The sequence below is a fragment of the Burkholderia sp. M6-3 genome (genome assembly GCF_050858985.1).
Taxonomy (GTDB): domain Bacteria; phylum Pseudomonadota; class Gammaproteobacteria; order Burkholderiales; family Burkholderiaceae; genus Paraburkholderia; species Paraburkholderia caledonica.
On record NZ_CP110091.1, the window covers coordinates 1,265,236 to 1,322,906 of the forward strand.

Sequence of the window (57,671 nt, forward strand, 5' to 3'; positions counted from 1 at the left end):
TACTCGTTCGGGCAGTAACCGAATACCGTCGCGCCGGCTGCAACGCCGGCAGTCGCGCCCGTCACCGTGTCTTCGACAATAGCGCAGTGTGCCGGGTCCACATCCAACGCCGCCGCCGCGGCGAGATACACATCGGGGAACGGCTTGCTGCGCGGCGTTTCGTGACCGCTGAAAATGCGCCCCTCGAAGCACGCCAGGATACCCGCCTTGGCCAATTGCAATTCGACTTTGATCCGATCCGCACCGGACGCAACGGCAATCCGTCCCTTCAATGATGTGTGAAGCGAACGTACCGCTGTCGCGGCGCCCGGTATCGCCGTCAGTTCCTGTTCGAGCGCTGCGTTGCGGCGCGCGCGAAATTGCGTCAGCCAGTCGGTCGTGATCGCAACACCAGTGCGCGCTTCGATCAGCGGCGCTTCGTCCTTTACCGCCTTGCCGACAAAAATACGCATCGTCTCTTCAATGCTCAGGTGCCAGCCCAACTCACCGAGCATCTCGGTGAGTACGCGGTTAGTGATTGGCTCTGAGTCGACAAGCACGCCGTCGCAGTCGAAAAGTACGGCGTGAAACGGGAAATCGGCCATCGGGAAGAGTGGAAAGAGATCGCGGAACGGGAGAGCATACAACAACGCCCCGCGTGGCGCTGCGCGCTTGCGTGGCCGCGCGCAGCCCGAAGAGTCACGATCCCTTAGCGTCAAACCCGTCACTCAAGGTCTTCATGAACGCAATAATGTCCTGTATATCCTGATCCGTCATTGCAGGCTGATCTCCAGGTTTGCGATCGAACGGTGCGTCGGACACATCGACATTCGCGTGAAACTGCGGCGGCAGATCGTTGTACTTTTGCACCTTGCCCGATGCATCGCGCGGATAGATCTTTTCCGGCGACGTATTACGCAGATTGTAGAAGTCCATCACCTGTTTCAGGTCGTGATACACGCCGTTGTGAAAGAACACCTTGCGGTTCGCGACATTGCGTAGCGTGGGTGTGAGGAACATGCCGCAATACTGCGTCTGCTTCGCGAGATCTCCACGAAACGGCCCACATACCCCCATATCGAAGAACTTCGGATTCTTGTTCGCAGGAATGGCCGGATTGCGCGGCACTCCCAGCGCTTCGTATTGCGTGTCGGTAAACACCGGCGGCAGGCCGTCCTTGCTCGGCTGACTCAGGTGGCAGCCCGCGCAATTCGCTTTGTCCTTGTCGTTGAACAATTGCAGGCCGTGCAGTTCGGCATGCGTGAGGCGAGCTTTGCCTTCCAGCCAGTAATCATACTTACTCGTGAACGCGTGGAATGACGGATCTTCAATCTGATACCGCCCCACCGCGAACATGGCCTCCGAAATCAGCAGGCTCGGATTGCCGACAATGGCCGGCCCGAACATCTGCTTGAACTGGTCGATGTACTTCGTCTGCAGCAACTTGTGCGCGACGTCTTCCGGCGTTTTGTTGGCCATTTCGACGGGATTCGTCAGCGGGCCGATTGCCTGGTCCTGCAAAGTATCGGCGCGGCCGTCCCAGAAGAGCCCGCCCTGCGGCACCATCGCCGGAGCGGCAGGCGTGGCGAGAGCGGTCTTTTGCGCGCGCGCGACGCCACTTGCCTGCGAAGCGAGTTGCGTCAGATCCACCGGCACATCCGTGTCGCCCTGGTCGGGACCAATGCTGAACGGAGCCTGACGATATAGATACGTGAGCGATGGCGGCGGACGAAAACCCGCGTCGGTCATATGCGCGCCGCCGAGCTGAACAGGAAACGCGTTATCCGGCGCGTACGAATTCTTCGGAGAGTGACACGACGCGCAAGACTGCGTGCCGGAAGCCGACAGCGACTGGTCGAAAAAAATCTCCTTGCCGAGCAGCGCCACCGCGCTCAGTGGCGCGCTTGCCGGACGCAAAAGTTGCACCGGTCGAGGGTTCGCGCCTGTGAGGTCTTCAACGATCGCGCCGACTGCGGCCGGCATCCGCTCTGGATAAACAAGCGCATATGCGCTGAGCGCGACGGCCGCAATAGCGATGCAGGCGGCACTTCGCGCAAGCAGCCGGAGCGCTGAGCGGCGCGTGAGAACGGGACCGGGTTCGCCGCTCGCGGGAAGAGTCGGCGGCAGGGCGGCGTCGGGAGCTTGGTTCATGGCGGTCGTGACAATAGTTCTTCTGATGCGATCAAAAGGGCAAATCGAGCCAGCACGTATGCACTGGCTCGACGCCGACTACGCTTTGCTGCAAGCCGTGCTCTGCGTCATGGCACCGCGTTCGTCAGCGATGCGCGCGAGATACTCGCGCATCGCATGAACGCGGGTTGCCTGATCGCAAGTTTCTGCCCGGCTCCTGTCCAGCTCCTCGTCAGATTGCAGGCGCTTGCGCCAGCGTCGTACCGAGGTTCTGGTCCAGATACAGCGGCGCATTGTTGCCCGAGCCCGAGAAGTCGAACATGTTCATGATGCTGCCCGCAGTGGCGTCGAACGAACCGCCGCCAATGCGTTGACCGCTGAGCCAGTTGTCCTCGATGAACTTCACGACCGATGCCTGAGTGATCGGCGTGTCGTCGACGAAGTTCGCCTTTGCCCACGGCGAGACCACGATAAACGGCGTGCGCGTACCCGGACCGCAACGGCCGTTCACGGCGCCGCCGTTCACGCCCTGCGGCTGCACTGCGCCCGCGGCCGTGCACTGGCCTGCCGCGCTCAGGTTGTCGCTGCCCGCCACCGTCTTGCCGCCTGCCGATTGCGGCGTCGTCGAGTCGAACGACGAACTCGTAGGCGCCTTGTAGCGATGGTCGTACCAGCCGTCCGAATCGTCGTAGGCGATGATCACGGCGGTGTTCTTCCAGTCAGGCTGCTGCTGCAGGAAGTTGATTACCTTCGTGACGAAAGCCTGTTCGTCGATCGGGTCCGAGTTGCCCGGATGGCCGTCCCCGACCGCCGACGCCTTCAGGAAGTTGACGGACGGATAGTTGCCCGACTTCACCGCGGCAAAGAAATCGTCGATGTCGTACTGGTGATGGACCGGCGTTGCGGTGTTGTCGAGCGGATCGGCCGCACCGATCACGGCCGTCGACGACGGACGCGTATGCGCAAGGTTCGCCGTGCTCGCGTAGTACTGGAACCACGCGTGGTGCTGCACGTAGTCGGTCTTCGTCGCGTTGAGCACCTGCGAGAAGGTCGAGCGGGCGCAGCCCGTTGTGCCGTTCGCGTTGACCGTCTGCAGATTGAAGCCGCCCATGAAGCCGCCCCACGTGATGTTCTTCGCGTTGAGCAGGTCGCCGATGTTCTTGTTGTTGGACGACATCGTGCCCGTGACCGTGCTGCCGGCCGCGGTCGTGCAGACGTCACCGGTCGGGTCGAGGTCGCCGACCATCGTGAAGCCGCCGGCCGAATCCGGAATCGCGTTGCCCGACGTGCCGCCCGAAACGATCACACCGTTGTTCTGGCCAGACACGACTGCGAGTGCGCCCGGTGTCGACGGACCATACGTGTCGGTGTACGCGTTCTGGTTCATCGCGAAGTGCTGCGCGTAGTTCCACAGCGCTGTGACGGTGTTGCCGTCAAAGTAGCCGAGCACCTGGCCCTTCGTCGCGAATGCGCCGGTGCTGCCGGCGATCGTCGAACCGGCTGCGGTGAAGAGCGGGAACGAGTCCATTGCGCCGTTGTTATAGGCGAGCTGTTCGGCGGCGTATGCGTGGTTCTGACTCGACGTGTTCGCTTGCGAGCGGTCGAGGCGGAACGGCAACAGATCCGCTGCGGGCAGACCGAGCCCGGCGATGGTCACCAGACCGACCGTGCGGCCTGCCGTATTCGGCGACGTAGGTAGCGCATTGGGGTTGGTCGCGATCAGATTGTTGCTCGCGAGGTTATTGACCGTTGGCGTGCCTGCGGCCGCCGTGAATTGCGGTTCGCCCACCGGATTCGACGCTTGCGGATAAGTCGCGAAGTAGTGGTCGAACGAGACGTTCTCTCCGAAGATCACGACGACGTGCTTGATCGGCGTGGCAGTAGCAAGGGCATCCTGTGCCGTCACCGACGCTGTCGGCGACGATGCGCTCGGACTGATGCTGTGATTGCCGCAAGCGGCGAGCGTCAGCAGTGCGGCAAAGGGAATGGGTAACAGGGTTCTACGGAACATGTGACTGGCTCCAGATTCGACTTCGCCGTTCAGCGCTTCCATTAATGTACGTGTGGAGTTCGCTGGGGATATTGTTTATTGGAAATGGTGCGCCGCTTGTCGCTGCTCCACGCTGCAGCAACCACAAGCTGCGCGCATTGAAGCATTCGATGATTAAGATTTAAGGGCGCGCATATTACGTTGGCTCTCGGTCGCCATTCATTTCGATAACCGTTGCTGTCGTAGCGCTGACGGTGGCGCTGGCGGGCGGTGGCAGCGAGCACTAATGGGCCGGGGCGACGCGGCACGATGGATGCTGCGGCATCCAGACTTAGTTCGCCGGACAGGCCGCCCAAACAGGTGCGCTGCCGTGATCCCGTTATATCTTTTCGAGGATTCGCCATGACAGTGAAGCTCAAACCGGTCGGTCAGCAGGTCATCGTCATCACCGGGGCGACGAGCGGTATCGGCCTTGCTACTGCGCGTCTTGCCGCGAGCAAAGGAGCGCGGTTGATGCTGATCGCTCGCGACGAGGAAGCGCTGACCGCGCTCGCGAGGCAACTCGGCGACCAGGGCGCGCTCGTCGACTATGCGGTTGCCGACGTGAGCAACGCTGAGCAATTGCAGGCCGCCGCAGACAAGGCCATTGAACGCTTCGGCGGCTTCGACACGTGGGTCAACAACGCCGGCGCGTCGATCTACGGCCGTTGCGCCGACGTGCCCATCGACGAGCAGAAAGAGTTGTTCGAGACGAACTTCTGGGGCGTCGTGCAGGGATCGATGATTGCGCTCGCGCACCTGAGGCAGCGCGGCGGTGCGCTGATCAATCTGGGCAGCGAGCTGTCGGACATCGCGCTGCCGCTGCAGGCCGCATATGTCGCGTCGAAACACGCAGTAAAGGGCTATACCGACGCATTGCGCATGGAACTGCTCGACGAGCGCGTGCCGGTTTCAGTTACATTGATCAAGCCGTCGGGCATTCATACGCAGTTTGTCGAGCATGCCCGCAATCATCTCGACGTGCAGCCAAAGCTGCCGGCGCCGGTCTATGCACCGGATATTGTCGCGAGGGCGATTCTGCACGCAGCGGCCACGCCGGTGCGCGATTTGTATGTCGGCGGTGCATCGGCGGCAATGGTCACGTTCGCGCGTCGCGCGCCTAATCTATATGACCGCGTGATGGGCCGTCTTGGCATATCGTCGCAACGGACTCAGGAGCCGCCGCATACGGCGGCCGGCAATCACGGCGGCGATGGTGCATTGCGCGAGCGTTCCGAACAGAAGCGCCGGGTGTTGGAGTCGAGCCTGTACACGCAGGCGTCGATGTATCCGCAGCAGACGGCATTGCTTGCCGCGGGCGCAGCGGCCGTGTGGTTGCTCGCGCGTTATGCGCGGTCGTCGCATGGGCGACGCGTATAGGCGAAGAGCCGCGCGTGTGATTCACTTACCAGGATAAAGGGCGGCCAGGAAGAAGGTGGGCAAGACAAAGGGTAGCAAGACAAAGGGTAGTGCCTCATAGGCGACAGCAGCGCGGGAGCAGTGCAAGGCGCAACCCTTCGTCCTCCGATGCAATCAGGCGTAATGCCATTGAACAACTCGGGGCGATCAGCCGCCGCCGCCGTTCGGGCTGCCTATCGTGAGCTTGTTCGATACGGACTTCACGCCAGCGACGCTTTTCGCCACGTCCTCGGCTTGCGGAATCTGAGCACCGTCAGGCACCGATCCTGTCAGCGTCACTGCGCCGCCACGGGCTCGCACGAACACGTTCGACACATCGAAGCCCTGCGCTTTAGCCAACGCCTTGCGCACGTCGAGACCGAGCTTGCGGTCCGTCTTTTTCACCGCTTTTGTGCGCGCGGTGGAGGAGTCCGTCATGTCGGACGGCGCCGCATCGCTCGATTGCGCATAGGCGCTCGATGCAGTTGCCAGACACAATGCAATGCCGAGCGTCTTCAAAAGATTGACTGTTTTCACGTTTTCTCCATCCTCGAAAAGTTGATGTCGCTTCGTTGCATGCAAAATAATACGCGCCTGTGAACGGTGTCCGCTCACTGGGAGCATCCTGTCTTGTAGAAACGCAATGCCGTGGCGCTCCCGGCGCGCTTAAACAATAGTTCAGCACGCGCGCTCATGCTGGAAAAACTGGCGGTGGCGTATGCACTGGCAGGCATCAGTGCGCCATATGCAGTTTGGCATTAAGCTCTCAACGGCGAACCGTGCGTTGCATCGCGCACGATCCGCCGAAGAACGATGAGTCGCACATAACCTTGAATGCACTTGCCAACTTAAGAGGGAGTCAGCCATGAAGCGCGTTGCCATCAAACAGATCATGCTGGGCCTTGCCGTTACCGCGATGGTTGCGGCCGGCATGCCACTCGCCGCCGCGCAAACCACGACCGACACTGACACACAGACCGTGCAACCCGGCGGAGCCAGCGCCGCCAAGCCGACCAAAGCCGAGCGTAAAGCGGCCCGCAAACAGGCTCGCGCGAAGAAGAACGCAGAGCTTAAGAAGCTGGAGGACGCAGGCTATCAGCCGTCGCGGAACGACCCGAACTATCCGACCGATCTGCAAAATGCGCAGAAGAAGGCGGGCATCGGCACAGGCGCGAGCCAGTAAGCATTAACCCGTAATTCGTGCCATCGGGCAGCGAGATGTCGATGCTGCCCGGGGCAATGCTCGATCAAACGGCGCGCGTGGGGTGAGCGGTCGTTTCCACTGACGAATCACACGCGACTAGCCGCCAGTAAAAACTCGGTGTTGCGCAGCGAGACCGGCGCGTCTGGTCGTCGCGCGGCGTTTTTTCTGCTCTCGAAACCCTACAGTTGGCTTGTAGCGACATCTTCGCCTGACGCTTCCCATATCGGCGAAACCCTTACCCATCAAGGCTTTCACGGCGGCTAAACTTCGTCCGTGCCACATGAGTGTCGTATTTCCTCATGTGGTTGTCGCAAATAGTCGGCTAGGCGTACTTTTTTCTGGCAACTATGTATGCACAGCGCGGACGACGTCCGCTCGCAGCTTTGCATGGGACCAGGGTAAGTGTTTTGCACAAACTCTGGCCGACATAGGAGAGCATTCAATGAATTCCCCCAAGGTCGTGGTCGAAGGGCTGTGCAAGGTGTTCGGCACTAACCCGAAACAGGCGCTCGCCATGCTGGCGGGCGGCGCGACGAAAGAAGAAGTCTTCGCGCGGACCGGTCAGATCGTCGGCGTTCACAACGTATCCTTCGAAGTCAAGGAAGGCGAGATCTTCGTTCTGATGGGGCTCTCGGGCTCCGGCAAGTCGACGCTGATCCGCCTGATCAACCGGCTCGTGGAACCGTCGGCGGGCAAGGTGCTGATCGATGGGCGCGACGTGGCCAGCGTGCCGCGCGCCGAATTGACCGCACTGCGCCGCAAGGACATGAGCATGGTGTTCCAGTCGTTTGCGCTGATGCCGCAACGCACTGTGCTATCGAACGCAGCGTTCGGGCTCGAAGTGGCGGGCGTCAGCCGCAAGGAACGCGAAGCGCGCGCGATGACGGTGCTCGAGCAGGTCGGCCTCGCTCCGTTCGCGGCGAAGCTGCCCGCGCAACTGTCGGGCGGCATGCAGCAGCGCGTGGGACTTGCCCGGGCACTCGCGGTCAACCCGTCGTTGATGATCATGGACGAAGCGTTCTCCGCTCTCGATCCGTTAAAGCGCAAGGAAATGCAGAACGTGCTGCTCGATCTGCAACGCGAGCAGCAGCGCACGATCCTGTTCGTGTCGCACGATCTTGAAGAAGCCATGCGGATCGGCACACGCATCGCGATCATGGAAGGCGGCAAGGTGGTGCAGATCGGCACGCCGCAGGAGATCATCACGAATCCCGCCGACGATTACGTGCGCGCTTTCTTCGAGGGCATCGACACCAGCCGTTATCTGACGGCCGGCGATCTGATGCAGACCGATGCCGTGCCGCTGATGCATTCGCATTCCCCGCAGATCGACGCGTCGAGCGTGGCCGCCACCTTGAACGGCAGCGCCGACTATGCGTTCGTGCTCGACAGCGAACGCAAGATTCGCGGCTTCGTGTGCCGCGACGAAACAGGCAGCGCGTCCGCGAAACTGAACTACGTCGAATGCATTCGACGCACCACACCGCTAGACGATGTGGTCGAACGCGTGGTGGCGAGCCGCGCGCCTTTGCCGGTCGTCGAAGCAGACGGCTCCTACTGTGGTTCGGTCAACAAGACGAACGTGTTGCACGTTCTTACGCGCCATCGAGGTTCCCATGTCTGAAGTCATTCCACTTGGCGCCTGGGTCGACCACGGCGTCCACTATCTGCTCGACCACGACGCCAAGACGTTCGATTCCATCGGCAAAGTCATCGAGGGTTTTGCGGCGCTGATCGAGCAAGGTCTGCAAGCCGTTCCCATGTGGGCGCTGATGGCGTTTTTCGTCGGCATAGGATTGTGGCGGGTGGGCTGGCGTTTCGCGCTCTTCACCTTGCTTGCGATGCTGCTGATCTACGGCACCGGGTTCTGGGATCAGATGGTGATCACGCTCGGTCTCACGCTGTCGTCTACGTTGATCAGCCTCCTGCTCGGCGTGCCGCTCGGCATCTGGACCGCGAAAAGCCGTACCGTCGAAATGGTCGTACGTCCCGTGCTCGACCTGATGCAGACCATGCCCGCATTCGTCTACCTGATTCCCGCGGCTATGCTGTTCGGCCTCGGCCGCGTGCCCGGCATTCTTTCCACGGTGATCTTCGCCATGCCGCCCGCGGTGCGTCTCACGTCGCTCGGCATCAAGCACGTGAACCGCGAGATCGTCGAAGCGGGGCAGGCATTCGGCTGCACGCCGTGGCAACTGCTCTACAAAGTGCAGTTTCCAAATGCGCTGCCGTCGATCATGACTGGCGTAAATCAGACCATCATGATGGCGTTGTCGATGGTGATCATTGCGTCGATGGTCGGCGCGGGTGGCCTTGGCAACGACGTGCTCGCCAGTATTCAGCGTCTCGACATCGGGCTCGGCTTCGAAAGCGGACTCTCTGTCGTGATGCTCGCGATCATTCTGGACCGTATCACGGAGAGCTTTGGCCGCTCGCCCGGCATGGCGCGCGCGCCGCTTCTCTCGGGCTTGCGCAGTCTGATGAAGGTGCGCCGCGCGCCGGCGGCGCAGCACAGCTGAGCCGCATATGAAGCGCGACGCGATCACCCAGGTCGAGGCCCCTTCAGAATCGCCGCTTTCCCGGCTCGCGCACGTCGGCTTTCTGACGCTGCCGAACTTTTCGATGATCGCGTTCACGAGCGCGGTCGAGGTGCTCCGCATGGCCAACTACGTGGGCCGCGCGGAGCACTACAGATGGTCAGTGATCACGCCGGACGGCGAACCGGCGCGGGCGAGCAACGGTATTACGGTGAAGCCCACCACGACGCTCGCGCAAGCCGGCATGCCCGACGTGCTGATTGTTTGCGCGGGCTGGCACGTGCGCGATTATGTCAACGATACGGTGATCGGTTTGCTGCGCGACGTGGCGGCCGCGAACATACCGCTCGGTGGCATTTGCACGGGACCGTATGCGCTGCTCGCCGCCGGGCTGCTCGACGGCTACCGCTGTACCGTGCATTGGGAAGATATGTCGCCGCTGCACAAGAGTTACCCGCATGTGCGTTTCGCCGACGAGCTCTTCGTGATCGACCGCGACCGCATGACCTGCACGGGCGGCACCGCGCCGCTCGATCTGATGCTGAAACTGGTCGCCATGCGGCTCGGTCACCCGGTGGCGGCGCAGGTGTCGGAGCAGTTCATCGTGGAAAGAATACGCGGCTCGACCGACTATCAGCACATACCCGTCGACGCCCGCGTCGGTTTCTCGCGTGCCGAACTCATCGAGGTCGTTCGATTGATGGAGGCGAATATCGAAGAGCCTTTGTCACTCGACGAACTCGCGCGGCTCGTGCATCTGTCGCAGCGCCATTTGCAGCGCATGTTCAAGATGTTCCTGAGCGTGTCGCCGACGCACTATTACCTCACGTTGCGCCTGCGGCGCGCGCGTGAACTGCTGCGCAATACCGACGCTTCGATCGCGCGCGTCACGGCCGTTTGCGGCTTCCATTCGCCGTGCCATTTCAGCAAGGCATATCGCGCGCAATTCGGTCATGCGCCGAGCGTCGAGCGGCGGCTGTCGGCGTAGGAGGTCGTGCTTCAAGTGCGGTGACGTGCGTCGCGGTTGCCTCGATGCGCAGCAGGCAGCGTCGATAAAATTCAGTGTAATAAACAGTCAAGCATTCAATCACCCTGAGGAAACGCCATGAAACGTTTGTGGGCTGCGTCGTTGTGCGCGCTGTCTGTGTCGTCCGTTCCTTCGGCTTTCGCCGCCGAACCCGCAACATGCCGCGACGTCCGCTTCGCCGACGTCGGCTGGACCGATATCGCCGCTACGACAGGACTTGCATCGACGGTGCTCGAAGGACTCGGCTACAAGCCGACCAAGACGATCGCCTCTGTGCCGATTACCTTTGCCGGTGTGAAGAGCAAGCAGATCGACGTATTCCTCGGCTACTGGTCGCCGACCATGGACCCGATGATCGATCCGTTCAAAAAGGCCGGTCAGCTGAGCGTGCTGCCTACACCGAACCTGACGGGCGCAAAGTACACGCTTGCCGTGCCGGACTACGCGTATCAGGCGGGTATCAAAACGTTTACCGACATCGCGAAGAACTATGACAAGCTCGGCGGCAAGATCTATGGCATCGAGCCGGGTAACGACGGCAATGCGTTGATCAAGAAGATGATTGACAGCAACCAGTATGGGCTCGGCAAGTTCAAGCTCGTGGAGTCGAGCGAGGCGGGCATGCTGGTGGAGGTGAACCGTGCGATCCGCGACAAGAAGCCGATCGTGTTCCTCGGCTGGGAACCGCATCCGATGAACGTGCAGATGAAAATCGATTATTTGTCCGGCGGCGATGACGTATTCGGTCCGAACTACGGCGAGGCCAAGGTCATGACGGTTACGCCGACCGATTACTCGACACGCTGCCCGAACGTCGCGAAGCTCGTGTCGAACCTGCATTTCACGACCGACATCGAGAATCATGTGATGCTGCCGATCATGAACAAAACGGACCCCAACAAGGCCGCACGCGAGTGGTTGAAGGCGAATCCGGCAGTGCTCGACCAGTGGCTCGCGGGCGTGAAGACGTTCGACGGCAAGGATGGTTTGCCGGCAGTGAAGGCGTATGTGGCGGGGAAGTGATATCGGCTTTTGGCGCCGCTTGATGCGGCGCTAAAGCGCCTGTTGGAAGGTTTCAGGCTAGTAGACAAGGGCCGAAATCAAACGGCATCGACAAAACGCCTTGAATCAGGGCCTCAAATCGCCTGCGCCCGCCCCGGAAACGTCTCGTCGAAATCCGCACCATATTCCGCTTCCGCCGCCGTGCCGCGTTGCTCGCGATACATCATCGGCGGTAAGCCGAATTGTTTGCGGAATTCGCGGCCCAGATGTGACGCATCGGAAAAGCCGCAACTCGAAGCAATGTCGGCCACCGTCTTGTCCGAGCTGGTCAACAGCCAGGCAGCCGTGCGCAGGCGCACCTGCTTCGCATAAGCCTGCGGCGCCTTGCCGGTTTGCGCCTTAAAAAGCCGCTCCAATTGACGCGGCGACAGATCCAGCTTGCGCGCGAGTTCATCGAGCGAAAGCGAACGCCCCACGTGCTGTTCCATCAGCAGAATTGCGCGCTTCACTTTCGGGTGCGCCGCAGGTGCAAGTCCCGGCGGATGCGGCTGCGGCGCGTTGCCTTTCTGCATGTCGTCGACGAGAAGAATGCGCAGCGCTTTTTGTACCGTTGCGGTTTCGAAGTGGCGCAGAAGAATAGCCGCGGCCACGTCGATAGAAGCGCGCCCGCCTGAACACGTAATGCGCCGGCGATCGATCACGAACAGCCGGTCTGCCACGAGCGCCTCTTCATTCACCGACGGAAAACGCTCGATGAAATCCCAGTAGTGAAACCAGCTTACGCAAATGCGATGGCCGTCGAGCACGCCCGCGCGCATCAGCGAGAACACGCCCGTACACATGCCGACAAGCGTTGCATCGGCTGCCGCGGCGCGCCGTATGAACGCAAGGGTCGCGTCGTTCGCGGCCGGTCCCGAATGCAGCAGGCCGCCTACCACGACGACGTAATCGAACGGTTCGGCGCTGTCGAAGGTTTCCCACGGGGTGATCTGGATTCCGCAGCTCGCGCGTACCGGAGCGAGGGTTTCCCCTATAACGCTCCATGAACAGCGCACGGGCTTGCTGAAGTCGCCTTCGTCCGCGGATAGGCGCAACAGGTCGACGAAACCCGAAAACGCCGTCAGCGTGAAGTTCGGCAGCAGGATGATGCCAAAGCGGATGCGCTGCTTCGGCGTGCCGTCGATAGATTGAAGGGGAAGCGGTTCAGCGGAGTTCATGCATGCAGCCAGAGCAAAAAAGGTTGAGTCAAGCATAGCACCGGGATTCACCGGGGCACGATCATATATGTCGTCAGCATCGCGAGGCGCAGGGGCGGCGCCTGTCGCAAATGCGTCAGAAGCCTTCGTAAATACGTCGCGACGCTTGGCGCGCAGTGCGCTTGACGCCACTATCCCACTGTCATGCCGTTTTTATTCTATCGGTCCAATTTGACGTGCGGTGCAATAGGGCCTGTTTCGAGGTAAGTCCCTCCACCCAGGCATTGCAACGCACAAGGCTAGCCATGAACGTCAGCGTATTCGATCTGTTCAAGATCGGTATCGGTCCCTCCAGCTCGCACACCGTCGGGCCGATGATCGCTGCTTGCCGCTTCGCGTCGCATATCGAAGACGCCAACCTGCTCGGGTTCGTGCGCCGCGTGAAAGTCGAACTGTTCGGCTCGCTTGGCGCAACCGGCAAGGGCCATGGCACCGACAAGGCAGTGCTGCTCGGCCTGGAAGGCAACCTTCCCGAACTGATCGACCCGGACGCGATCGAGCCGCGTCTGCTGGCGATTCGCGAGACGAAGCAACTCGCGCTGCTCGGCAAGCATCCGGTGAAGTTCGACGAGCGCGAGCATCTTGGATTTTTCCGCAAGCTGATGCCGGGTGCGCCCGGCTCGGGCATCGTGCATCCGAACGGCATGCGTTTTCAGGCATTCGACGAGTACGGGCAGCTGCTGGTCGAAAAAGAGTATTACTCGATCGGCGGCGGCTTCGTCGTGAACCGCGAGGGCGATCGCGTGAACGGCGTACGTGCGGGCGCCGAGGTGCCGTATCCGTTTCGCACCGGCGACGATCTGATGCGCGTGTGCCGCGAAACGGGCCTCTCTATTGCCCAGGTGACGTTGCGCAACGAATGCGCGTCCCGCTCCGAACAGGAAGTGCGCGAAGGCCTGCTTGCGATCTGGCGCGCGATGTCGGCTTGCGTCGAACGCGGTTGCAAGGTGCGCGGCGAATTGCCCGGACCCATGCATGTGAAGCGCCGTGCTGCCGACCTGTGCGGGCAATTGCGCTCGCGCTCCGAGGAGTCGCTGCGCGATCCGCTTTCGATGCTCGACTGGGTCAACCTGTATGCGATGGCCGTGAACGAAGAGAACGCGGCAGGCGGGCGCGTCGTGACCGCGCCGACCAACGGCGCGGCCGGCGTGATTCCGGCCGTGCTGCACTACTACGTGAAGTTCATGCATGCGTCGAATGACGAAGGGATCGTCAACTTCCTGCTGACGGCCGCGGCTATCGGGATCATCTACAAGGAGACCGCGTCCATCTCCGGCGCCGAAGTGGGCTGCCAGGGCGAAGTGGGCGTGGCCTGTTCGATGGCCGCAGCGGCGCTTGCCGCAGTGATGGGCGGCACGCCGACGCAAGTCGAAAACGCCGCGGAAATCGGCATGGAACACAACCTCGGAATGACCTGCGATCCGGTCGGCGGACTCGTGCAGATTCCGTGCATCGAGCGCAATGCCATGGGCGCGATCAAGGCGCTGAACGCCGCGCGCATGGCGATGAAGGGCGACGGCCAGCACTACGTATCGCTCGATAACGTGATCAAGACGATGCGCGAGACGGGCGCGGATATGAAGACGAAATACAAGGAGACGTCGCGCGGCGGGTTGGCCGTGAACGTCATCGAGTGCTGAACCGCGCTCTATTGAAGTCGTGATGAAGCACCAGGCATCAAGCACCACGAGCACTACAAGCACCATAAGCACCGACAGTACCCACAAGGACCAACGATGAGCCGCTATTCGATATTCAGCCTCTTGCGCAACGGGATGTCGTATCACGAAAACTGGGAGCGCCAGTGGAAGAGCCCCGAGCCCAAACGCGAGTACGACGTGGTGATCGTCGGCGGCGGCGGACACGGTCTCGCCACCGCCTACTACCTTGCTAAAGAACATGGCGTGCGCAATATCGCCGTGCTCGAAAAAGGCTGGATCGGCGGCGGCAATACGGCGCGCAATACGACCATCGTCCGCTCGAATTATCTGTGGGACGAGTCGGCCGCGCTGTACGAAAAGGCAATGAAACTGTGGGAGGGTCTCTCGCAGGATCTGAACTACAACGTGATGTTCAGCCAGCGCGGCGTGATGAACCTCGCGCATACGCTGCAGGACGTGCGCGACACCGAGCGGCGCGTGAATGCGAACCGCCTGAACGGTGTCGATGCCGAATTCCTCACCCCCGCACAGATCAAGGAACTGGAGCCGACCATCAATCTGAATAGCCGCTACCCGGTGCTGGGCGCGTCGATTCAGCGGCGCGGCGGCGTCGCGCGGCACGATGCGGTGGCTTGGGGCTTCGCGCGTGGCGCAGACCAGGCGGGCGTCGACATCGTGCAAAACTGCCAGGTCACCGGAATTCGCCGTAACGGCAGCCAGGTGACGGGCGTCGATACGACGAAGGGTTTCATCAAGGCAAAGAAAGTCGCGGTGGTGGCGGCGGGCAATACTTCCACGCTCGCCGACATGGCCGGCGTGCGCCTGCCGCTCGAAAGCCATCCGTTGCAGGCGCTGGTGTCCGAGCCGATCAAGCCGGTCGTGAACACAGTGGTGATGTCGAACGCCGTGCACGCGTATATCAGCCAGTCCGACAAAGGCGATCTGGTGATCGGCGCGGGCGTGGACCAGTACACGGGTTTCGGACAGCGCGGCAGCTTCCAGATTATCGAAGGCACGCTCGAAGCCATCGTCGAAATGTTCCCGGTGTTCTCGCGCGTGCGCATGAACCGGCAGTGGGGCGGCATCGTGGACGTCTCGCCGGACGCATGCCCGATCATCAGCAAGACCGACGTGAAGGGACTCTATTTCAATTGCGGCTGGGGCACGGGCGGCTTCAAGGCGACCCCCGGTTCCGGTTGGGCCTATGCGTACACGATCGCGAAAGACGAGCCGCATGAGTTGAACGCGCCGTTCTCGCTGGATCGCTTCTACACCGGCCATCTCATCGACGAACACGGCGCCGCCGCCGTCGCCCACTAACGCACTAGCGCTGGATAGAGAGACAAACATGCTGATGATCGAATGCCCCTGGTGCGGGCCACGCGCCGAAACCGAATTTTCCTGCGGCGGTGAAGCGGACATTGCGCGTCCGCTCGATACCGAGAAGCTCACCGACAAGGAGTGGGGCGACTACCTGTTCATGCGCAAGAATCCGCGCGGCGTGCATCGTGAGCAATGGATGCATACGCAAGGCTGCCGCCGCTGGTTCAAGGCGCAGCGCGATACGGTGAGCTACGAGATCCAGGGCTACGAGACGTTCGACCGTCCGCTGCTCAAGATGGATAGCAACGACGGCAAGGCACAAGAGGGCAAGACGCAATGAGCCAGAAAGACCGACTCCCGAATGGCGGGCGCATCAACCGCGCATTGCCGCTTACGTTCACGTTCAACGGCCGCCAGTATCAGGGCTATCAGGGTGATACGCTGGCTTCCGCATTGCTCGCCAACGGCCTGCATTTCGTTGCGCGTAGCTGGAAATATCACCGGCCGCGCGGCATCGTTACGGCCGGAGTGGAAGAGCCGAACGCTGTCGTGCAACTGGAAACCGGCGCCTACACGGTGCCGAATGCGCGTGCGACCGAAGTCGAGTTGTATCAGGGGCTCGTCGCGAACAGCGTGAATGCGAAGCCGAGCATCGAGAAAGATCGCATGGCGGTCAATCAGAAGTTCGCGCGCTTCATTCCGGCGGGCTTTTACTACAAGACCTTCATGTGGCCACGCAAGTTCTGGCCGAAGTACGAAGAAGTGATCCGCGACGCCGCGGGTCTCGGCAAGGCGCCTGAGCAACTCGACGCCGACCGCTACGACAAGTGCTTTGCACATTGCGACGTGCTGGTCGTGGGCGGCGGGCCGACCGGTCTCGCGGCAGCGCACGCAGCTGCTTTGTCGGGGGCGCGTGTGACATTGGTCGACGATCAGCCGGAACTCGGCGGCTCGCTGCTGTCGTGCCGCGCGGAGATCGACGGTAAGCCTGCGTTGCAGTGGGTGCACAAGATCGAAGACGAACTGCGGCAGATGCCCGACGTGAAGATTCTCACGCGCAGCACCGCGTTCGGTTACCAGGACCACAATCTCGTCACGGTGACCCAGCGCTTAACCGATCATCTGCCCGTGTCGCAACGCAAGGGCACGCGCGAACTGATGTGGAAGATTCGCGCAAAACGCGTGATTCTCGCAACCGGCGCGCATGAACGGCCGATCGTGTTCGGCAACAACGATCTGCCGGGCGTGATGCTGGCTTCAGCCGTTTCGACCTATCTGCATCGCTATGCAGTATTGCCGGGCCGCAACGCAGTAGTCTTCACGAACAACGACGACGGCTATCAATGCGCGCTCGACCTGAAAGCGGCCGGCGCGCAGGTGACGGTGATCGATCCGCGCGCAGGTGAATCGAAGGGTACGCTGCCCGCGCTCGCCCGCCGCTACGGCGTGAAGGTGATCGGCGGCGCCGTCATCACGGCGGCGCACGGCAAACTGCGCGTGGCGTCGGTGGATATCGCTTCATATGCAAACGGCAAGACCGGTGCGAAGCAAAGCGAATTGCCGTGCGACCTGCTCGCGATGTCCGGCGGCTGGAGCCCTGTGCTGCATCTGTTCGCGCAGTCGGGCGGCAAGGCGCACTGGCATAACGAGAAAGCCTGCTTCGTGCCCGGCAAGGCGATGCAGGCGGAGACGAGCGTCGGCGCCTGCAACGGCGACTTCACGCTGGGTCAGGGCATCCGTTTCGCTGTCGACGCAGGCATCGAGGCCGCGCGTGCCGCAGGCCATATCGTCGCCCGGCCGAATCCGGTTCAGGTCGCCGAAATCAGCGAAGCAAAGATAGAGCCGCTGTGGCTCGTCGGCGGACGCGAGCTTGCAACGCGCGGACCCAAGCAGTTCGTGGACTTCCAGAACGACGTGTCCGCGGCGGATATTTTCCTGGCCGCCCGCGAAGGCTTCGAGTCGGTTGAACACGTAAAGCGTTATACGGCGATGGGCTTCGGCACCGACCAGGGCAAGCTCGGCAACATCAACGGCATGGCGATTCTCGCGCAGGCGCTCGGCAAGACGATTCCGGAGACGGGCACCACGACGTTCCGCCCGAACTACACGCCGGTGACGTTCGGCACGTTCGCGGGCCGCGAACTCGGCGAATTTCTCGATCCGGTGCGTAAGACGGCTGTGCATGAATGGCACGTGGAGAACGGCGCTGCCTTCGAGGACGTCGGCAACTGGAAGCGTCCGTGGTATTACCCGAAAGCGGGTGAGGACATGCACGCGGCCGTCGCACGCGAGTCGCTTGCGGTACGCACCAGCGTCGGCATTCTGGATGCATCGACGCTCGGCAAGATCGACATTCAGGGTCCCGATTCGGCGAAGCTCCTGAACTGGGTCTACACGAATCCGTGGAGCAAGCTCGAAGTCGGCAAGTGCCGCTATGGCCTGATGCTCGACGAAAACGGCATGATTTTCGACGACGGCGTGACTGTGCGCCTCGCGGATCAGCACTACATGATGACGACGACTACGGGCGGCGCGGCGCGCGTGCTGACGTGGCTCGAACGCTGGCTGCAAACGGAATGGCCGGACATGCGCGTGCGTCTTGCGTCGGTCACCGATCACTGGGCGACTTTCGCCGTGGTCGGTCCCAACAGCCGCAAGGTCTTGCAGAAGGTGTGTCACGACATCGACTTCGCGAACGCTGCGTTTCCATTCATGAGCTATCGCGAAGGCACGGTCGCGGGTGCGGCGTCGCGTGTGATGCGCATCAGCTTTTCCGGTGAACTCGCGTATGAAGTGAACGTGCCGGCGAACGTGGGACGCGCGGTGTGGGAAGCGTTGATGGCCGCGGGCGCCGAGTTCGACATCACGCCGTATGGCACCGAAACGATGCACGTGTTGCGTGCGGAGAAGGGCTACATCATCGTCGGCCAGGACACGGACGGCTCGATGACGCCTTACGACCTCGGCATGGGCGGGCTCGTCGCGAAGTCGAAAGACTTTCTGGGCAAGCGTTCGCTGACCCGCTCCGACACCGCGAAGCCGGGGCGCAAGCAACTGGTCGGGCTGCTCTCCGACGATCCGTCGTTCGTGATACCGGAAGGCTCGCAGATTGTCGCCGGTCCGTTCCAGGGCGACACCGCGCCGATGCTCGGCCACGTGACGTCGAGTTATTACAGTCCGATTCTCAAGCGCTCGATTGCGATGGCCGTCGTGAAGGGCGGTCTCGAGAAGATCGGCGAAACGGTCACGGTCCCGCTTTCGAGCGGCAAACAGATTGCAGCGAAGATCACCAGCTCGGTGTTCTACGACAGCGAAGGAGCGCGTCAACATGTGGAATGAAACTAAAACGGCGACGTCGGTCGTGGACCGCGCTGTCGGCAGGCAAACCGGCGTATGGCAGGAGTCGCCGCTGGTGGGCGTGGATGCGCTGCTCAAAAAGCATCAGGCCACGGCAGGCACGGCATTCAGATTGAGCGAGCGGCCGTTTCTCGAACTCGTGAACGTGCGAGGCGATACGCGCGACGCCGCGTTTGTGCAGGCGGTAAAAAACGTGCTCGGTTGCCCGCCGCCGGAAAAGGCCAACACGATTGCGCGCGGCAACGGCTACGACATGCTTTGGCTCGGACCGGACGAATGGCTCGTGCGCTCGGCCGTCGCGCATGACGCAACGCGCACTGCGCCGTTGCAGGCAAAGCTCGGTGCAGCGTTTGCGGGCGTGTTCGCGTCCGCGGTGGACATCGGCAGCGGCTATACGGTGCTCGAAATCACCGGTGCTCGCACGCGTGAAGTGCTTTCGCGTGGCTGTCCGCTCGATCTGCATCCGAAGTTGTTCGGCGACGGGCAGTGTGCGCAAAGCCATTACTTCAAGGCGTCGATGACGCTCGTGCCCACCGGCGCCGACAGTTTCGACATCATCGTGCGTCGCAGCTTTGCCGACTACTTCGTGAAGATCATGCTCGACGCAGCCGAGCCGTTGATGTCGTGACTGCGGTAACGCCGCGAGCGCTGTTCCCGTGGACCGCTCGCGGCTTTCGCGCTGCCCGACTCACATGACGTCGACCCGTGTCGTCACTGCGCGCCTCACCGAGCGCGCATGCCAGCAAGGCGATGCCGATGCCGCGCTCGCGCTGCTCGATCAGAGCATGCTGCTGCGGCACCGGCGCATCGCGCTGATCCGCTATCTACTCGCACAGCAACTGGGCGCGCCGTTGCAGGCGCGCCACCACGAATATGTGCAGAAAATCGCCGCCCGGCTGAGCGCGGACGCGCTCGCGCGCGTTGCGAGCGCGGCGCGTGCGCGGCTGCGCGCATAGCGGGTAGCGTGTAGCTGTTGCATCGCGCCCGGCCGGAGGCCGGTACAGCCTATCAGCGCGAGGATGGTTGAACGACGCCCCCGTTCCATCCCGATGACGTATTTCTTCTATGTAGCCGATTTATGTCGGCGTCTACTGAATGTGCTCATCGAAACATCACTCGCGGCCGCGCCGCAATCTTCAGGGGATGCCATGCCTACCGCTTCTCAGTCTCGCGCGAGCGCCGCCGCGCGACTCGAACGGCTGCCGTTCTCCGGCTATCACCGGACCATCTTCATCATTATCGCGATTGCGTTCTTCTTCGATTCCGTCGACCTCGGCACGATGACCTTCGTACTCGGTTCGATCAAGACCGAGTTCGGTTTGTCGACTGCGACCGCCGGCCTCGTCGCGAGTGCAAGTTTCTTCGGCATGGTGGGCGGTGCGGCGGTCGCCGGCTTGCTCGCGGATCGCTTCGGGCGCCGACCGGTGTTTCAATGGAGCATGGTGCTTTGGGGTCTCGCTTCCTATCTGTGCTCGACTGCGCAGAGTGTCGAAGCGCTGATCTTTTATCGGGTGCTGCTGGGCTTCGGCATGGGCATGGAGTTCCCGATCGCGCAAACGCTCCTGTCGGAATTCGTTCCGGCTTCTTCGCGCGGGCGTCTGATCGCGTTAATGGACGGCTTCTGGCCGCTCGGTTTCATCACGGCAGGCGTGGTGTCGTACTTCGTGCTGCCGACCTTCGGCTGGCGAACGGAGTTCGCGTTACTCGCGATTCCCGCCGTGTTCGTGCTCGTCGTGCGACGCATCGTGCCGGAATCGCCGCGTTGGCTCGAACATCGCGGACGTCTCGGCGACGCCGACAAAGTTCTCGCCGACATCGAAGTGAAGGTCATGAAGTCCGCGGGGCTGAGCCAGCTGCGCGCGCCGGTCATGCTAGCCGAACCGGTGGCTGCCAAAGGCGCCGGCGCGTTCCGCGAGATATGGAGCGCGGCTTACCGGCGTCGAACGGTCATGGTGTGGACGTTGTGGTTCTTTGCGTTGCTCGGCTTTTACGGTCTGACGTCATGGCTCGGCGCGCTGATGCAGCAGGCCGGCTTCGCGGTGACGAAGTCAGTGTTGTACACGGTGCTGATCTCTCTCGGCGGTATTCCGGGTTTTATCTGCGCGGCATGGCTGGTTGAACGCTGGGGACGCAAGCCGACCTGTATCGCGTCGCTTGCGGGCAGTGCGGTAATGGCCTACGTATACGGGCAAACTGCGCTCCATGCCCAGACGCCCACGTTGCTGATCTGCGCGGGGCTTGCAATGCAGTTCTTTCTGTTTGCAATGTGGGCTGTGCTTTACACCTATACGCCGGAGCTCTACGGCACCGGCGCGCGCGCCACGGGTTCGGGCTTCGCCTCGGCGATTGGTCGTGTCGGCTCGCTGATCGGGCCGTATGTGGTGGGCGTCGTGTTGCCGGTGTTCGGCCAGGGCGGCGTGTTCTCGCTTGGCGCGATGTGCTTCGTCATAGCGGCAGCCGCCGTGTGGGTACTCGGCATCGAAACCCGTGGACTCGCGCTCGAGACGCTTGTGTCGGAAGCCGTGGAGAGCGACGCGCACGGCGTGCTCAGTCCGGCGCGCGAGTAGAAGCGTTCGCCCGCCACGGCGCAGCGGTTGCCTGTCCGCTGCGCCGTGGCGCGATCGCGCTTCTCGTCGCTACTGTGAGCTCGCGACGAGTGCCGACATGATCCGATACGCCGCGCTGACGCGGTCCTCGATGGGGAAGTTTTTGTTGGCAAGCAACACGACCCCCAAGCGTTTCTGAGGCACGAAGGCGACATAGGTGCCGAAACCATTTGTCGAACCGGTCTTGTTGATCCACACGTTCTGCTGTGGCGGCAGCGGCGGATCGATCGCAGCGGCCGGTGTCGGAGTGACCGCCATGGCGGGCGCGTTGCCTTCATGCAGAGCGGAGAGTGCGACTGGATACGCGTATTGCTCCCATATCAGGTCTTGCGTCAGCACGCCGGCCTTGAAGTAGCCAATGTGCGTGGCCGTAATCGCGCGCTGAAGCTTGCTGTCCACGTCGATCAGGTCCATGTTCGCCTGAACGAAACGGACCATGTCTGCGGCGGTGGTTTTTACGCCGTACGCTTCGTCGGCGAGAACGCCGCCTTTCATGCGGACCGGTGCGCCATCTTTCGTATAGCCCTGCGCGTAGTCGGACATTTTCGCCGTGGGAACGTGGATATAGCTGCTCCTCATGCCGAGCGCGGGAAACATGTGCTGCTCGATTAGCGGCGCAAAGTCCTGGCCCATGCTTCTCGCGGTGATCAGACCAAGCGTGCCGATACCGGGATTCGCATACGTGCGGTAAGTGCCGGGCGCGTACGCGGGCTTCCATGCGTTGAAGTACTGCAACAGCTGGGCGTTGTCATGAATGTCGTCGGGTACCTGTAGCGGCAGACCGCCGGGCGTGTGCGTGCCCAGGTTCAGAAGGCTCACCTTGCCGAACGCGCTACCTCGCAATGACGGCAAATATTTCTGCGTCTCGTCCGACAGCTTCAGTTGACCGCTGAGTTGCGCGTAGGCGGCGAGCGTCGCGGTAAATGTCTTGCTGACAGAACCGATTTCGAATAGCGTGCGCTGCGCGACAGGCTTGCCTGTCTGTAGCGACGCCACGCCATAGTCGAACACATAGGTCTTGCCGTTCGCGATCACGCCGATCGCCATGCCTGGCACATGGTATTTCGCCATCAGCGGTTCGATTGCCGAGTCCACTACGTTTTTGATGGCGCCATCGGTCCCGCCGGCTGCATGGCTTGCCGGTGCGATTGCGCCCAGCGCGAAGACGGCGGTCGTCATTACGCTCACGGCTTTTACTTTCATATGCAGCGGTTTCCTTGAATTGTTATCGACAGGTGTGCTGACGCAGCACTATCAGGCTTTCGCCGAGCGCTGACAATCGAGGATAACTTGCGAGAGGGTCAAGAAAAAGTTATGGGCGGCAAGAGCTCGCCGCCCGGGCGGAAACCTGGAATCCGGAAACCGGAATCCTGAACGCGGAACTCAGACGGTCGCTCGTTCACGCTTCCTGGCAGGCGCGCCATTCGCGACGAAGTAAGGTGTGTCCACGCGCGCCAACGGCTCGCGCCCACGAATGCGGTCCGCGATCTTCTCCGCCAGCATGATGGTCGGGGCGTTGAGATTGCCCGTGGTGATGAGCGGCATGATCGACGCATCCACCACGCGCAGCGCTTGCAAGCCGTGCACGCGGCCCTCGTTGTCCACCACGGCCATGTCGTCATAACCCATCTTGCACGAGCAGGAAGGATGAAACGCCGTTTCAGCCCGCGCCCGCACGAAACTGTCCAGCTCGGCGTCTGTTGTCAGTTCAGCGCCCGGATTCAGCTCACGTCCGCGATAACGATCCAGCGCCGGCTGCCGCATGATCTCGCGCGTAATGCGGATGCCGTCGCGGAACTCGCGCCAGTCGAGCGGATCGGCCATGTAGTTGAAGAGAATGCTCGGATGTGCGGCCGGGTCGCGCGATGTGAGCTTCACGCGCCCGCGGCTCGGCGAGCGCATCGAGCCGACGTGTGCCTGAAAGCCATGCATCTTGATCGCGTTCGAGCCGTTGTAATTGATCGCCACCGGCAGAAAGTGGTACTGGATGTTGGGCCACAAGTCGTCGTCGCGTGTACGGATGAAGCCGCCCGCTTCGAACTGATTGCTCGCGCCGATGCCCGTACCGTTGAGCATCCATTCGAGCCCGATAGCCGGCTGGTTCCACCATTGCAACGCAGGGTAGAGCGAGACGGGCTCCTTGCACTCGTACTGAATGTACATCTCCAGGTGGTCCTGCAAGTTTTCGCCGACCCCCGGCAGATCGTGAACAACAGGAATGTCGAGTTCACGCAGCCACGTGGAGCGACCCACGCCGGAGCGTTGCAATAATTGCGGCGATGCGATCGCGCCGCTGCATACCAGTACTTCCCGGCGCGCGTGGGCATTCACCGTCGCGCCGTTGTGCAGATACGCGACGCCTACCGCGCGTTTGCCGGAGAACAGCACACGATCGCTCAACGAATGCGTGACGATGGTCAGGTTCGCGCGAGCTCTCGCGCGATCCAGATAGCCGCGCGCGGTGCTGGCGCGCCGGCCGTTGGGCGTGACAGTGCGGTCCATCGGACCAAAGCCTTCCTGCTGATAGCCGTTCAGATCGTCGGTGCGCGGAAAGCCCGCCTGGACGCCGGCCTCGACCATCGCTGCGAAAAGCGGGTTATTGCCGGGCTTGCTCGTGGTCACGTGCACGGGACCGTCGCCGCCGTGATAGGCGTTCGGCCCTGCGTCGCGTGTTTCGGCTTTGCGAAAATAGGGCAGGCAGTCCAGATAGGTCCAGTTTTCCAGACCGCGCCGCGTGGCCCAACCATCGTAATCGAGCGCATTGCCGCGGATATAGCACATGCCGTTGATCAGCGACGACCCGCCTAGTCCCTTGCCGCGGCCGCACTCCATGCGACGGTTGTTCATATGCGGCTCGGGGTCCGTCTCATACGCCCAGTTGTAGCGGCGCCCTTGCAACGGATAGGCGAGCGCGGCGGGCATCTGCGTGCGGAAATCGAAGCGATAGTCGGGGCCGCCGGCTTCGAGCAGCAGCACCGTGACGTCGGCGTCTTCGGTGAGACGCGACGCCAGCACGTTACCCGCCGAACCGGCGCCGACAACGATGTAGTCGTATTCGTTCGAAGTCATGGCTGCGCTCCTCAAAACACCGGTTGATACGGACCGAGCTCGACCTGCACGGACTTGATGCGTGTGTAATGCTCGAGCGTGGTAATGCCGTTCTCGCGGCCCACGCCCGATTGCTTGTAGCCGCCCACTGGCATCTCGGCCGGCGACTCGCCCCATGTATTGATCCAGCAAATGCCGGCTTCGAGCCGATGAATCACCCGATGCGCGCGCGCCAGATTGTCGGTGACGACACCGGCGGCGAGGCCGTAAGCGGTGCGGTTCGCACGCTCGATGGCTTCGTCTTCATCGTCGAAAACCAGAATGCTCATGACCGGGCCGAAGATTTCCTCGCGCACGATGCGCATGTCGTCATGGCAGCCGGTGAACACAGTTGGTTCGACGTATTGGCCCTGGCCGAAATGGCCTTCGCTCAGGCGCTTCCCGCCCGCAATCAACCGGGCGCCTTCCTGAACGCCGCTATCGATATAGCTGAGCACCTTCTGCAATTGCGCAGCGCTAACGAGCGGGCCGAAATTGGTCGAGGCGTCGCCTGGCGCACCCACGCGGATGCGCTTCACACGCTCCAGCACTAAAGCTTCAAACTGTTCGAGCACACTGCGTTGCACGAAAACACGTGTGCCGTTCGTGCAGACCTGGCCCGAGCTGAAGAAGTTGGCGCTCATCGCGATGTCGGCGGCGCGTTCGAGATTCGCGTCGTCGAAAACGAGCAGGGGAGATTTCCCGCCGAGTTCCATCGTCACTTCCTTCAACGACGATGCGCCCGCCATCGACATCACCTTCTTGCCGGTTTCCACGCCGCCCGTAAACGAGATTTTCTCGATGTCCGGATGCGCGGCGAGCATCGCGCCCACGCGGCCGTCGCCTTGCACGACGTTGAACACGCCGGCCGGCACGCCGGCCTCCGTGTAAATTTCGGCGAGTTTCAAAGCCGACAACGGCGTGACTTCGCTCGGCTTGAAGATCATCGCATTGCCCGCGGCTAACGCTGGCGCCGACTTCCAGCACGCGATCTGAATCGGATAGTTCCATGCGCCGATACCCGCGCATACGCCGAGCGGCTCGCGCCGCGTGTACACGAACGACGTCGGCCGCAACGGAATCTGCTGCCCTTCGATAGCGGTGGCAAGGCCCGCGTAATACTCGATCACGTCCGCGCCCGTGACGATGTCCACGGCCTGCGTTTCCGCAATCGGCTTACCTGTGTCGCGCGTTTCGAGTGCGGCGAGTTCGTCGTTGCGCTCGCGCAGAATGTCGACCGCGCGACGCAGAATGCGTGAACGTTGCATGCCCGTGAGCGCGGCCCACTCGCGCTGACCTTCACGAGCGGATTGCACCGCGCGGTCCACGTCCGCGGCACTCGCCTGCTGGACGGTAGCGAGCGTTTCGCCGTTGGCGGGGTCGACGGTGTCGAAAGTTTCTCCGCCGGTCGCGTCCAGATAGGTGCCGCCGATATAGAGACGTTGCGTTGGGAATACCGCCATGACTTGCTCCTTTGTGAAGATATCGCTGGTTCCTGTCTGGCAGATCTACGCCGAATCGCGCGCCGCCAGCACCAGGTCGATGTATTCGTTTGCCACACGTAGCGCCGCTTTGGTGTCGAACGGTTCGCCCGACAGCGCGCCGCGCAACCACAGTCCGTCGATCAGCGCAGCGAGCCCGCTCGCCGCCCGCCGCGCGGCTGCGCGTGGCATCGCTTTCGCAAAATCGGCGCACAGATTCGAGTTCAGACGCCGCGTATTCACGTATTGAAGCCGACGCAAATGCGGCTTGTGCATGCTCTCCGACCAGAAGGCGAGCCACGTCTTCATGACGGGCGCGCTCGTTTGCTCCGCATCGAAGTTGGCGGCGACTACCGCTCGCAGCCTGGAACGCGGGTCGGCCTTTGCCGCGCGGCGCCGACGCGAAGTGGCCTGCCACAGATCGCGCAACACGTGCCGCATGGTGGCTTCCAGCAAGCCGTCCTTATCGCCGAAATAGTGGCTGACGATGCCCGTGGAAATGCTTGCGCGTTGGGCGACGGATGCCAGCGTCGCGCCCGCTAGCCCAGTCTGGTCGATGGTGAGCAGCGTGGCGTCGATCAATTGGGCGCGGCGAATTTCGCGCATTCCGAGCTTGGGCATGTTGATGGTGTGAAGATTGGACGACTCGCAGCTAGCGAAGACCACATATTCAATCGGCGCATGGTAGGTTTTTTATATTGAACGGTCAATCAATAAAGACTGGCGTCCGCGGCCATGTCGGTTACGGCCAAACCCATGTCGGGTTCCATGCAGGTGATTGCTCGCAGCGGGCGCTACGCTCGTTGAACGGCGCGTGGCACACAATCCGCGCGTCTCTCACAAGACACGGAGACATTCAATGAGCAGCAATCGCGGCGTCGTATATCTCGGGCAGGGCAAGGTGGAAGTGCAGTCGATCGACTATCCGAAGATGGTCGATCCACGTGGCCGCGCGATCGGCCATGGCGTAATTCTGAAGGTCGTGAGCACGAATATTTGCGGCTCCGATCAGCATATGGTGCGCGGCCGCACGACCGCCGAGGTGGGCCTCGTGCTCGGCCACGAGATTACCGGCGAGGTGATCGAAGTGGGTCGCGACGTCGAGACGCTGAGCATCGGCGATCTGGTGTCGGTGCCGTTCAACGTGGCCTGCGGTCGCTGCCCGACCTGCAAGTCGCAGCACACGGGCGTATGCCTGAACGTCAATCCGTCGCGCGCGGGCGGCGCTTACGGATATGTCGACATGGGTGGCTGGATTGGCGGACAGGCCGAGTACGTGCTGGTGCCGTACGCCGACTTCAACCTGCTGAAATTCCCCGATCGCGCGCAGGCCATGTCGAAGATCCGCGACCTCACCTGTCTGTCCGACATTCTGCCGACCGGTTATCACGGCGCAGTGATGGCGGGCGTGAAGCCGGGTTCGACCGTCTACATTGCAGGCGCGGGGCCGGTCGGCATGGCGGCAGCCGCGTCGGCGCGCCTCCTGGGCGCGGCCTGCACGATTGTCGGCGACATGAACGAGGAGCGTCTTGCGCATGCGCGCAAGATGGGCTTTGAGACCGTCGACCTGTCGAAAGACGCGACGCTTGGCGAACAGATCGAACAGATTCTCGGCAAGCCGGAAGTGGATTGCGCGGTGGACTGCGTTGGCTTCGAGGCGCACGGTCATGGAAGCAGCGGCTCGCATGAGGAAGCGCCGGCCACGGTACTGAACTCGCTGATGGAGATCACGCGCGCAGCAGGCGCGATCGGCATTCCGGGCCTTTACGTGACCGACGATCCGGGTGCCGTCGACGCGGCCGCTCGCAAGGGTAGTCTGAGCATCCGCTTCGGGCTCGGTTGGGCCAAGTCGCACTCGTTCCATACGGGCCAGACGCCGGTGATGAAGTACAACCACAACCTCATGCAGGCGATCTTGTGGGACCGCTTGCCGATTGCCGACATCGTCAACGTGACCGTGGTGTCGCTCGATCAGGCGCCTGATGGTTACCGTCAATTCGACGGCGGCGCGCCGCGCAAATTCGTTATCGATCCGCACGGCTTGCTGAAGGCGGCGTGAGCATCGCAAGAAACTAGAGGCGGCCAATCAAGAAACGCGTTGAACGGAGATCCGTTCAACGCGTTTTTCTTTGACGCTGGCGAGTACTGGCGCTCTTCAGGCCGCCATGACCGGTGACGGCGACAGCGAAGGCGATTGCTTGCGACGCTCACGCGTGGGCGCGGTGCCGAACGCGTCGCGATAACTTTTCGAAAAGTGGCAGGCGGACTGAAAACCGCAAGCCATCGTGATGTTCATGATCGACATGTCGGTTTGCAGCAGCAGTTCGCGCGCGCGTCGCAAACGCAGCGTCAGATAGTAATGCGTGGGCGTCATCCCCAGATGCTCGCGGAAAAGGCGCTGCAACTGCCTTTGCGACATGCCGGCGAGTCTCGCCAGTTCCTCGCGTGACAGCGGCTCCTCGATGTTGTTCTCCATCAGCGAGATCACTTCGAACAGCGACTTGTTGGCCGAACCGAGTCGCGCGACCAGCGGCATTTTCTGTTGCGCGCTCGTATCGCGCACATGTTCGACGATGAACTGCTCGGCGATCTGCGTCACACGCGCGGTCCCGACGCGCGGAGCGATCAGGTTCAGCATCATGTCGAGCGGCGCGACACCGCCTGTGCATGTCACACGGTCGCGATCGATCACAAACAGTTCTTTCAGAAAACGCGTGTCGGGGAATTCTTCTTTAAGCGCCGACATGTTCTCCCAGTGAATCGCACAGGCGTAGCCCGCGAGCAACCCGGCACGCGCGAGCGCATAGGTGCCCGTGCACAGGCTGCCGAGCACACAACCCATGCGGGCGAAACGGCGTAATGCGGACAAATGGGCCGGCGTGGTCGCGTGTTGCACGTCGATGCCGCCGATTACGAACACGATATCCGGCTGGCCGACGCATTCGACGGGACCCGTATCGACCGACAAACCATTGCTTGCCGTCACCGGGCCGCCGTCGGGACTGACGATCGACCAGCGATATAGCGTCTGCCCCGTCAGGTAGTTCGCCATGCGCAGTACTTCGATCGCATTGGTGAATGCGATCATCGTGAAGTTCGGAACGGGCATGAAGGCGAAATGCGACAGTGACGCCGTGCGATCGGTGGACATGAGAGGAGTGATTCCTTGGAATCTATAGTGTCGCGTCGCCGTGGGGAGCGGCGACTTCTTCAATTTTGCGTACTAGCGCAACTACCATGCCATCAGGCTAAACCCTTGGTTGGCAATGCATATGCGCGGAACGCTCGCGAAACGGCACCAGGAGTGCACACAGCAGCACCACAGCAGCACCACCGACGCCGAAAACCCGCACCTTAACCGCGCATTGCGTTCAGCTGCTGTTCAGAATTCCTTCAGCATGGAACGGTCGTTCGACGTGCGCATGGCCGCGCGAGCGACAGTACTCAGGGTACTTACCGAGGCGCCGGTCACGACATTGGCAGGCTCGCACGGGCGACTTGTCGAAAAAGGTCGCTCATGGCGGAAAAGGCAAAGAACGCGTCTGAATTCATAAATTGACGCGCGATGCAAGCGTCAAGAATAGACGCAATGCAAGCCGGTAGCAGCAGGGCGCAAGCGCCGCACAAACTAAGCGTCAGCGCGGCTTCCGGGCCTTCCCGTCAACGATTCCACGGACCTTCCATGTCGAACCCGAATCCTTTCTTCGAAGAATCGCTCGCCACGCGCGATCAGGCGGTGCGCGGCGCTATTTTGAAAGAGCTCGAGCGCCAGCAGTCGCAAGTCGAACTGATCGCGTCGGAAAACATCGTGTCACGCGCGGTGCTCGAAGCACAAGGCTCGGTGCTGACCAACAAATATGCGGAAGGTTATCCGGGCAAGCGTTACTACGGCGGCTGTGAATACGTCGACGAGATCGAGACCCTTGCGCTCGAACGCATCAAGCAACTGTTCAACGCGAAGTTCGCCAATGTGCAACCGCATTCCGGCGCGCAGGCAAACGGTGCGGTCATGCTAGCGCTGGTGAAGCCGGGCGACACGGTGCTCGGCATGTCGCTCGACGCGGGCGGGCACCTCACGCACGGCGCGAAGCCGGCCATGTCGGGCAAGTGGTTCAACGCGGTGCAGTACGGTGTGAGCCGCGACACGCTGCTGATCGACTACGAACAGATCGAGGAACTTGCGCAGCAGCATAAACCCGCGCTGCTGATCGCCGGCTTCTCGGCGTATCCGCGCGCGCTGGATTTCAAGCGGCTGCGTGCCATTGCCGACAGCGTCGGTGCAAAGCTGATGGTGGATATGGCGCACATCGCCGGCGTGATCGCGGCCGGGCGTCATGCAAATCCGGTCGAGCATGCGCATGTGGTGACGTCCACCACGCACAAGACGTTGCGCGGTCCGCGCGGCGGCTTCGTGCTGACAAATGACGAAGACATTGCAAAGAAGATCAACTCGGCTGTGTTCCCCGGCTTGCAAGGCGGCCCGCTGATGCATGTGATCGCCGGCAAGGCTGTCGCGTTCGGCGAGGCGTTGCAACCCGGCTTCAAGACCTACATCGACAACGTGCTGGCCAACGCACAGGCGCTCGGCGAAGTGCTGAAGGCGGGCGGCGTGGATCTCGTGACGGGCGGCACCGACAACCATCTGCTGCTGGTCGACTTGCGGCCGAAGGGCCTCAAGGGCAATCAGGTCGAGCAGGCGCTGGAGCGCGCAGGCATTACGTGCAACAAGAACGGGATTCCGTTCGACACGGAAAAGCCGACGATCACCTCGGGCGTGCGCCTCGGCACACCGGCGGGCACGACGCGCGGCTTCGGCGTGAACGAGTTCCGCGACGTGGGCCGCTTGATCGTGGAAGTGCTCGATTCGCTGCGCGAGCACCCCGAAGGCCATGCGGCCACCGAACAACGCGTGCGCCGCGAGATTTTCGCGCTGTGCGAGCGCTTCCCCATTTACTAAGAACACCTGGAGCACACGATGAGCAATTTGCACGAAAACAGCATCATCATCGACGGCCTGAACATTTCCAAGTTCGAGCGCTCGGTGTTCGAAGATATGCGCAAGGGTGGTGTGACCGCGGTGAACTGCACGGTGTCCGTGTGGGAAAGCTTCCAGAAGACCGTCGATAACATCGCCGAAATGAAGCAGCAGATCCGCGAGTATGGCGAGATTCTCACGCTCGTGCGCACGACCGACGACATCTTCCGCGCGAAGAAGGAGAACAAGACAGGCATCATCTTCGGCTTCCAGAACGCGCATGCATTCGAGGACAACCTCGGCTATATCGAGGCATTCAAAGACCTCGGCGTGAACGTGGTTCAGCTTTGCTACAACACGCAGAACCTGGTCGGCACCGGTTGCTATGAGCGCGACGGCGGTCTGTCCGGCTATGGCCGTGAAGTGATCCAGGAAATGAATCGCGTCGGCATCATGGTCGATCTTTCGCATGTCGGCGGAAAAACTTCGTCGGAAGCGATTGCGGCGTCGAAAAAGCCGGTGTGCTATTCGCATTGCTGCCCGTCGGGACTCAAAGAGCACCCGCGCAACAAGAGCGACGAACAACTGAAAGAGATCGCCGACGCCGGCGGCTTTGTCGGCGTGACCATGTTCGCGCCTTTCCTGAAGCGCGGTCCGGACGCGACCGTCGAAGACTATATCGAGGCAATCGACTACGTGGTGAATCTGATCGGCGAAGACCAGGTCGGCATCGGCACTGACTTCACGCAAGGCTACAGCACCGAGTTCTTCGACTGGATCACGCACGACAAGGGCCGTTATCGCCAGTTGACGAACTTCGGCAAGGTCGTGAACCCCGAAGGCATCCGCACGATCGGCGAGTTTCCGAACCTGACCGCCGCGATGGAGCGCGCGGGCTGGAGCGAGACGCGCATCAAAAAGATCATGGGTGAGAACTGGGTCCGCGTATTCGGTGAAGTGTGGAAGGTTTGAGCTTCACGCGCGCAGAGCCCGCAGATTCGCCCCACAAAACACGGAGTCTTCCACATGCAACCTCAACTGCCTATCGACGTCGATGCGAACACCGGCGTCTGGACCACCGACGCGCTGCCGATGCTCTATGTGCCGCGCCATTTCTTCACGAACAACCATACCGCCGTTGAAGAAGCGCTGGGCATCGACACGTATGCCGAGATTCTCTACAAGGCGGGCTATAAGTCCGCGTACTTCTGGTGCGACAAGGAGGCCAAGCAGCACGGCATCGCCGGCATGGCCGTATTCGAGCACTACCTGAAGCGGCTTTCGCAACGCGGCTGGGGCATCTTCACGATCACGGAAAGCGATCCGTCCACGTCGCATGCGCGTATCGAACTGCATCACTCGTCGTTCGTGCTCGCGCAACCGGGCAAAGTCGGCAAGCTCTGCTACATGTTCGCCGGCTGGTTCGCGGGAGCAATGGACTGGGTCAACGACACGGCGCCCGATTCACAACGCAAGGGTCCGCCTTCGCAGTCGAAAGAAGCGCGATGCGCGGCGGAAGGCCACGACCATTGCGTGTTCGAAGTGTCGCCGCTCGCGGCATAGCACTAGAAGTCATTTATTCCGAGGTCGATCGCGATGCGTTACCCGAACCTTTTCAAGCCTCTTACGCTGAACAAGCTGACTCTGCGCAACCGCATTGTCAGCACTGCGCATGCGGAGGTGTATGCGGAGCCTGGTGGGCTGCCCGGTGACCGTTATATCCGTTACTACGAAGAAAAGGCCAAGGGTGGGGTGGGCCTCGCCGTATGCGGCGGTTCGAGCCCGGTATCCATCGACAGTCCGCAAGGCTGGTGGAAGTCGGTGAACCTGTCGACCGACAAGATCATCGATCCGCTCTCGCGACTCGCGGAAGCCATGCACGCGCACGGCGCCAAGATCATGATCCAAGCCACGCACATGGGCCGCCGCTCGGCGTTTCATGGCGAGCACTGGCCGCATCTGATGTCACCTTCGGGCGTGCGTGAGCCGGTGCATCGCGGCAATGCAAAGATCATTGAAGTGGAAGAGATTCGCCGCATTATCACCGACTTCGCGGCTGCCGCGAAACGTGTGAAGGATGCGGGCATGGACGGCGTCGAGATCTCGGCGGCGCACCAGCATCTGATCGACCAGTTCTGGAGCCCACGCACCAATTTTCGCACCGACGAATGGGGCGGCTCGCTCGAAAACCGCCTGCGTTTCGGCGTCGAAGTATTGAAAGCAGTGCGTGAAGCAGTGGGCCCCGATTTCTGCGTGGGCCTGCGCATGTGCGGCGACGAGTTCCACGAAGACGGTCTCGATCATGAGCAATTGAAAGAGATCGCGCAGGCAATGAGCGAAAGCGGCCTGATCGATTATCTCGGCGTGATCGGTTCCGGCGCGGATACGCACAACACGCTCGCCAACTGCATGCCGCCGATGGCGCTGCCACCCGAGCCTTTCGTGCATCTCGCAGCCGGCATCAAGTCGGTCGTCAAAATCCCGGTCATGCATGCGCAAAGTATTCGCGACGCGGGCCAGGCCGAGCGTCTGCTGGCGAGCGGCATGGTCGATCTGGTCGGCATGACACGCGCGCAGATTGCCGACCCGCATATGGTCATCAAGATCCGCGATGGCCGCGAGGACGAAATCAAGCAATGCGTCGGCGCGAACTATTGCATCGACCGTCAGTACAACGGGCTCGACGTGCTGTGCGTGCAGAACGCGGCGACCTCGCGTGAAGCGACCATGCCGCACGTCATTGCGCGCACGAACGGGCCGAAGCGCAAGGTCGTCGTGGTCGGCGCGGGTCCTGCGGGACTCGAAGCGGCGCGGGTCGCGAAGTCGCGCGGCCATGACGTGGTGCTGTTCGAGAAGAACGACTATGTGGGCGGCCAGATCATGCTCGCGGCGAAAGCGCCGCAGCGTGAGCAGATGGCAGGCATCGTCCGCTGGTTCGATATGGAGACGAAGCGCCTGGGCGTGGACCGCCGTCTCGGTGTTGCCGCCGACGATAAAACCATCATGGCCGAAAAACCGGACATCGTCGTGCTCGCCACGGGCGGCTCGGCGTTCACGTCGCAAGTCGCGGCGTGGGGCGTCGACGAAGGCCTCGCGGTGAGTTCGTGGGACGTGCTCTCGGGCAAGGTCGAGCCGGGCAAGAATGTCCTCGTGTACGACGGCGTGAGCACGCACGCCGGCGCCGGCGTCGCCGATTTCATCTCGAGCCGCGGCTCGAACGTGGAGATCGTCACGCCCGACGTGAAAGTGGCCGACGACGTAGGGGGCACCACGTTCCCGATTTTCTATCGGCGCCTCTATGCGCAGGGCGTGGTCCATACACCGAATTACTGGCTCGACAAAGTGTACGAAGAAGACGGCAAGAAGATCGCCGTGATCCGCAACGAGTACACGGAGGAGCAGGAAGAGCGCGCGGTCGATCAGGTCGTGATCGAGAACGGCAGCACGCCGAACGACGAGTTGTACTGGAAGCTCAAGCCCGAGTCGGTCAATCGCGGGCAGGTCGACGTGCATAAGCTCTTTGCATCCGAGCCGCAGCCGTCGCTTTCCGAAGAACTCGGTAATGGCCGCTTCCTGCTGTTTCGCGTCGGCGACTGCATCTCCATGCACAACATTCACGGCGCGATTTACGACGCGCTGCGCCTTTGCAAGGACTTCTGACAATGAGCCCCGTGTCTGTCATCACCGTGCTGTTGTGGTTGTCGATGGCGGGTCTGGCTTTCGCGCTTGCGAAGCGCGCCGCGTATTGGCGCGTGGGTCGCGCCACGGCGGCGGGCGCATACGGCTGGGCGAATCTGCTGTCGATTCCGAAACGCTACTTCGTCGATCTGCATCATGTGGTCGCGCGCGACCCGTATATTGCGAAAACGCACGTGGCGACCGCCGGCGGGGCGATCCTCGCGATGGCGCTTGTGTTCGTCAACTACGGTCTCGCGATCTATTCGCCGTGGCTCGACAAGCTGATCTTTCTTGCCGCGCTCGTGATGCTGGTCGGCGCGGTTTTCGTATGGCGTCGCCGGCATGGTGCGAAAGCGGTACCCGCGCGGCTTTCGCGCGGACCGTGGGATCATCTGCCGCTGTTGCTCGGGTCGTTCGCGCTCGGTCTCGTGTTGTTCATTGCATTGCCGGCCGCGGCGATGTCGGGCGCGCTCGCGATCATCGTCGCGCTGCTGATCGCAGTGGGGGCGTTCACGATGACATTCGGCGCCGCACGTGGCGGTCCAATGAAACATGCGCTCGCGGGTCTGTTGCATCTGGCGTTTCATCCGCGTCAGGAGCGCTTTGCCGAGCGTAACGATCGCGACGTGGTGCCGCCGACTGCATTGAAGGCGCCGCTGCTCGACGCGAAAGAATACGGCGTAGGCAAGCCCGTGGAGTTTCGCTGGAACCAGTTGCTCAGTTTCGACGCCTGCGTGCAGTGCGGCAAATGCGAGGCCGCGTGCCCCGCATTCGCCGCCGGTCAGCCGCTCAATCCGAAGAAGCTCATTCAGGATCTGGTGACGGGCATGGTGGGCGGCACGGACGCCGAGTACGCAGGCAGTCCCACGCCCGGCATTCCGGTCGGCAAGCATGGCGGTGCGCCTGGCAAGCCGCTGATTTCCAGCCTGATCGAGGCAGAAACGCTGTGGTCATGCACGACCTGCCGCGCTTGCGTGCAGGAGTGCCCGATGCTGATCGAGCACGTCGACGCCATTGTCGATATGCGCCGCAATCAGACGCTCGTGGAAGGCACGGTGCCGGGCAAGGGACCGATCACGCTCGCGAATCTGCGCGAAACAGGCAGCTCGAATGGTTACGACATCGGCGCGCGTTATGACTGGGCGGTCGATCTGCAGGTGCAGGTCGCGCAGCCTGGGCGTCGCGTGGATGTGCTGCTGATTGCCGGCGAAGGTGCGTTCGACATGCGCTATCAGCGCACGCTGCGCGCGCTCGTCAAGGTGCTGAACCGCGCGGGTGTCGATTATGCGGTGCTTGGCGGCGTCGAAACCGACACAGGCGACACGGCCCGGCGTCTCGGCGACGAAGCCACGTTCCAGCAACTCGCCAAGAAGTTGATCGGCACGCTCTCGCAGTATTCGTTCGGCAAGATCGTCACCTCGGATCCCCACGTGCTGCACAGCTTGCGCAACGAGTATCGCGCGTTGGGCGGCTTCTATGAAGTACAGCATCACACGGCCCTGATCGATGAACTGGTCGCGAGCGGCAAGCTGTCGCCGCGCGCGCTCGCTGCCTACGCGGACAGCAAGATCACGTATCACGATCCGTGCTACCTGGGCCGCTACAACGGCGAAACCGAAGCGCCGCGCCGCGTGCTGAAGAGCATTGGCATCAAGGTTGTCGAAATGGAGCGCCACGGCATGCGTGGACGTTGCTGCGGTGGCGGCGGTGGTGCCCCGTTGACCGACATTCCGGGCAAGCGGCGCATTCCGGACATTCGTATCGACGACGCACGCGGGATCGGCGCCGAGATTGTCGCTGTGGGCTGCCCGAATTGCACCGCGATGCTCGAAGGCGTGGTTGGGCCCCGTCCTGAAGTGCTGGACGTCGCCGAACTGGTTGCAGCAGCGCTGGAGTAACGCGATGAACACAATCAAACGAATCGATCCGCGCCGCCCGTTCACGATCACCGTTGACGGACTCAGACGCATCACGCTGGGCGCGACCGGTGTGGCGGGCGAAATGGATTTCGCCGCATCGGGCGCCGCGCATCGTGAACAACCGAAGCCGCGCCGCACGAGTGCCACGCCGCAGCATGTGATGCTGGTGGCGGCGCACGCCGACCGTGGCGCGCTCGACGATCACGCGCGCCAGACGCTGGCCGCCGCCGCATTGATCGCCGATGCCACCACCGAGATCGTGCTGCTCGTATTCGGCGAATTTACGGGCGACGCTGGCGCATTGGGCGCTGACAAGCTGATCGAGTTGCCTTCGTTCGATCGTCGCCATTTTGCGCCGGACGACGAATTGAACGCGCTCGCCGCGTGCGTCGCGGCATATGCGCCAGTGCATCTGTTCCTGCCCGACAATGCGATCGGCGACGGCGATCTTGGCCGCCGGTATGCGGCGGCGGCAAATGCGAGCGTCGCGACACACGTCGTCGAAATCGACGCGTCTCACGTGGCCGCGTATGCGCATGCGAACACTGCGTTCGCTTCGTGTGCGCTGCCAGAAGTGATACTGCTTGCGCCGAATGCGGTCGATCCCAAGCTGCCGTTTGTCGGCGCGGGAGAGCGAGTCGCATGGCGATTCGATGGGGAACCCACTGCCACCAAAGGCATCGTGCGCGATCTCGGCATCGAGGAGATGGACGCAGCGCAGCTCGCGCTGGAAGAAGCGGACTTCATCGTCTCCGCGGGCAACGGAGTCAGCGATGTGCCTGCGTTCGAGCGTCTCGCGGCCACGCTCGGCGCGGCGATCGGTGCAAGCCGTGTCGCAGTGGACGACGGCAAATTCACACGTGACAAGCAGATCGGCGCGACCGGCAAGACCGTTGAAGCCAGCGTGTATATCGCGTTTGGCATATCCGGCGCCGTGCAGCATTTGCAAGGCATCAAGGATTGCCGGCATGTGATCGCGGTGAATCTGGATGCGAGCGCGCCCATCGCCAAGCGTGCGAACCTGACCGTCATTGCCGACGCGCAGGAAACCATCGCGGCACTCAATGACGCGGCTGCCGCGGCCCGCACTGCACGCGGCACAGGTGCTGCATTACTTAACTCGAAGGCTGTAGCGGAAGGAGCGCTCGCATGAAAATCGCCGTTCTCGTTTCCGTGGGCCGACATCCGGTGAGCGGCGTTGCGCGCTACAGCCGTAACGACGCGGCCGCTCTGACGCTGGCCTTGACGCTCGCAAAGGAGCATGCTGCGACACTCGACGTGCTGCATGCCGGCGACCCTGCGAATCCCGCGCTACAGGAATATCTGGCGCTAGGCGCGCGCTCGGTTGAAGTGCTTGCCTTTCCCAGCGCAGACGGGTCGCAAGCCGATGGCGCGGCGCTCCTAGCCGCGCGTCTGCCCGGCTACGATCTCGTGCTGACCGGCACGCGAGCCGAAGGCGCTTTCGACAGCGGCATGCTGCCGTATCGGGTGGCGAACGCGCTCGGCATTCCGCTCGTCGGCGCGGCTGTCGATGTCGTCGTGAAGGACGGGTGCGCACAAGTTCGGCAATTCATGCCCAAGGGCTTGCGCCGCCGTGTCGAGGTGCAATTGCCCGCACTGATCGCCGTGCATCCGATGGCAAACGCAACGCCGACCTATGCCTATGCACGGCAGCGCGAAGGGACCATTCACCCGGTCGCCTGTGCGGCACCCGCTCAGGCGACGGAGCTCGCCTGGACTATTCGCCCGGCGAGCAGCAAGCCGGTGCGTCTCGCCGCAGCCGAGAAGCGCTCGGGCCACGCCCGGATGCTCTCGGCGACCACGACGGAAAGCCGCGGCGGCAGCGTCGTAATTGAAGGGAGTTCCGTCGAAAAAGCACAAGTGATTCTGGCGTATTTGCGCGAGCATCAACTCGTAGATTACTGATTTCCGGTTCAGGCGAGCATGCGGCCAGGAGGGCTTGGCGCGGCGCCAGACGTGACACGCAACGGAGCACACAATGAAAGTTTCCGCAGACGTTCGCGCAATGATCGAACGCCGCAAGAAGAATTACACGCTGGAAGCGCCGTTCTATACGAGCGAGGAAATCTTCGCGCTCGACATGGACGTGATCTTCCGCCAGCACTGGATTCAGGTCGCGGTTGAGCCAGACGTGCCCGAGCCGGGCGATTACATCACGGTGGAAATCGGGCAGGATTCCATTCTGATCGTACGCGACGACGACATGCAGGTACGGGCGTTTCACAACGTCTGTCGTCATCGCGGCGCACGCTTGTGCAATACCGACAAGGGTTCACTCGGCAATATCGTGTGCCCGTATCACAGCTGGACGTATAACCTGAACGGCGATCTGATGTTCGCCGAGCATATGGGCGACCAGTTCGACCGCTGCAAGCACAGCTTGAAGAAAGTCCACGTCGAGAACCTCGCGGGACTCATCTTTATCTGTCTGGCGGACAATCCGCCCGCCGACTTTTCCGTCATGCGCGCGGCAATGGAGCCGTACCTGGCACCGCATCAGCTGGCCGGCTGCAAGATCGCAGCGTCGATCGACATCATCGAAGAAGGCAACTGGAAGCTGACGATGGAGAACAATCGCGAGTGCTATCACTGCGTCGCGAACCATCCTGAGCTGACCATTTCGCTTTACGAATACGGTTTCGGCTATCAACGTACACCGGCTAACGAAGAAGGCATGGCGGCTTTCGAAGAGACAGTTGCTCGCCGTACCGCGCAATGGGAAGCAATGAAGCTGCCGTCGGCGGAAATCGACCGGCTCGCGGATCTCGTTACCGGTTTCCGCACGCAACGTCTGCCGCTCGATCGCGATGGCGAATCGCAGACCCTGGACGCGAAAGTGGCGTCCAAGAAACTGCTCGGCGGCTTCGAGCAGGCCGATCTTGGCGGTTTGTCGTTCTGGACGCAGCCCAATTCGTGGCATCACTTCATGAGCGATCACATTGTGAGCTTCTCGGTGATTCCGCTTTCGGCCGGCAAAACGCTCGTGCGCACGAAATGGCTCGTGCACAAGGACGCGCGCGAAGGCATCGACTACGACGTCAACAACCTGACGGCCGTTTGGCGCGCGACCAATGATCAGGACCGCGCACTCGTTGAATACTCGCAACGCGGCGCAACGAGCAGCGCCTATGAGCCGGGTCCGTATTCGCCGTTCACAGAAGGTCTCGTGGAGAAGTTCTGCGAGTGGTACATCGGCCGCATCGCAGACTACAGCAACGCGCCGCAGACGCACGATGCGGAGCCGTCTGCATTCGGCGAGAAAGTCGTGTCCTTCAAGCGCTGAGCGCACGATCGCAACCAGGAGCGGGAGAAAACAATGATGCGCGATCAGGCGACGTTTCAGCTCGGCACCGAGCCGGCATCGCAATACGCAACAAGCCGTGTTACGCAGCCGCGCTTCTGGGACACGCTGCCCGCGCGGTGGAACAGCGATGTGGACGAAACACTGGTGTGCTGCCATGTGCGTCAGGAAACGCATGATGTGAAGAGCTTTTTCTTCCGCGCGCCGGGCGAACGGACCTTCGTGTTCGAGCCGGGACAGTTCATCACGCTCGAACTGGATATCGACGGTGAGTCGATCAACCGTTGCTATACGATCTCCTCGCCGCCTACGCGTCCGCACACCATCTCCATTACGGTAAAGCGTGTGCCGGGCGGCAAAGTATCGAACTGGCTGCATGACAATCTGCAGGTGGGCGGCGAAGTTCGCGTGCTGGGGCCGGCGGGCGAATTCACGTGTGCTCGTCACCCGGCGCGCAAGCTGCTGTTTCTGTCGGCGGGTTCAGGCATTACGCCGCTGATGTCGATGAGTCGTGCACATCACGAACTCGGCGAGGACAGCGACATTGTCTTCGTGCACAGCGCCCGCACGCCCGACGACATTATCTTCGCCCGCGAACTCGACCTGATCGCGTCAAATCACGCGCGTTTTCGTACGGCATTTGTTTGCGAGCGGGTTGGCGCGCGCACGAACTGGCCAGGCGTGACGGGTTTTCTGACATTGCCCTTACTCAAGCTGATTGCACCGGACTTTCTCGAACGCGAGATTTTCACTTGCGGGCCCACGCCGTACATGCAAGCAGTACGCAACCTGCTGGACGAGGGCGGTTTCGATCGCGGGCATTATCATGAGGAAAGCTTTTCGTTCGGCACGGTCAGCGAGGTCGCCGCACAACTGGCTACCGTGCATGTCGCCGAGGTGTTGCAAAACGCGGCCGAGCCGGCAACTGCCGAGAGCTTTGTAGAAGCCCGGGAACAGGCGCCGGCTTTCGAGCCGGCTGCCGCACCCGGCGTGGCCGAAGTGCAGACGCGCTACAAGGTCAGCTTTACGAAAAGCAACCGTGAAATCGAATGCGACAGCGGCCAGCATGTGCTGGATGCCGCGAAGAAAGCGGGCGTGCGCCTGCCGGCATCGTGCACGCAGGGCATGTGCGGGACCTGCAAGGTGAAGCTGGTATCGGGCGAGGTGGCAATGAAACACGCGGGCGGCATTCGTCAGCGGGAAATCGATCAAGGCATGGTGCTGCTCTGCTGCAGCAAGCCGCTCACCGATCTCGTCGTAGAGAAGTGACTGGCGCCAACAGTCAGTAACAAACTGCCGTGAGTCGCGGCAGCAAGCAGAAGAGCCAGGTCGCGTGCGGACAACTATGTGTCGCAAAACAACGTTACCGGGCAATTCTGGCTGGCGATTCTAAATGCTCAATGGGTTGTTTTTAGACGGCAAACGGGAGAACGGCGATGAGACTGATCAAAAAGATACTGGTGTTGAGCACTCTGAGTGCGGCGCTGGCGGCAACCAGCGTAAGCGCCCCGGCGGATACGAAGCCGACCATCAAGATCGGTTACGTGGAAGGCTGGGACGATAGTGTCGCGACATCGAACGTCGCCGCCCGCGTAATCGAAAAACGCCTGGGTTATCAGGTGCAACTCGTACCGGTTGCAGCGGGTGTGATGTGGCAGGGCGTGGCGCGGGGCGATCTCGACGCGACGCTGTCCGCATGGCTGCCGGTCACGCACGGTGCGTACTGGAACAATTTCAAGGACAAAGTGGTCGATCTCGGTCCGAATTTCAACGACGCGAAGATCGGTCTTATCGTGCCCGACAATCTCGACGTGAAAACGGTCGGCGACCTGGAAGCGAAGAAAGCGGAGTTCGGCTCGCGCATTGTCGGTATCGACGCAGGTGCGGGCGTGATGCAGAAAACCAGCGAGGCAATCAAGGCTTACGGGCTCGACTACAAGCTGATGCCGAGTTCGGGCAGCGCAATGACCGCGGAACTCGCGCGATCGGAAGCGGCGAGCAAGCCAATCATCGTAACCGGCTGGAAGCCGCACTGGATGTTCGCAAAGTACAAGCTCAAGTTCCTTGAAGATCCGAAGAAAGTGTTTGGTGAGGCGGAGCACGTGGACAGCGTCGTCAATCCTGAACTGGAAAAGAAGGCGCCGCCCGTCGTCGCGTTCCTGAAGAAGTTCCAGTGGAAGCCGGGTGAGATCGACAGCGTGATGCTCGCCACGCAGAACGGCGAGAAGCCGACGGCCGCTGCCGACGCGTGGATTAGCGCACACGGCGATCGAGTGGATAGCTGGGTTAAGTAGACAGAGCTTTAGCTGTCCTCGCATCGAAGAAAAAAAACGCCGCTTTGATAAGCGGCGTTTTTCTTTTGCTTATTGCAGCACTATTGCAGCACGACGGTTCTGTCGCCGTTGATAAACACCCGCCGCTCGATAAACGCCTTGACCGCGCGAGCGAGCGTAATGCACTCGACGTCGCGTCCGGTGGCGAGCAGGCGCTCCGGACTGTACGAATGATCGACTCGCTCAACGACCTGCTCGATGATCGGACCTTCGTCGAGGTCGTCGGTCACGAAGTGCGCGGTCGCGCCGATCAGCTTAACGCCGCGCGCATGCGCCTGGTGATAGGGTTTCGCACCCTTGAAGCCGGGCAGAAACGAATGGTGAATGTTGATCGCGCGTGCAGCGAGTGCACGGCTCGTCTCGCCCGAAAGGATCTGCATGTAGCGCGCGAGAATCATCAGTTCGGCGCCGGAAGTCTCGAATAGATCGAGCAAGCGTGCTTCCTGCTGCGGTTTTGTATCGGCGGTGATGGGCAAATGGTGAAACGGCAACCCGTGTTGCTGCGCGAGCGGTTCGAGATCGCGGTGATTCGAGCCAATGCCGACAATGTCCATCTTGAGCTCGCCCATTCGCCACCGAAATAGCAGGTCCGCGAGACAGTGCTCGAGCTTCGACACCATGATGAGTACTTTGGGACGCGTGCTGACGTCGTGCATTGCCCAGGTCATACGAAAGCGCTCGGCAATCGGCTCGAATTCGCGTTTGAGTGCCGCGATATTTCGCGTCTCGTTCGCATCCACGCCGTGAAAAACGCAGCGCACGAAAAAGCGCTCACTGAGCTCGTCGTCGAAAACGGTGAGTTCGTCGATATAACAATGATGCCGGTCGAGAAAGCCGACAACGGCGGCAACCTGGCCCGCGGCGCTCGGACACGCGACGGTAAGAACCAGTGGATCAGGACGGGAATCGGCGGACATGCGCTCTCCACATAAACGAAGGGGGATGCCGCGGGGCGCGGCATGCATCGTCGCAGTAGAGCAAATTCATGCGCGGCGCGGATAGAAGCGAATCGCCGTGGCAATGGAACCGGAACGCCAGATAGCTATTCCGCGTCGAGCCCGCATTCGCCGAGCAGCCATTGGCGGAAAGCGTCGACTGCGGGCGTTGCCGCGCGCTGCGTGACCAGCATGTAGCCGCGCTCGGTGACCACCGGAGTGTCGAACAGCTCGACGAGTTGGCCGGTGGCGAGCAGTTCGTGGATGAGCGGCGCCCAGCCGAGCGCCACGCCTTGGCCCATGATCGCCGCATGGGCGACGAGGGTGAAGCTGTTGAACGTGATGCCGCGGTGCGCAGCGGGCGCAACGAGCCCGTGCGCCGCGAACCAGTCGGCCCACGACACCCAGCGCGCAGGCTGCGTCGGTTCAAGGTGCAGAAGCGGCAGCGCGAGCAACTCGGACGGCGACATCAGCGGTGGATGTGCCGCGAGAAACGCGGGGCTGCACACCGGCGTGACACGCTCCGGAAAGAGCTTGATGACGCTGCGCGCGTTCCAGTCCGCATGTTCGTCGCCAAATGCGATTGCCACGTCCGCGTGATCGTGCGAAGGATCGAACACACTCTGCGACGTGATGATCTTCACGTCGACATCAGGCATCAGCGCCTTGAATTGCGAAAGCCGCGGCATCAGCCAGTAAGTGGCGAAACCAAAGTCGGTGGACAGAGTGAGCGTTTGCGGCGTGCGGCGCGCGCGAATTTCGGCAGTGGCATGACGGATGGTGTCGAGCGCAAGACGCACCGCATCGAAAAGCCGCTCGCCGTCTTCGGTGAGCCGGACACCGCGATGACCGCGTTCGAAAAGCGGCGCGCCCAGCGTCTCTTCGAGTTGCACGATGCGCTGGCTCACTGCCGGCTGGGTGGAACCTAGCTCTCGCGCGGCCGCGGTGAAACTCGCGAGACGCGCGGCAGATTCGAACATCGTCAATGCCTGCATTGGCGGCAAGCGGTCCTGCCTCGACATAACACCCCCTTATAGGCACATAACGAATTGCCGTCTTCACAGCGCCGAATTGACCGGCAATAGTGGTGCAGATGCCGCACGCGGACCGCCACCTACGGTTCTATTCGTGTCTGCGATCGCACCGGCATAGGTAGTTGCACTGACATCCATGATTCTATTCAAGGCGCGCTCCATGCTTGACAGCAAAAAGAATATTCTCATTCTGATGGCCGACCAGATGACTCCATTTGCGCTCGCCGCTTATGGGCACCCGCTAACCAGAACACCCAACCTCGACCGCCTCGCAAAGCAGGGTGTGGTATTCGATTCTGCATATTGCGCGAGCCCGCTGTGTGCGCCGTCGCGCTTTTCTTTTCTGTCCGGCAAATTGCCGTCTGCAATTGGCGCGTACGACAATGCCGCAGAATTTCCGTCGCAAACACTGACATTCGCGCATTACCTTCGCGCTGAAGGATATCGCACGATTCTCTCGGGAAAAATGCATTTCTGCGGCGCGGATCAGTTGCACGGTTTCGAAGAGCGCCTTACCACGGACATTTACCCGGCAGACTTCGGCTGGACGCCGAACTGGGACGATTTCGAAGCGCGTCCAACGTGGTATCACAACATGAGTTCTGTTATCGACGCCGGGCCGTGCGTGCGCACGAACCAGCTCGATTTCGACGATGAAGTCACGTTCACGACGCGCCAGAAGCTCTTCGACATTGCCCGTGAGCGGCACGCGGGAAAGGACAAGAGGCCGTTCTGCATGGTCGCCTCGCTGACACATCCTCATGATCCTTACGCCATTCCCGAAAAGTACTGGAACATGTATCGGGATGACGATATCGACATGCCCGCGCATCGCGACTCATTCGACGTAGCCGATCCTCACTCGAGGCGCTTGCGTCACGTTTGCGAAACCGACCGCACGCCGCCGACCGACCAGCAGATCCGCAACGCACGCCGCGCCTATTACGGCGCGATTTCCTATGTCGACGACCAGTTCGGTGCCATTCTCGAAGCGCTCGACCAGGCCGGGCTCGCGGAGGACACGATTATTGTCGTCACTTCCGATCATGGCGAGATGCTCGGCGAGCGTGGCCTTTGGTACAAGATGACCTTTTTTGAAGGCGGCTGCCGCGTGCCGCTGATCGTGCACGCACCGCAGCAATTCGACGCGCATCGCGTGAAGGCTTCCGTGTCGCATCTCGATCTGCTGCCGACACTGGTCGAACTGGCGCGCGGCGAACAACCGGCGGCATGGCCCGATTCGCTCGACGGACACAGTCTCGTGCCGCACCTCCGAGGAACGCAGGGCGGTCATGACGAAGCAGTCGGCGAGTATCTTGCGGAAGGCGCTATTGCGCCGATCGTGATGCTGCGGCGCGGACGCTTCAAATTCATACACTCGCCTGCCGACCCAGACCAGCTGTACGACGTCGAAGCCGATCCGCTCGAACGTGTGAACCTCGCGCCGAAAGCTGAATACGCCGCTCAGATAGAGGAATTGCGCAACGAGATTGCCGCGCGCTGGGATCTTGCTGCGCTGCACGATGAAGTGCTGCAAAGCCAGCGCCGTCGACGCTTTCATTTCGCCGCCACCACCCAAGGCACAGTTGCTTCATGGGACTGGCAACCACGGGTCGATGCAAGTCAGCGTTACATGCGCAATCACATCGATCTGGACACGCTGGAAGCAATGGCACGCTTCCCGGCGGTTGCGCACTGACCGGTCGCTACATGCTTACTTCTCACTCACTCACAGGAAAGCCGCGATGATGAACAAGCTATTCAAACAGGCGATGTCCAGCGTTGCGCTGCTATGCGCAGCAGCTAGTTTCGCGTCGGCCGCGGAGCCGCAATCGTGCATGCAGGTGAACATGGCGGGGCCTGGATGGACCGATATCGACGCCACCAATGCGATGACGGGCGTCGTGCTGAAGGCGCTCGGCTATAAACAGAAGGTGGCGAACCTTTCTGTGCCGATCACGTATCAGGGCCTGAAAAAAGGGCAAATCGACGTGTTTCTCGGCAACTGGATGCCTGCGCAAGCACCGGTCGTCAAACCGTTTGAGGAAGAAAAGTCGATCGTGGTCGTTCATCCGAACCTGAGCAATGCGAAGTTCACGCTCGCAGTGCCCGACTACGTGGCGGCGGCGGGCGTTCATTCGTTCGCGGATCTAGCCAAAAATGCCGACAAGTTCGATAGCAGGATCTACGGCATCGAACCCGGCGCGCCGGCCAATCAGAACATCAAGAAGATGGTCGATGATAAAGCGTTTGGTCTCGACAGCTGGAAGGTCGTCGAATCCAGCGAGACCGGCATGCTTACTCAGGTCGAGCGTGCAGTACGCGAGAAGAAGTGGATCGTGTTCCTTGCGTGGGAGCCGCATGTGATGAACACGAAGTTCAAGCTGACTTATCTCGACGGAGGCGATAAGTACTTCGGCCCGAACTACGGCGGCGCCACGGTCAACACCGTTGCGCGTAGCGGCTACGCGGAACAATGCCCTAACGTGGATCGTCTCTTCAAACAGCTGACATTCAATGTCGACATCGAGAACGGAGTAATCACCGAAGTACTCGAAAAGAAGACCAGTGTCGACGTAGCCGCGACCGAAGCGCTCAAGCGCCACCCGGAACTGCTCAAGTCGTGGCTGGATGGCGTCAACACCGCGAGCGGTGCGAACGGCCTGCAAGCCGTTCAGACGGCTCTTGGCGTGAAGTAGAAAAGGCAACGCGAGTTGTTCGCTCGTAAGGTCGCAAGGCGACAGATTCATGTCGCATCTAATCGACTCGTCGTAAATCTGGAACCGTATTCTTGACGCGTCGATGCAGGCTTGGCGAAATTTTCATGCTGGACAAATAACAGCCAGGCCATATCGATCGGTCTCAACCGGTTTCGAACTGCCCGTCATGCGAGAAGCGCCGCGCGCCTGCTATTGGCCGCGGCAGAGATCGCTTTATCCAACGAATTGCGCAGGCAAAGAGCAGGGGAGAATTCAATGAAGAAGAGAAATGCCGTCAGTCTTTCGGGACTCGCTATTGCAGCAAGCGCCGTGTGCGCGTCAACGGCTGTCCACGCGCAAAGCAGTGTCACGCTGTATGGCGTTCTGGACGCCGGCATCACGTACGTGAGCAACGCCGGTGGCTCCCACCAGGTTAAGTTCGACGACGGCATTTCGTACGGTAACCGTATCGGCTTCAAAGGCGTCGAAGATCTGGGCGGCGGCTTGCAGGCCGTCTTCGTACTCGAGTCGGGATTCCACCTGGGCAATGGACAGCTTGGATTCGGCGGTGCCGAATTCGGCCGCCAGGCGTATGTTGGCCTGAAGAACAACTGGGGCACGCTGTCGTTCGGTAACCAGCTGGATATGACCGAAGAATTCGCCTACCTGTACAACATATCGGCGTGGGCGAGCGGTTATGCGATTCACCAGGGCGACTTCGACCGGATGAACGGCGACCGGCTGCCGAATTCGATCAAGTATCTCTCCAACGACATTTCCGGTTTTTCTTTTGGCGGCATGTACTCGTTCGGCAATACGGCGGGCGACTTCCACCAGAAAAGTGCATGGAGCGTGGGCGCGCGCTATGAACACGGCGCGTTCAACATGGGCGCCGCCTATACGCAGTTGAACAATCCGTTCGGCATCTACGCATTCGATCCGTATGCGATGATCGGCACGCGTACTTTCCTCGGCCAGCCCACCGTCTCGGTCGATCCTGCAACCGGCGCGGTAACAGATTTGTACAGTGCCTCCGCATTCCCCGTCGACAAGCAAGGCGCCTTTGCGGTCGGCGCCGCATATACGATCGGCAATGTGATGTTGAGCGGCAACTTCACCTACACGACGATCAAGGGGCTCGGACAAACGTCGCATATGCAGGTGTACGAGGGCGGCGCGTCATACACTTTCACACCGGCGTTGATGCTATACGGCGGTTATCAACACACGCGGTTTGAAGGAAACCACTGGAATCAGGGCTCGCTCGGGCTTCACTACCTGCTGTCCAAACGCACGGATGTTTATATCTCCGGTGATTATCTGCGCGCTTCCGATGGCGTGAACGCGGTTATCGGCTATAGTTTCACGCCGTCGAGCACGAGCACGCAGGCGGATGTGCGTATCGGCATGCGCCATTCTTTCTGAAGCAGCGGCGGCGGGTTTCCGACAGCGGGAATCCGCCGTGGCTATTTGGCTGCTATTTCAGTAATTGTCTGCTGTATCGGTATTTGTCGCTTCTTCTCTATATCCGCTCTACAATCCCGTCCCTCGCATGAGTCGCACTTCACTACGACGTGCCGTTTTGGCACGTACGGACGTTGCGCTCCATGTCTTCTTTCCGAATTACAATGAGCGGTGCCGCCGTGATCTGCGCATCGTGATGCTCGGTATCAACACCTGGGCGGGACCGAGGATGCCGAATGCCCGTAAAGCTTTCCTTTGAAGCGCTTGAAGTACTGGATGTAATAGACAGAACCGAGACGTTTGCCGAGGCAGCCGAGTTGCTGCACAGAGTACCGTCGGCACTGACCTATCTCGTGCAGAAGATTGAAAGCGATCTGGGCGTCGAACTGTTCGACCGCAGCGGAAGACGCGCGAGACTCACGCAAGCCGGCCGGGTACTCGTGGAAGAAGGGCGTCAGTTGCTCAAAGCGGCGCGACAGCTCGAAATGAAAGCGCAAGGCATCCAGAGAGGTTGGGAGTCGGAACTTTGCATCTGCCTGGATGAAATCCTGCCGTTCAACTCGTTGTGGCCGTATGTCCGCAGCTTCTACGAAATGGAGACGATCACGCGGTTGCGCATGTCCACCGAGGTGCTTGGCGGCGTCTGGGATGCGCTGATCACGGGGCGCGCGGATCTCGCCGTGGGCGCAGTCGGCGAGCCGCCTCACGCGGCGAATATCGCGGCGCGGCCGATTGGAGCGTTGCGGCATTTATTCGTGATGGCCCCGGATCATCCGCTTGCCGTGATGACCGAGCCGTTGGACCGCGGCACGATTGCCGCATATCGCGGCGCTGTCATAAGCGACACGTCGCGCGAGTTACAGCCTCAATCGGTGGCGACGTACGACGGCCAACCCGTCATCGTAGTGCCTACGCTGGCGGCCAAGGTCGGCGCGCTGTGCGAAGGTATCGCCGTAGGCATGCTGCCTGAGCGCGTGGCCGAAGGCCCCATACGTGAAGGGAAACTCGTCGCAAGGCGGATTGCCGGCGTGCGTGAGCACACGCAGTGCTATCTCGCGTGGCGTGAAGATAAAGGCGGGCATGCGCTGGATTGGTGGGTCGGGCAGCTGGACAAGGAAGATCTGGTCGACAGGCTGTTCGGTGCATGCACATAGTCGGGAACGTCAGTTCAACAACGCCACCTGCTGATTAAATTCTTGTTGACGGATCTTTTGACGGTGACCGATAGTCACTGCCGGAAGATCTGTTAATCCCAGGCTCGTGCGTGAAAGACACAACCCGCTCTCCCTCGTCCCGCGCTGACCACGTGTATTTCAGCGTGCGAGACGATATCTTCGACATGCGCCTGCTTCCGGGCGACCGTATGACTGAAGGCAGCATCGCCGACCGCTTCGGCGTTTCGCGCACACCTGCGCGAGAGGCGCTGCAACGTCTTCAAAGCGACGGCCTGATGCGCGGCTACGTACGCGGCGGCTGGGAAGTCGTGCCGATCGACTTCAAGCGCTTCGAAGATCTGTACGAAATGCGCAAGCTGATCGAGACGTTTTCTGTCACCAGGCTCTTTGGCGCTGACGGAACCCTATCCGCCACCGCCTTGCAGATGCTCGAGCGGCTCGACCGCATCTGGAACGTCCCTCGCGCACAGCGCGTTCGCGACGGCCGGGAGATGGTGGCGCTCGACGAGGCGTTCCACGAGGCGCTTGTGCTCGCCGCCGGCAATGAAGAGTTGAGCGCCGCAATGCAGCGCGTGACCGACCGCATCCGCGTAGTGCGGCGGCTCGACCTCGTATACGGTGATTGCATCGACGACACTTACAACGAACACATTGCGATTCTCGCCGCCATCCGCGCCCTTGCGGCTGACCGGGCAGTCGAGTTGCTGGGGCGGCACATAGAAGGAAGCAGGGCGGAAGTGCGCACTCTCACCTCAGAGCGCCTGCAGCGCGCCCGCACCGCCTCGGAGCCTCACAGTGCGCCTTATGCACCACCGAGGTTGCGAGGCACCATCTAGCAACACGCTTTCCGGCGCGACGATTTGTTAAGCGCCTTCTGCAATCGGCCTTTGCGCGAAATGCAGATGTTGGCATGGAATTCGCATGAGCACCGGGTATGTATACAAGCAAAAGCCCCGTGCACCTTATGCGTTCCGAATTCCTGAACCCGGCCCGCGGAACCCGCGGCATGGCGGTCGCGCCTCATGCGCTTGCCGCGCAGAGCGCGCTCGCCATCTTGCGCGAAGGCGGCAACGCCGTTGAAGCGATGATCTCTGCCGCGGCGACGATCGCCGTCGTCTATCCGCATATGAACAGCATTGGCGGCGACGGGTTCTGGCTTATCTCGCGTCCCGGCGCCGAGCCTGTCGGTATCGAGGCGTGCGGTGCGGCGGCACTGGCGGCGAGTGTCGACGAGTACCGCTCGCGTGGACTCTCGGCCATACCGACGCGCGGCCCGCTCGCAGCCAACACGGTGGCCGGTACGGTGTCCGGCTGGCAGCGCGCGCATCGCTGGTCGTCTGAAACGCTGGGCGGCAGGCTGCCGGTCGAACGCCTGCTCGAAGACGCGATCCATTACGCGAAGCACGGCGTGCCGGTCACGCGCAGTCAGTCGCAATGTGTCCAAAGCCGTCTCGCCGAACTGCGCCCGATCGCGGGTTTCACAGACACCTTCCTCTGCGACGGTCGCGTGCCTGCCACGGGCGAGCGCTTCGTCGCACCTCGTCTTGCCGCCACGCTCGAACGTCTGGCCCACGCGGGCTTCGACGACTTCTATCGCGGCGACCTTGCACGCAGCATCGCGGGTGATCTCCAGTCGGCCGGCTCGCTGCTGACTCTCGCAGACCTGCAACGACACGAGGCGCGAATGCGAACGCCGCTCGCTCTCGATCATTCGCTGGGCACGATCTACAACATGCCGCCGCCGACACAAGGGCTCGTGTCGTTGCTGATTCTGGGCATTCTCGATCGCGTGTTGACGAAAGAGATGGACCCGCAAGGTCCCGAGTTCGTACACGCCTGCGTCGAAGCAACCAAGCTCGCGTTCGCGGTGCGCGACGCAGAGATCACCGATCCGGACCACATGCGCGTCGATCCACGCGAACTGCTAAAGCCTGCCGCGCTCGACGCAATGGCTGCGCAAGTGTCGTCGACTCAAGCTGCGCCGTGGGGCGCCGGTCGCGGGCCGGGCGATACGGTGTGGCTCGGCGTGACCGATAGCGACGGCGTGGCGGTGAGCTTCATCCAGAGCATTTATCACGAGTTCGGCAGCGGCGTGGTGCTGGCCGGGACGGGCATCAACTGGCAGAACCGCGGATGCAGCTTCTCGCTCGACGAGCGCTCGCGCAATCCGCTAATGCCGCTGCGCCGGCCTTTTCATACGCTGAACCCGGCGCTCGCACGTTTTGCAGATGGCCGCACGATGGTCTACGGCAACATGGGCGGCGACGGGCAGCCGCAGTCGCAAAGTGCGGTGTTCTCGCGCATTGCGACGTTCGGCTGGAATCCTCAGGCCGCGATCGACGCGCCGCGTTGGCTGCTCGGCCGCACATGGGGTCAATCGACCGACACGCTCAAACTCGAAGCGCGTTTCGCTCCGGACACGATCGCGCGACTCGCAGCGCTCGGACACGAAGTCGAGACAATGCAAGCCTATGACGAAGCTATGGGACATGCCGGCGCAATCGTTCGGTATCCCGATGGATTGATCGAAGCGGGCTACGACCCGCGCAGTGACGGGGCAGCCGCGGGCTGGTAGACGCACACGCGCGCTATTTTTCAATCGGATTGCAGGTCCGGCCTTCGAGGCCCGCAGGACGCTGCACGTCTGCCGGGCGCCGGCAGACCTTCGCCTAGTAAATGGAGTCACCATGACCACACGTTTGCAATCTTCGTTGCCACCCGTCGCGTCGACGGAAGCCGGCGCCGTCTCGTCGAGCGCGACCCACAATCGTTGGTTTCAACTCGGGCTCGGTCTCGTCTGCATGATGGCGATTTCGAGTCCGCAATATGTATGGACGCTGATGACCAAGCCGCTCGCCGCGAAACTCGGCGTTGCACTGCCTGAACTACAGGTCACGTTTTCGCTGCTGATCATATTGCAGACGTTCTTCTCGCCGTTTCAGGGCAAGCTGATCGACCGCTTCGGACCACGCATGCTGATTTCGATAGGCACCGTCATGTCGGGCCTGAGCTGGGTGCTGGCCTCACAGGTGCATAGCGCCCCGATGCTCTACCTCACTTATGGACTGGTCGGCGGTCTCGGCACCGGCATTGTGTATGTCGGCGTGGTGGGGTTGATGGTGCGCTGGTTCCCGACCAATCGCGGCTTTGCTGCGGGCGCCGTCGCGGCGGGCTATGGGATGGGCGCAATCGTCACGACGTTCCCGATCGCCACGTCGCTGCAGGTGCGCGGCATCGATGCAACGCTCTGGATATTCGGCATTGCGTTCGCAGTGGTGGGTTTGCTCGCTTCGCAGGGTTTGCGCGTGCCGCCTGCGCATGATGCCGCAGCTGCCCCGGGCTCCGCTTCCGCACCTGCCGTTAAGAATTTTCGCCCTTCGCAGACCTTGAAGACGCCGATCTTCTGGCTGATGTTCGCGATGATGACCATGATGTCCACGTCGGGCCTCATGGTCACCTCGCAAATGGCCACCTTCGCCGCCGACTTCGGCGTGACCAAGGTTCTCGTGTTCGGCATGGCGGCGTTGCCGCTGGCGTTGACGATCGACCGCTTCACGAACGGGCTCACGCGACCGCTGTTCGGCTGGGTGTCGGACAGAATGGGGCGCGAGAACACGATGTTTTTTGCCTTCGCGCTCGAAGGCGTGGCCATGGCGTTATGGCTGCTCACGCGTGATAACGCCGTGCTGTTCGTACTGTTGTCGGGCGTAGTGTTCTTCGGTTGGGGCGAGATCTTCTCGCTGTTTCCGTCGACGCTCACTGACACGTTCGGCACGCGGCACGCCACCGAGAACTACGGCTGGCTCTATATCTCGCAAGGGATCGGTTCTATTTTCGGCGGCCCGCTCGCGGCGTTGATGCATCAGCATGCGGGAAGCTGGGTGCCGGTGTTTTCGACCGCGATCACGCTCGACATTGCGACCGCGCTGCTCGCCATTGCCGTGCTCAAGCCGATGCGCCGGCGCTTTCTGGCGGCACAGCAGAGCGCGTGATTTCGATCGCCTTTGTCGCAATGCACTCCGAAAACGTCGTCGAGGAACAGACATGTCCGTTCAGCTTGCGTTACGCAATATCCGTAAATCGTTTTCGAACAAACTCGGTTCCGTCGACGTGCTCGGCGGTCTGACCTTCGATATCCACGAGCGGGATTTCGTCAGCATCATCGGGCCTTCGGGCTGCGGCAAAACAACGGTGTTCAACGTGATCGCCGGCCTGCTCGAGGCGGATAGCGGCGACATCGTCTATCGCGGGCAAAGCGTCGATGGCTTGCGCGGCAAGGTCGGCTACATGATGCAGCGCGATCTGCTGTTGCCATGGCGCACCGTGCTGCAAAACGTGCTGATCGGGCCGGAGCTCTCGAAGATGCCGGCTGCGCAAGCACGCGACATGGCGATGGAATACCTCAATACGTATGGGCTCGCCGGCTTCGAGAATGCGTATCCGCGCATGCTGTCAGGCGGCATGCGTCAGCGCGTGGCGCTGATCCGCACGCTGATTAACGATCCCGACATCATTCTGCTGGACGAGCCTTTCTCGGCGCTCGACTACCAGACGCGCCTGTATCTGGAAGGCGTGCTGATGGAGGCCGTCGAGACGTTTCACAAGACAGTCGTACTCGTCACGCACGACATCGACGAGGCGGTGGCTTTGTCGAAGCGCGTCGTTGTACTGGGCGGCCGGCCTTCGCAGGTGAAGAAGATCTATGACATCGACATAGCCGCTCGCTCGCCGATCGGTGCACGCAGCGACCCGAACTTCGCCGGGTACTTTCACGCGTTATGCGGCGAGCTCGACATTCAGACGGAGGTGAAAGCAGCATGACGCAATCCGCTTCCATCAATAAACCGGCGCCAGCACAACGCACAGCGAAGCCTCGCGCGCGCTTCGTGCTCGACAGCGGCTGGGGGCGTTCGCTGTTGCAACTCGCGGCAGTAGTGGCCTTCTTTGCGATATGGGAAGGCGCGGCGCGCGTCGGCTGGGTATCGAATTTCCTTGTCGGCTCGCCGTCGAAAATTCTCGCGGCGCTCTTGCGCGACGTGCAGTCGCATCAGCTTTTCATCGACACCGGTTATACGCTCTTCGAGGCGATTCTGGGCTTCGTGTTTGGCACCGCGGTCGGGTCGGTGTGCGGACTCGCGCTGTGGTATTCGCCGTTCGTCGCGCGGCTCATCGAGCCGTTTATCGTCGCGATCAACAGTGTGCCGAAGATCGCGTTTGCACCCATCGTGATTCTGTGGTTCGGCACCGGGCTCATTTCGAAGGTTGCGCTGGCCATTTCGCTGACCGCGATCGTCGCGCTGATTGCCGCGTATGAAGCGGCCAAGGACGCCGATCCCGACCTGCAGGCGTTGCTCGTCACGCTCGGCGCGAACAAGAACGACGTGTTCATGAAAGTGGTGGTGCCGTTCACGCTGCCCTATGTGATCTCCACGTTTCGCATCAACGTCGGCTTCGGTCTGGTGGGCGCAGTGGTGGGTGAATTCATCTCATCGGAGAAGGGCCTCGGACACATGATCTTCACCGCGTCCAGCCTGTACGACCTCAACACCGTGTGGGAGGGGCTGTTCGTGCTCATGGCGATTGGATTCGTCCTGTACTTTCTGATCGACATGCTCGAACGCAAGCTGCTGCCCTGGCGGCAGGCGTCGAATACCACCACGCTCAAGGTTTAACGCATTCCGGCAGTCCAACCACTTCATGACAGGACAGACGATGGCATTCACCGCAAGAAAGGCGCTCGTCGCGCTCACGACCGCTTTGGCACTGAGCGTTGCAGGCGTTTCAACACCGGCACTGGCCGACGGAAAGAAAGTAACTATTTCGCAGGCGTTCCAGTCGATGCTCTATCTGCCGCTCTATGTGGCGATAGACGGCGGATTCTTCGAGAAGGCGGGACTCGACGTCAACAAGCAGACGGCGGGCAGTCCGAGCGCGGCGCTTTCGGCCGTGCTGTCCGGCAGCGCCGACTTCTCGCTACATGGTCCGGAGTGGACGGCCGTGGCCGCGGAGAAAGGCGCCGATGTCGATGTGATCGCGAATGTCGTGAACGGTGCGGCGGTGTGGATCGCCGTTGCGCCGGATGTGAAGTTCAGCGGCATCAAGGACGTGAAAGATCAGGTGATCGTGTCGGGACAGATGCCGACAACCAGCACGTCGCTGTTCTTCAAGCTGCTGAAGGAGAACGGCATGTCGCAAAGCGACGTGAAGCTGCTTCAGGTGCCGCTCGGCTCGGAGATCGGACCGCTCGTTGCGGGCCAGGCGAAGATCGCGGTGATGTATGAGCCTGGACTCGATCAGGCTGTCGCGAAAGGCATGAAAGTCGTGCTCGGCTTTCCGAAGCTCTATGGCGAATACGCGTTTTCGTCAATCTCCGCGAAGCGCAGCGTCGATCCGGATGCAGCCGCGCGGTTTGTGAAGGGGCTGCAAAACGCGCTGCTCTACATGCAAAGCCATCCTGCGGAAACGGCGGCGATCGCGCGCAAGGAATTTCCGACACTCGACGCCACAGTGGTCGACGCAGCGGTGAAGCGTATGCTCGACGAAGGCGTGTATCCGAAGAACGTCAGCATCACGCCGAAAGCGCTGACTGTCGCGATGGACACGCAGATCGCCCTCGGCAACCTGAAGCAGCAGCCGAACTACGACAGGTTCATCGTGCAGAATTACATCCAGCCGGCGCTGGCCGCGAAATGACACCGTTGACACCGTTTGCGACGCTTACATAACCATGTTCTCTTCTTCTTCAAAAGCTGCGCCGATTCCGTCTATCTCGCAGATTCGCGCTGAAGTCGCCTCGGGCGAGGCGAAACTCGAGCAGTACGTCACGCAGGCTTACGAGGCGGCGTGCAAATCGCAGGCGTCGTTGCATGCGTTCTGTTATTTGCCGGACGCCGCGCCCGTCAATGCCGTGGATGTGGCCTCGCCGCTGGCGGGCGTACCAGTCGCGGTAAAGGACGTGATCGATACCGCCGACATGCCGACCGAATTCAACTCGCTCGCCTACAAGGGACGGCGACCCGAACGGGATGCGTGGGTGGTCGCGCGTTTGCGTGCGGCGGGCGCGTCGATTATCGGCAAGACGGTGACGACCGAGTTCGCGTGGCGTAAGCCGGGCGCGACCGTCAACCCGTGGAATGACGCGTTCACGCCGGGCGGTTCGTCGAGTGGCTCAGCGGCGGCGGTCGCGGCAGGGATCGTGCCGCTCGCGCTCGGCACCCAGACGCAGGGATCGGTGATACGGCCGGCGGCGTACTGCGGCATCGTCGGCTTCAAGCCGACTTACGGTGCGATTGCGCGCACAGGCGTGTTGCCGCTGGCGTGGTCGCTGGACCACGTCGGCATGTTTGCAACACGTGTCGCGGACGTGGCTTATGCATTGGCGCTCGTGACCGGCGAGGACGCCGCCGATCCGCACGTCTCGCATGTTCGGTCCGCCGCCCATGTTGCGGCGCGCGGCACGGGGACGCGGCGCATCGGCGTGCTGTCGAAACAGGCCGGCGGGGCAATCGAGCCGGCGCAGCAGGCCGCGCTCGACAGGCTCGCGGCTCAGCTGGCACGAGACGGGGTCGAGATCGTCACGGTCGATCTGCCGGCGGAGATCTTCGAAACGCCTGCACATGCGTTGAAACTGATGTCCGTTGAAGCCGCCATCACGCACGGCGAACTCGTCGATCGCACACCCGAACTGGTGAGCGAGGCAATGCGCGGCCTCGTCGAAGAGGGCCGCAAGCTGCCTTCGACCGTCTACGCGCGCATCAAGGCGGTGCAGATGCCGATGGCGCACCGCTTTCACGACTGGCTGACCGGCGCGATGGCGCTCGATGCACTGCTGGTCGCGCCGGCCACGGGCGAACCGCCGCGCGGGCTCGACTATACGGGCGACGCGTCGTTCTGTGCGCCGTGGACGTTTCTCGGCGTGCCGGCCGTGACCGTGCCCGTGGGATTCGGGCCACAGGGCTTGCCTCTCGGCGCGCAACTGGTTGGCGCCGCTCACGCTGACGCCGATTTGCTGAGGCTCGCCGAGTGGGTCGAAGCGCGCACAGGCTGGCCGGCGGCGGTGG

General features: G+C 61.7%; 47 protein-coding genes (2 of these 47 only partly in view). 35 read left to right on the forward strand and 12 right to left on the reverse strand.

The features are described from left to right. The 3 genes from OH764_RS22955 to OH764_RS22965 form a co-directional block, all read right to left on the reverse strand. A protein-coding gene (locus OH764_RS22955; protein ID WP_498851267.1) for an HAD family hydrolase crosses the window boundary here: on the reverse strand, positions 1 to 584 show its 5' portion. 106 nt of this gene lie to the left of the window's left edge; only the first 584 of its 690 coding nucleotides appear in the window; its start codon is at positions 582 to 584; the stop codon falls past the left edge of the window. A gap of 94 nt (positions 585 to 678) precedes the next feature. Further along, a complete protein-coding gene (locus OH764_RS22960) occupies positions 679 to 2,130 on the reverse strand; it encodes a cytochrome-c peroxidase (protein WP_498850926.1) in 1,452 nt (483 codons plus the stop codon). A gap of 211 nt (positions 2,131 to 2,341) precedes the next feature. Continuing rightward, positions 2,342 to 4,120, reverse strand: a complete 1,779-nt coding sequence (locus OH764_RS22965; protein ID WP_498850927.1) for a phospholipase C — start codon at positions 4,118 to 4,120, stop codon at positions 2,342 to 2,344. Positions 4,121 to 4,501: 381 nt separating this feature from the next. Here OH764_RS22965 and OH764_RS22970 point away from each other — a divergent pair, with 381 nt between their 5' ends. Beyond that, entirely contained in the window at positions 4,502 to 5,518 is a 1,017-nt protein-coding gene (locus tag OH764_RS22970) for an SDR family oxidoreductase (RefSeq protein ID WP_498850928.1), read from the forward strand. A 186-nt stretch (positions 5,519 to 5,704) separates the two neighbouring features. On the opposite strand, the gene OH764_RS22975 is transcribed toward OH764_RS22970, so the two are convergent. Further along, positions 5,705 to 6,073 (reverse strand): BON domain-containing protein, encoded by a 369-nt coding sequence (locus tag OH764_RS22975; RefSeq protein ID WP_498850929.1) that lies wholly within the window; start codon positions 6,071 to 6,073, stop codon positions 5,705 to 5,707. Positions 6,074 to 6,401: 328 nt separating this feature from the next. On the opposite strand from OH764_RS22975, the gene OH764_RS22980 reads away from it, so the two are divergent. The 5 genes from OH764_RS22980 (at position 6,402) to OH764_RS23000 (ending at position 11,327) form a co-directional block, all read left to right on the forward strand. Then, a complete protein-coding gene (locus OH764_RS22980) occupies positions 6,402 to 6,719 on the forward strand; it encodes a hypothetical protein (protein WP_498850930.1) in 318 nt (105 codons plus the stop codon). A 463-nt stretch (positions 6,720 to 7,182) separates the two neighbouring features. Next, complete coding sequence (locus OH764_RS22985) at positions 7,183 to 8,364, forward strand: quaternary amine ABC transporter ATP-binding protein (RefSeq protein WP_020067481.1); 1,182 nt, start codon at positions 7,183 to 7,185, stop codon at positions 8,362 to 8,364. After that, the gene (gene choW, locus OH764_RS22990) at positions 8,357 to 9,259 is read left to right on the forward strand and encodes an ABC transporter permease (RefSeq protein ID WP_498850931.1); all 903 of its coding nucleotides are present in this window, start codon (positions 8,357 to 8,359) and stop codon (positions 9,257 to 9,259) included. Before OH764_RS22985 ends, choW begins: the two co-directional genes overlap by 8 nt. A gap of 7 nt (positions 9,260 to 9,266) precedes the next feature. Beyond that, positions 9,267 to 10,265 (forward strand): GlxA family transcriptional regulator, encoded by a 999-nt coding sequence (locus OH764_RS22995; protein WP_498850932.1) that lies wholly within the window; start codon positions 9,267 to 9,269, stop codon positions 10,263 to 10,265. A gap of 117 nt (positions 10,266 to 10,382) precedes the next feature. After that, positions 10,383 to 11,327: a choline ABC transporter substrate-binding protein gene (locus OH764_RS23000; protein ID WP_020067484.1), complete on the forward strand. Its 945-nt coding sequence runs from the start codon at positions 10,383 to 10,385 to the stop codon at positions 11,325 to 11,327. A gap of 113 nt (positions 11,328 to 11,440) precedes the next feature. Here OH764_RS23000 and OH764_RS23005 read toward each other — a convergent pair whose 3' ends face one another. Then, entirely contained in the window at positions 11,441 to 12,523 is a 1,083-nt protein-coding gene (locus tag OH764_RS23005) for a GlxA family transcriptional regulator (protein WP_408487307.1), read from the reverse strand. A 284-nt stretch (positions 12,524 to 12,807) separates the two neighbouring features. Here OH764_RS23005 and OH764_RS23010 point away from each other — a divergent pair, with 284 nt between their 5' ends. From OH764_RS23010 to OH764_RS23040, 7 genes are all read left to right on the forward strand, one after another. Further along, positions 12,808 to 14,202, forward strand: a complete 1,395-nt coding sequence (locus OH764_RS23010; RefSeq protein WP_498850933.1) for an L-serine ammonia-lyase — start codon at positions 12,808 to 12,810, stop codon at positions 14,200 to 14,202. A gap of 96 nt (positions 14,203 to 14,298) precedes the next feature. Further along, the gene (locus OH764_RS23015; RefSeq protein ID WP_020067487.1) at positions 14,299 to 15,543 is read left to right on the forward strand and encodes a sarcosine oxidase subunit beta family protein; all 1,245 of its coding nucleotides are present in this window, start codon (positions 14,299 to 14,301) and stop codon (positions 15,541 to 15,543) included. 28 nt (positions 15,544 to 15,571) lie between these two features. Then, the gene (locus OH764_RS23020; RefSeq protein WP_020067488.1) at positions 15,572 to 15,886 is read left to right on the forward strand and encodes a sarcosine oxidase subunit delta; all 315 of its coding nucleotides are present in this window, start codon (positions 15,572 to 15,574) and stop codon (positions 15,884 to 15,886) included. After that, positions 15,883 to 18,885, forward strand: a complete 3,003-nt coding sequence (locus OH764_RS23025; RefSeq protein WP_498850934.1) for an aminomethyltransferase family protein — start codon at positions 15,883 to 15,885, stop codon at positions 18,883 to 18,885. The genes OH764_RS23020 and OH764_RS23025 overlap by 4 nt, the downstream gene beginning before the upstream one ends. Next, complete coding sequence (locus tag OH764_RS23030; RefSeq protein ID WP_498850935.1) at positions 18,875 to 19,531, forward strand: sarcosine oxidase subunit gamma; 657 nt, start codon at positions 18,875 to 18,877, stop codon at positions 19,529 to 19,531. Before OH764_RS23025 ends, OH764_RS23030 begins: the two co-directional genes overlap by 11 nt. A 64-nt stretch (positions 19,532 to 19,595) precedes the next feature. Next, on the forward strand, positions 19,596 to 19,859 hold the full coding sequence (locus OH764_RS23035; protein WP_498850936.1) for a hypothetical protein: 264 nt from the start codon (positions 19,596 to 19,598) through the stop codon (positions 19,857 to 19,859). 192 nt (positions 19,860 to 20,051) lie between these two features. Continuing rightward, positions 20,052 to 21,470, forward strand: a complete 1,419-nt coding sequence (locus OH764_RS23040; protein ID WP_498850937.1) for an MFS transporter — start codon at positions 20,052 to 20,054, stop codon at positions 21,468 to 21,470. A gap of 69 nt (positions 21,471 to 21,539) precedes the next feature. On the opposite strand, the gene ampC is transcribed toward OH764_RS23040, so the two are convergent. The 4 genes from ampC to betI form a co-directional block, all read right to left on the reverse strand. Beyond that, positions 21,540 to 22,712: a serine hydrolase family protein gene (gene ampC, locus OH764_RS23045; RefSeq protein ID WP_498850938.1), complete on the reverse strand. Its 1,173-nt coding sequence runs from the start codon at positions 22,710 to 22,712 to the stop codon at positions 21,540 to 21,542. A 180-nt stretch (positions 22,713 to 22,892) separates the two neighbouring features. Further along, positions 22,893 to 24,578, reverse strand: coding sequence for a choline dehydrogenase (gene betA / locus OH764_RS23050; protein WP_498850939.1), 1,686 nt, complete (start codon positions 24,576 to 24,578; stop codon positions 22,893 to 22,895). Positions 24,579 to 24,589: 11 nt separating this feature from the next. After that, positions 24,590 to 26,059, reverse strand: coding sequence for a betaine-aldehyde dehydrogenase (gene betB, locus OH764_RS23055; protein WP_498850940.1), 1,470 nt, complete (start codon positions 26,057 to 26,059; stop codon positions 24,590 to 24,592). 45 nt (positions 26,060 to 26,104) lie between these two features. Further along, entirely contained in the window at positions 26,105 to 26,698 is a 594-nt protein-coding gene (betI, locus tag OH764_RS23060; protein WP_498850941.1) for a transcriptional regulator BetI, read from the reverse strand. A gap of 238 nt (positions 26,699 to 26,936) precedes the next feature. On the opposite strand from betI, the gene fdhA reads away from it, so the two are divergent. Next, a complete protein-coding gene (fdhA, locus tag OH764_RS23065; RefSeq protein WP_020067497.1) occupies positions 26,937 to 28,136 on the forward strand; it encodes a formaldehyde dehydrogenase, glutathione-independent in 1,200 nt (399 codons plus the stop codon). 96 nt (positions 28,137 to 28,232) lie between these two features. Here the strand turns inward: fdhA and OH764_RS23070 are convergent, their stop codons facing one another. Then, on the reverse strand, positions 28,233 to 29,228 hold the full coding sequence (locus OH764_RS23070; RefSeq protein ID WP_498850942.1) for a GlxA family transcriptional regulator: 996 nt from the start codon (positions 29,226 to 29,228) through the stop codon (positions 28,233 to 28,235). Positions 29,229 to 29,759: 531 nt separating this feature from the next. On the opposite strand from OH764_RS23070, the gene OH764_RS23075 reads away from it, so the two are divergent. From OH764_RS23075 to OH764_RS23120, 10 genes are all read left to right on the forward strand, one after another. After that, entirely contained in the window at positions 29,760 to 31,034 is a 1,275-nt protein-coding gene (locus OH764_RS23075; RefSeq protein ID WP_498850943.1) for a serine hydroxymethyltransferase, read from the forward strand. 18 nt (positions 31,035 to 31,052) lie between these two features. Further along, positions 31,053 to 32,024, forward strand: coding sequence for a dipeptidase (locus OH764_RS23080; protein ID WP_110406476.1), 972 nt, complete (start codon positions 31,053 to 31,055; stop codon positions 32,022 to 32,024). Between the two features lie 54 nt (positions 32,025 to 32,078). Further along, positions 32,079 to 32,615, forward strand: a complete 537-nt coding sequence (locus OH764_RS23085; RefSeq protein WP_020067501.1) for a DUF5943 domain-containing protein — start codon at positions 32,079 to 32,081, stop codon at positions 32,613 to 32,615. Positions 32,616 to 32,648: 33 nt separating this feature from the next. Further along, positions 32,649 to 34,712, forward strand: a complete 2,064-nt coding sequence (locus OH764_RS23090; protein ID WP_498850944.1) for an oxidoreductase — start codon at positions 32,649 to 32,651, stop codon at positions 34,710 to 34,712. A gap of 2 nt (positions 34,713 to 34,714) precedes the next feature. Beyond that, the gene (locus OH764_RS23095) at positions 34,715 to 36,628 is read left to right on the forward strand and encodes a (Fe-S)-binding protein (RefSeq protein WP_498850945.1); all 1,914 of its coding nucleotides are present in this window, start codon (positions 34,715 to 34,717) and stop codon (positions 36,626 to 36,628) included. 4 nt (positions 36,629 to 36,632) lie between these two features. After that, positions 36,633 to 37,802 carry an electron transfer flavoprotein subunit alpha/FixB family protein gene (locus tag OH764_RS23100; RefSeq protein ID WP_498850946.1) on the forward strand — a complete coding sequence of 390 codons (1,170 nt, stop codon included), beginning with the start codon at positions 36,633 to 36,635 and terminating at the stop codon, positions 37,800 to 37,802. Beyond that, a complete protein-coding gene (locus tag OH764_RS23105; RefSeq protein WP_498850947.1) occupies positions 37,799 to 38,575 on the forward strand; it encodes an electron transfer flavoprotein subunit beta/FixA family protein in 777 nt (258 codons plus the stop codon). Before OH764_RS23100 ends, OH764_RS23105 begins: the two co-directional genes overlap by 4 nt. Positions 38,576 to 38,648: 73 nt before the next feature. Then, on the forward strand, positions 38,649 to 39,953 hold the full coding sequence (locus tag OH764_RS23110; protein ID WP_214882905.1) for an aromatic ring-hydroxylating oxygenase subunit alpha: 1,305 nt from the start codon (positions 38,649 to 38,651) through the stop codon (positions 39,951 to 39,953). A gap of 33 nt (positions 39,954 to 39,986) precedes the next feature. Continuing rightward, positions 39,987 to 41,240 (forward strand): FAD-binding oxidoreductase, encoded by a 1,254-nt coding sequence (locus tag OH764_RS23115; RefSeq protein WP_087750779.1) that lies wholly within the window; start codon positions 39,987 to 39,989, stop codon positions 41,238 to 41,240. 167 nt (positions 41,241 to 41,407) lie between these two features. Beyond that, complete coding sequence (locus OH764_RS23120) at positions 41,408 to 42,265, forward strand: glycine betaine ABC transporter substrate-binding protein (RefSeq protein ID WP_020067508.1); 858 nt, start codon at positions 41,408 to 41,410, stop codon at positions 42,263 to 42,265. Between the two features lie 80 nt (positions 42,266 to 42,345). On the opposite strand, the gene purU is transcribed toward OH764_RS23120, so the two are convergent. Both purU and OH764_RS23130 read right to left on the reverse strand, forming a co-directional pair. Beyond that, on the reverse strand, positions 42,346 to 43,221 hold the full coding sequence (gene purU / locus OH764_RS23125; protein WP_498850948.1) for a formyltetrahydrofolate deformylase: 876 nt from the start codon (positions 43,219 to 43,221) through the stop codon (positions 42,346 to 42,348). A gap of 125 nt (positions 43,222 to 43,346) precedes the next feature. Beyond that, positions 43,347 to 44,261: a LysR family transcriptional regulator gene (locus OH764_RS23130; protein ID WP_498850949.1), complete on the reverse strand. Its 915-nt coding sequence runs from the start codon at positions 44,259 to 44,261 to the stop codon at positions 43,347 to 43,349. A gap of 172 nt (positions 44,262 to 44,433) precedes the next feature. Here OH764_RS23130 and betC point away from each other — a divergent pair, with 172 nt between their 5' ends. From betC to OH764_RS23185, 11 genes are all read left to right on the forward strand, one after another. Further along, positions 44,434 to 45,972: a choline-sulfatase gene (gene betC, locus OH764_RS23135; RefSeq protein ID WP_498850950.1), complete on the forward strand. Its 1,539-nt coding sequence runs from the start codon at positions 44,434 to 44,436 to the stop codon at positions 45,970 to 45,972. 46 nt (positions 45,973 to 46,018) lie between these two features. Beyond that, positions 46,019 to 46,972: a choline ABC transporter substrate-binding protein gene (locus OH764_RS23140; RefSeq protein WP_498850951.1), complete on the forward strand. Its 954-nt coding sequence runs from the start codon at positions 46,019 to 46,021 to the stop codon at positions 46,970 to 46,972. Between the two features lie 276 nt (positions 46,973 to 47,248). Beyond that, complete coding sequence (locus tag OH764_RS23145; RefSeq protein ID WP_498850952.1) at positions 47,249 to 48,397, forward strand: porin; 1,149 nt, start codon at positions 47,249 to 47,251, stop codon at positions 48,395 to 48,397. A 275-nt stretch (positions 48,398 to 48,672) separates the two neighbouring features. Next, complete coding sequence (locus OH764_RS23150) at positions 48,673 to 49,590, forward strand: lysR-family transcriptional regulator (protein ID WP_498850953.1); 918 nt, start codon at positions 48,673 to 48,675, stop codon at positions 49,588 to 49,590. A gap of 185 nt (positions 49,591 to 49,775) precedes the next feature. Beyond that, positions 49,776 to 50,447, forward strand: coding sequence for a GntR family transcriptional regulator (locus OH764_RS23155; RefSeq protein ID WP_498850954.1), 672 nt, complete (start codon positions 49,776 to 49,778; stop codon positions 50,445 to 50,447). 128 nt (positions 50,448 to 50,575) lie between these two features. Then, positions 50,576 to 52,186 (forward strand): gamma-glutamyltransferase family protein, encoded by a 1,611-nt coding sequence (locus OH764_RS23160; RefSeq protein ID WP_498850955.1) that lies wholly within the window; start codon positions 50,576 to 50,578, stop codon positions 52,184 to 52,186. A gap of 112 nt (positions 52,187 to 52,298) precedes the next feature. Beyond that, positions 52,299 to 53,603 (forward strand): oxalate/formate MFS antiporter, encoded by a 1,305-nt coding sequence (oxlT, locus tag OH764_RS23165; RefSeq protein ID WP_498850956.1) that lies wholly within the window; start codon positions 52,299 to 52,301, stop codon positions 53,601 to 53,603. A 52-nt stretch (positions 53,604 to 53,655) separates the two neighbouring features. Further along, entirely contained in the window at positions 53,656 to 54,432 is a 777-nt protein-coding gene (locus tag OH764_RS23170; protein ID WP_027779838.1) for an ABC transporter ATP-binding protein, read from the forward strand. After that, positions 54,429 to 55,283, forward strand: a complete 855-nt coding sequence (locus OH764_RS23175) for an ABC transporter permease (protein ID WP_020067519.1) — start codon at positions 54,429 to 54,431, stop codon at positions 55,281 to 55,283. Before OH764_RS23170 ends, OH764_RS23175 begins: the two co-directional genes overlap by 4 nt. A gap of 40 nt (positions 55,284 to 55,323) precedes the next feature. Next, positions 55,324 to 56,304, forward strand: a complete 981-nt coding sequence (locus OH764_RS23180; RefSeq protein WP_498850957.1) for an ABC transporter substrate-binding protein — start codon at positions 55,324 to 55,326, stop codon at positions 56,302 to 56,304. A gap of 34 nt (positions 56,305 to 56,338) precedes the next feature. Further along, positions 56,339 to 57,671, forward strand: the 5' portion of a protein-coding gene (locus tag OH764_RS23185; RefSeq protein WP_498850958.1) for an amidase. Its footprint extends 17 nt past the window's final position; only the first 1,333 of its 1,350 coding nucleotides appear in the window; its start codon is at positions 56,339 to 56,341; its stop codon lies off the right edge, out of view.

Excerpts from the sequence above, each read along its gene's own strand:
- OH764_RS22960 (WP_498850926.1), bottom strand. The coding sequence starts at position 2,130 with ATGAACCAAGCTCCCGACGCCGCCCTGCCGCCGACTCTTCCCGCGAGC.
- OH764_RS22965 (WP_498850927.1), bottom strand. The coding sequence starts at position 4,120 with ATGTTCCGTAGAACCCTGTTACCCATTCCCTTTGCCGCACTGCTGACG.
- OH764_RS22970 (WP_498850928.1), top strand. The coding sequence starts at position 4,502 with ATGACAGTGAAGCTCAAACCGGTCGGTCAGCAGGTCATCGTCATCACC.
- OH764_RS22980 (WP_498850930.1), top strand. The coding sequence starts at position 6,402 with ATGAAGCGCGTTGCCATCAAACAGATCATGCTGGGCCTTGCCGTTACC.
- OH764_RS22985 (WP_020067481.1), top strand. The coding sequence starts at position 7,183 with ATGAATTCCCCCAAGGTCGTGGTCGAAGGGCTGTGCAAGGTGTTCGGC.
- choW (WP_498850931.1), top strand. The coding sequence starts at position 8,357 with ATGTCTGAAGTCATTCCACTTGGCGCCTGGGTCGACCACGGCGTCCAC.
- OH764_RS22995 (WP_498850932.1), top strand. The coding sequence starts at position 9,267 with ATGAAGCGCGACGCGATCACCCAGGTCGAGGCCCCTTCAGAATCGCCG.
- OH764_RS23000 (WP_020067484.1), top strand. The coding sequence starts at position 10,383 with ATGAAACGTTTGTGGGCTGCGTCGTTGTGCGCGCTGTCTGTGTCGTCC.
- OH764_RS23005 (WP_408487307.1), bottom strand. The coding sequence starts at position 12,523 with ATGAACTCCGCTGAACCGCTTCCCCTTCAATCTATCGACGGCACGCCG.
- OH764_RS23010 (WP_498850933.1), top strand. The coding sequence starts at position 12,808 with ATGAACGTCAGCGTATTCGATCTGTTCAAGATCGGTATCGGTCCCTCC.
- OH764_RS23015 (WP_020067487.1), top strand. The coding sequence starts at position 14,299 with ATGAGCCGCTATTCGATATTCAGCCTCTTGCGCAACGGGATGTCGTAT.
- OH764_RS23020 (WP_020067488.1), top strand. The coding sequence starts at position 15,572 with ATGCTGATGATCGAATGCCCCTGGTGCGGGCCACGCGCCGAAACCGAA.
- OH764_RS23025 (WP_498850934.1), top strand. The coding sequence starts at position 15,883 with ATGAGCCAGAAAGACCGACTCCCGAATGGCGGGCGCATCAACCGCGCA.
- OH764_RS23030 (WP_498850935.1), top strand. The coding sequence starts at position 18,875 with ATGTGGAATGAAACTAAAACGGCGACGTCGGTCGTGGACCGCGCTGTC.
- OH764_RS23035 (WP_498850936.1), top strand. The coding sequence starts at position 19,596 with ATGACGTCGACCCGTGTCGTCACTGCGCGCCTCACCGAGCGCGCATGC.
- OH764_RS23040 (WP_498850937.1), top strand. The coding sequence starts at position 20,052 with ATGCCTACCGCTTCTCAGTCTCGCGCGAGCGCCGCCGCGCGACTCGAA.
- ampC (WP_498850938.1), bottom strand. The coding sequence starts at position 22,712 with ATGAAAGTAAAAGCCGTGAGCGTAATGACGACCGCCGTCTTCGCGCTG.
- betA (WP_498850939.1), bottom strand. The coding sequence starts at position 24,578 with ATGACTTCGAACGAATACGACTACATCGTTGTCGGCGCCGGTTCGGCG.
- betB (WP_498850940.1), bottom strand. The coding sequence starts at position 26,059 with ATGGCGGTATTCCCAACGCAACGTCTCTATATCGGCGGCACCTATCTG.
- betI (WP_498850941.1), bottom strand. The coding sequence starts at position 26,698 with ATGCCCAAGCTCGGAATGCGCGAAATTCGCCGCGCCCAATTGATCGAC.
- fdhA (WP_020067497.1), top strand. The coding sequence starts at position 26,937 with ATGAGCAGCAATCGCGGCGTCGTATATCTCGGGCAGGGCAAGGTGGAA.
- OH764_RS23070 (WP_498850942.1), bottom strand. The coding sequence starts at position 29,228 with ATGTCCACCGATCGCACGGCGTCACTGTCGCATTTCGCCTTCATGCCC.
- OH764_RS23075 (WP_498850943.1), top strand. The coding sequence starts at position 29,760 with ATGTCGAACCCGAATCCTTTCTTCGAAGAATCGCTCGCCACGCGCGAT.
- OH764_RS23080 (WP_110406476.1), top strand. The coding sequence starts at position 31,053 with ATGAGCAATTTGCACGAAAACAGCATCATCATCGACGGCCTGAACATT.
- OH764_RS23085 (WP_020067501.1), top strand. The coding sequence starts at position 32,079 with ATGCAACCTCAACTGCCTATCGACGTCGATGCGAACACCGGCGTCTGG.
- OH764_RS23090 (WP_498850944.1), top strand. The coding sequence starts at position 32,649 with ATGCGTTACCCGAACCTTTTCAAGCCTCTTACGCTGAACAAGCTGACT.
- OH764_RS23095 (WP_498850945.1), top strand. The coding sequence starts at position 34,715 with ATGAGCCCCGTGTCTGTCATCACCGTGCTGTTGTGGTTGTCGATGGCG.
- OH764_RS23100 (WP_498850946.1), top strand. The coding sequence starts at position 36,633 with ATGAACACAATCAAACGAATCGATCCGCGCCGCCCGTTCACGATCACC.
- OH764_RS23105 (WP_498850947.1), top strand. The coding sequence starts at position 37,799 with ATGAAAATCGCCGTTCTCGTTTCCGTGGGCCGACATCCGGTGAGCGGC.
- OH764_RS23110 (WP_214882905.1), top strand. The coding sequence starts at position 38,649 with ATGAAAGTTTCCGCAGACGTTCGCGCAATGATCGAACGCCGCAAGAAG.
- OH764_RS23115 (WP_087750779.1), top strand. The coding sequence starts at position 39,987 with ATGATGCGCGATCAGGCGACGTTTCAGCTCGGCACCGAGCCGGCATCG.
- OH764_RS23120 (WP_020067508.1), top strand. The coding sequence starts at position 41,408 with ATGAGACTGATCAAAAAGATACTGGTGTTGAGCACTCTGAGTGCGGCG.
- purU (WP_498850948.1), bottom strand. The coding sequence starts at position 43,221 with ATGTCCGCCGATTCCCGTCCTGATCCACTGGTTCTTACCGTCGCGTGT.
- OH764_RS23130 (WP_498850949.1), bottom strand. The coding sequence starts at position 44,261 with ATGTCGAGGCAGGACCGCTTGCCGCCAATGCAGGCATTGACGATGTTC.
- betC (WP_498850950.1), top strand. The coding sequence starts at position 44,434 with ATGCTTGACAGCAAAAAGAATATTCTCATTCTGATGGCCGACCAGATG.
- OH764_RS23140 (WP_498850951.1), top strand. The coding sequence starts at position 46,019 with ATGATGAACAAGCTATTCAAACAGGCGATGTCCAGCGTTGCGCTGCTA.
- OH764_RS23145 (WP_498850952.1), top strand. The coding sequence starts at position 47,249 with ATGAAGAAGAGAAATGCCGTCAGTCTTTCGGGACTCGCTATTGCAGCA.
- OH764_RS23150 (WP_498850953.1), top strand. The coding sequence starts at position 48,673 with ATGCCCGTAAAGCTTTCCTTTGAAGCGCTTGAAGTACTGGATGTAATA.
- OH764_RS23155 (WP_498850954.1), top strand. The coding sequence starts at position 49,776 with ATGCGCCTGCTTCCGGGCGACCGTATGACTGAAGGCAGCATCGCCGAC.
- OH764_RS23160 (WP_498850955.1), top strand. The coding sequence starts at position 50,576 with ATGCGTTCCGAATTCCTGAACCCGGCCCGCGGAACCCGCGGCATGGCG.
- oxlT (WP_498850956.1), top strand. The coding sequence starts at position 52,299 with ATGACCACACGTTTGCAATCTTCGTTGCCACCCGTCGCGTCGACGGAA.
- OH764_RS23170 (WP_027779838.1), top strand. The coding sequence starts at position 53,656 with ATGTCCGTTCAGCTTGCGTTACGCAATATCCGTAAATCGTTTTCGAAC.
- OH764_RS23175 (WP_020067519.1), top strand. The coding sequence starts at position 54,429 with ATGACGCAATCCGCTTCCATCAATAAACCGGCGCCAGCACAACGCACA.
- OH764_RS23180 (WP_498850957.1), top strand. The coding sequence starts at position 55,324 with ATGGCATTCACCGCAAGAAAGGCGCTCGTCGCGCTCACGACCGCTTTG.